The organism is Collinsella sp. HCP28S3_B9 (genome assembly GCF_052066095.1).
In the GTDB taxonomy this organism is placed as follows: domain Bacteria; phylum Actinomycetota; class Coriobacteriia; order Coriobacteriales; family Coriobacteriaceae; genus Collinsella.
In genome coordinates this window covers 1-57671 of record NZ_JBQHST010000003.1, presented here as the reverse complement: position 1 = coordinate 57671, position 57671 = coordinate 1, and the positions used below count along the sequence as shown (strand labels likewise).

50 protein-coding genes and 1 tRNA gene are annotated in these 57671 nt (G+C 60.9%); 21 read left to right on the top strand and 30 right to left on the bottom strand.

Annotated features, from left to right (window positions below; genetic code table 11):
* Positions 1–476: 476 nt before the first annotated feature.
* Both ACTNBB_RS01630 and ACTNBB_RS01625 read right to left on the bottom strand, forming a co-directional pair.
* Positions 477–1076, bottom strand: a complete 600-nt coding sequence (locus ACTNBB_RS01630) for an HD domain-containing protein (protein ID WP_441056260.1) — start codon at positions 1074–1076, stop codon at positions 477–479.
* A gap of 171 nt (positions 1077–1247) precedes the next feature.
* Positions 1248–2534 (bottom strand): glutamate-5-semialdehyde dehydrogenase, encoded by a 1287-nt coding sequence (locus ACTNBB_RS01625; protein WP_441056261.1) that lies wholly within the window; start codon positions 2532–2534, stop codon positions 1248–1250.
* A gap of 113 nt (positions 2535–2647) precedes the next feature.
* On the opposite strand from ACTNBB_RS01625, the gene ACTNBB_RS01620 reads away from it, so the two are divergent.
* Positions 2648–4066 carry an alpha/beta fold hydrolase gene (locus ACTNBB_RS01620; protein WP_441056262.1) on the top strand — a complete coding sequence of 473 codons (1419 nt, stop codon included), beginning with the start codon at positions 2648–2650 and terminating at the stop codon, positions 4064–4066.
* Between the two features lie 99 nt (positions 4067–4165).
* Here ACTNBB_RS01620 and proB read toward each other — a convergent pair whose 3' ends face one another.
* From proB to ACTNBB_RS01595, 5 genes are all read right to left on the bottom strand, one after another.
* Positions 4166–5293 carry a glutamate 5-kinase gene (gene proB / locus ACTNBB_RS01615; protein WP_441056263.1) on the bottom strand — a complete coding sequence of 376 codons (1128 nt, stop codon included), beginning with the start codon at positions 5291–5293 and terminating at the stop codon, positions 4166–4168.
* Between the two features lie 79 nt (positions 5294–5372).
* On the bottom strand, positions 5373–6878 hold the full coding sequence (locus tag ACTNBB_RS01610; protein WP_441014794.1) for a nicotinate phosphoribosyltransferase: 1506 nt from the start codon (positions 6876–6878) through the stop codon (positions 5373–5375).
* 84 nt (positions 6879–6962) lie between these two features.
* Positions 6963–7382, bottom strand: a complete 420-nt coding sequence (locus ACTNBB_RS01605; protein WP_441056264.1) for a hypothetical protein — start codon at positions 7380–7382, stop codon at positions 6963–6965.
* A 65-nt stretch (positions 7383–7447) separates the two neighbouring features.
* Positions 7448–7520 (bottom strand) — tRNA-Ala (locus ACTNBB_RS01600).
* Positions 7521–7752: 232 nt separating this feature from the next.
* The gene (locus ACTNBB_RS01595) at positions 7753–8691 is read right to left on the bottom strand and encodes a radical SAM protein (RefSeq protein ID WP_441056265.1); all 939 of its coding nucleotides are present in this window, start codon (positions 8689–8691) and stop codon (positions 7753–7755) included.
* Positions 8692–9225: 534 nt separating this feature from the next.
* Here ACTNBB_RS01595 and ACTNBB_RS01590 point away from each other — a divergent pair.
* The 3 genes from ACTNBB_RS01590 to ACTNBB_RS01580 all read left to right on the top strand — a co-directional run bounded on the left by ACTNBB_RS01590 (position 9226) and on the right by ACTNBB_RS01580 (position 12149).
* A complete protein-coding gene (locus tag ACTNBB_RS01590; protein WP_441056266.1) occupies positions 9226–10425 on the top strand; it encodes an MraY family glycosyltransferase in 1200 nt (399 codons plus the stop codon).
* Positions 10426–10584: 159 nt separating this feature from the next.
* On the top strand, positions 10585–11634 hold the full coding sequence (gene trpS, locus ACTNBB_RS01585; protein ID WP_441056267.1) for a tryptophan--tRNA ligase: 1050 nt from the start codon (positions 10585–10587) through the stop codon (positions 11632–11634).
* A 221-nt stretch (positions 11635–11855) separates the two neighbouring features.
* On the top strand, positions 11856–12149 hold the full coding sequence (locus tag ACTNBB_RS01580; RefSeq protein ID WP_195838532.1) for a DUF6485 family protein: 294 nt from the start codon (positions 11856–11858) through the stop codon (positions 12147–12149).
* A gap of 421 nt (positions 12150–12570) precedes the next feature.
* Here ACTNBB_RS01580 and ACTNBB_RS01575 read toward each other — a convergent pair whose 3' ends face one another.
* From ACTNBB_RS01575 to ACTNBB_RS01550, 6 genes are all read right to left on the bottom strand, one after another.
* Entirely contained in the window at positions 12571–12891 is a 321-nt protein-coding gene (locus ACTNBB_RS01575) for an MGMT family protein (protein ID WP_441014804.1), read from the bottom strand.
* Between the two features lie 193 nt (positions 12892–13084).
* Positions 13085–13939, bottom strand: coding sequence for a DegV family protein (locus ACTNBB_RS01570; RefSeq protein ID WP_441041876.1), 855 nt, complete (start codon positions 13937–13939; stop codon positions 13085–13087).
* A gap of 119 nt (positions 13940–14058) precedes the next feature.
* Positions 14059–14508 (bottom strand): MarR family winged helix-turn-helix transcriptional regulator, encoded by a 450-nt coding sequence (locus ACTNBB_RS01565; RefSeq protein WP_154515655.1) that lies wholly within the window; start codon positions 14506–14508, stop codon positions 14059–14061.
* A 169-nt stretch (positions 14509–14677) separates the two neighbouring features.
* The gene (locus ACTNBB_RS01560) at positions 14678–15397 is read right to left on the bottom strand and encodes a B3/B4 domain-containing protein (protein WP_441056268.1); all 720 of its coding nucleotides are present in this window, start codon (positions 15395–15397) and stop codon (positions 14678–14680) included.
* 224 nt (positions 15398–15621) lie between these two features.
* Positions 15622–17292 carry a phosphoenolpyruvate carboxykinase (ATP) gene (gene pckA, locus ACTNBB_RS01555; RefSeq protein WP_441056269.1) on the bottom strand — a complete coding sequence of 557 codons (1671 nt, stop codon included), beginning with the start codon at positions 17290–17292 and terminating at the stop codon, positions 15622–15624.
* Between the two features lie 251 nt (positions 17293–17543).
* Positions 17544–19115, bottom strand: coding sequence for an L-lactate permease (locus ACTNBB_RS01550; RefSeq protein WP_441056270.1), 1572 nt, complete (start codon positions 19113–19115; stop codon positions 17544–17546).
* A 177-nt stretch (positions 19116–19292) separates the two neighbouring features.
* Here ACTNBB_RS01550 and ACTNBB_RS01545 point away from each other — a divergent pair, with 177 nt between their 5' ends.
* The gene (locus tag ACTNBB_RS01545) at positions 19293–20867 is read left to right on the top strand and encodes a lipopolysaccharide biosynthesis protein (protein WP_441056271.1); all 1575 of its coding nucleotides are present in this window, start codon (positions 19293–19295) and stop codon (positions 20865–20867) included.
* Positions 20868–21184: 317 nt separating this feature from the next.
* On the opposite strand, the gene ACTNBB_RS01540 is transcribed toward ACTNBB_RS01545, so the two are convergent.
* Positions 21185–22024: a metallophosphoesterase gene (locus tag ACTNBB_RS01540; protein WP_441054061.1), complete on the bottom strand. Its 840-nt coding sequence runs from the start codon at positions 22022–22024 to the stop codon at positions 21185–21187.
* 325 nt (positions 22025–22349) lie between these two features.
* On the opposite strand from ACTNBB_RS01540, the gene ACTNBB_RS01535 reads away from it, so the two are divergent.
* A complete protein-coding gene (locus tag ACTNBB_RS01535; RefSeq protein ID WP_441056272.1) occupies positions 22350–23951 on the top strand; it encodes a potassium/proton antiporter in 1602 nt (533 codons plus the stop codon).
* Positions 23952–24277: 326 nt separating this feature from the next.
* Here the strand turns inward: ACTNBB_RS01535 and ACTNBB_RS01530 are convergent, their stop codons facing one another.
* Entirely contained in the window at positions 24278–24472 is a 195-nt protein-coding gene (locus ACTNBB_RS01530) for a hypothetical protein (RefSeq protein WP_441056273.1), read from the bottom strand.
* A gap of 115 nt (positions 24473–24587) precedes the next feature.
* On the opposite strand from ACTNBB_RS01530, the gene ACTNBB_RS01525 reads away from it, so the two are divergent.
* The 5 genes from ACTNBB_RS01525 to ACTNBB_RS01505 all read left to right on the top strand — a co-directional run bounded on the left by ACTNBB_RS01525 (position 24588) and on the right by ACTNBB_RS01505 (position 29536).
* A complete protein-coding gene (locus tag ACTNBB_RS01525; RefSeq protein ID WP_441056274.1) occupies positions 24588–24944 on the top strand; it encodes a nucleotide pyrophosphohydrolase in 357 nt (118 codons plus the stop codon).
* Positions 24937–26679, top strand: a complete 1743-nt coding sequence (locus tag ACTNBB_RS01520) for a DNA/RNA helicase domain-containing protein (protein WP_441056275.1) — start codon at positions 24937–24939, stop codon at positions 26677–26679. Before ACTNBB_RS01525 ends, ACTNBB_RS01520 begins: the two co-directional genes overlap by 8 nt.
* Positions 26680–26860: 181 nt before the next feature.
* Complete coding sequence (locus ACTNBB_RS01515; RefSeq protein WP_441056276.1) at positions 26861–27043, top strand: hypothetical protein; 183 nt, start codon at positions 26861–26863, stop codon at positions 27041–27043.
* Between the two features lie 135 nt (positions 27044–27178).
* Complete coding sequence (gene serC / locus ACTNBB_RS01510; RefSeq protein WP_441056277.1) at positions 27179–28303, top strand: 3-phosphoserine/phosphohydroxythreonine transaminase; 1125 nt, start codon at positions 27179–27181, stop codon at positions 28301–28303.
* A 69-nt stretch (positions 28304–28372) separates the two neighbouring features.
* Positions 28373–29536 carry a phosphoglycerate dehydrogenase gene (locus ACTNBB_RS01505; protein ID WP_154515718.1) on the top strand — a complete coding sequence of 388 codons (1164 nt, stop codon included), beginning with the start codon at positions 28373–28375 and terminating at the stop codon, positions 29534–29536.
* Between the two features lie 347 nt (positions 29537–29883).
* Here ACTNBB_RS01505 and ACTNBB_RS01500 read toward each other — a convergent pair whose 3' ends face one another.
* Positions 29884–30864: a hypothetical protein gene (locus tag ACTNBB_RS01500; protein ID WP_441071005.1), complete on the bottom strand. Its 981-nt coding sequence runs from the start codon at positions 30862–30864 to the stop codon at positions 29884–29886.
* A 223-nt stretch (positions 30865–31087) separates the two neighbouring features.
* Here ACTNBB_RS01500 and ACTNBB_RS01495 point away from each other — a divergent pair, with 223 nt between their 5' ends.
* Together ACTNBB_RS01495 and ACTNBB_RS01490 are read left to right on the top strand one after the other, a co-directional pair.
* Complete coding sequence (locus ACTNBB_RS01495; protein WP_441056279.1) at positions 31088–32308, top strand: M20 family metallopeptidase; 1221 nt, start codon at positions 31088–31090, stop codon at positions 32306–32308.
* Between the two features lie 39 nt (positions 32309–32347).
* On the top strand, positions 32348–33037 hold the full coding sequence (locus ACTNBB_RS01490; protein WP_441056280.1) for a DUF1015 family protein: 690 nt from the start codon (positions 32348–32350) through the stop codon (positions 33035–33037).
* Positions 33038–33164: 127 nt separating this feature from the next.
* Here ACTNBB_RS01490 and ACTNBB_RS01485 read toward each other — a convergent pair whose 3' ends face one another.
* From ACTNBB_RS01485 to ACTNBB_RS01475, 3 genes are all read right to left on the bottom strand, one after another.
* Positions 33165–33800: a histidine phosphatase family protein gene (locus ACTNBB_RS01485; RefSeq protein WP_441056281.1), complete on the bottom strand. Its 636-nt coding sequence runs from the start codon at positions 33798–33800 to the stop codon at positions 33165–33167.
* Positions 33801–33817: 17 nt separating this feature from the next.
* Positions 33818–34360, bottom strand: coding sequence for a histidine phosphatase family protein (locus tag ACTNBB_RS01480; protein WP_427747436.1), 543 nt, complete (start codon positions 34358–34360; stop codon positions 33818–33820).
* 79 nt (positions 34361–34439) lie between these two features.
* Complete coding sequence (locus ACTNBB_RS01475) at positions 34440–35111, bottom strand: nitroreductase family protein (RefSeq protein ID WP_441056282.1); 672 nt, start codon at positions 35109–35111, stop codon at positions 34440–34442.
* A 233-nt stretch (positions 35112–35344) separates the two neighbouring features.
* On the opposite strand from ACTNBB_RS01475, the gene ACTNBB_RS01470 reads away from it, so the two are divergent.
* Together ACTNBB_RS01470 and ACTNBB_RS01465 are read left to right on the top strand one after the other, a co-directional pair.
* The gene (locus ACTNBB_RS01470; RefSeq protein ID WP_118099399.1) at positions 35345–35947 is read left to right on the top strand and encodes an HdeD family acid-resistance protein; all 603 of its coding nucleotides are present in this window, start codon (positions 35345–35347) and stop codon (positions 35945–35947) included.
* On the top strand, positions 35948–36430 hold the full coding sequence (locus ACTNBB_RS01465) for a YaiI/YqxD family protein (protein WP_154515742.1): 483 nt from the start codon (positions 35948–35950) through the stop codon (positions 36428–36430).
* A 132-nt stretch (positions 36431–36562) separates the two neighbouring features.
* On the opposite strand, the gene ACTNBB_RS01460 is transcribed toward ACTNBB_RS01465, so the two are convergent.
* Positions 36563–37645, bottom strand: coding sequence for a putative manganese transporter (locus ACTNBB_RS01460; protein WP_441056283.1), 1083 nt, complete (start codon positions 37643–37645; stop codon positions 36563–36565).
* Positions 37646–37816: 171 nt separating this feature from the next.
* Between ACTNBB_RS01460 and ACTNBB_RS01455 the strand changes: the two genes are divergently transcribed.
* From ACTNBB_RS01455 to ACTNBB_RS01435, 5 genes are all read left to right on the top strand, one after another.
* On the top strand, positions 37817–38785 hold the full coding sequence (locus tag ACTNBB_RS01455) for a 3'-5' exonuclease (protein WP_441056284.1): 969 nt from the start codon (positions 37817–37819) through the stop codon (positions 38783–38785).
* A gap of 429 nt (positions 38786–39214) precedes the next feature.
* Entirely contained in the window at positions 39215–40414 is a 1200-nt protein-coding gene (locus tag ACTNBB_RS01450) for a hypothetical protein (protein WP_441056285.1), read from the top strand.
* A 411-nt stretch (positions 40415–40825) separates the two neighbouring features.
* Positions 40826–41194, top strand: a complete 369-nt coding sequence (locus tag ACTNBB_RS01445) for an ArsR/SmtB family transcription factor (RefSeq protein WP_441056286.1) — start codon at positions 40826–40828, stop codon at positions 41192–41194.
* Between the two features lie 63 nt (positions 41195–41257).
* Positions 41258–41476 carry a cation transporter gene (locus tag ACTNBB_RS01440; RefSeq protein ID WP_195363207.1) on the top strand — a complete coding sequence of 73 codons (219 nt, stop codon included), beginning with the start codon at positions 41258–41260 and terminating at the stop codon, positions 41474–41476.
* Between the two features lie 100 nt (positions 41477–41576).
* Positions 41577–43529 (top strand): heavy metal translocating P-type ATPase, encoded by a 1953-nt coding sequence (locus ACTNBB_RS01435; protein ID WP_441056287.1) that lies wholly within the window; start codon positions 41577–41579, stop codon positions 43527–43529.
* Positions 43530–43628: 99 nt separating this feature from the next.
* Here ACTNBB_RS01435 and ACTNBB_RS01430 read toward each other — a convergent pair whose 3' ends face one another.
* From ACTNBB_RS01430 to tgt, 10 genes are all read right to left on the bottom strand, one after another.
* Positions 43629–44399, bottom strand: a complete 771-nt coding sequence (locus ACTNBB_RS01430) for a Cof-type HAD-IIB family hydrolase (protein ID WP_441056288.1) — start codon at positions 44397–44399, stop codon at positions 43629–43631.
* 6 nt (positions 44400–44405) lie between these two features.
* Positions 44406–46265 (bottom strand): ABC-F family ATP-binding cassette domain-containing protein, encoded by a 1860-nt coding sequence (locus ACTNBB_RS01425; RefSeq protein WP_441056289.1) that lies wholly within the window; start codon positions 46263–46265, stop codon positions 44406–44408.
* A gap of 297 nt (positions 46266–46562) precedes the next feature.
* On the bottom strand, positions 46563–47435 hold the full coding sequence (pstB, locus tag ACTNBB_RS01420; protein ID WP_441056290.1) for a phosphate ABC transporter ATP-binding protein PstB: 873 nt from the start codon (positions 47433–47435) through the stop codon (positions 46563–46565).
* Entirely contained in the window at positions 47432–48358 is a 927-nt protein-coding gene (gene pstA / locus ACTNBB_RS01415; protein WP_427719564.1) for a phosphate ABC transporter permease PstA, read from the bottom strand. The genes pstB and pstA overlap by 4 nt, the downstream gene beginning before the upstream one ends.
* The gene (pstC, locus tag ACTNBB_RS01410) at positions 48351–49259 is read right to left on the bottom strand and encodes a phosphate ABC transporter permease subunit PstC (RefSeq protein WP_427795762.1); all 909 of its coding nucleotides are present in this window, start codon (positions 49257–49259) and stop codon (positions 48351–48353) included. The genes pstA and pstC overlap by 8 nt, the downstream gene beginning before the upstream one ends.
* A gap of 24 nt (positions 49260–49283) precedes the next feature.
* A complete protein-coding gene (locus ACTNBB_RS01405) occupies positions 49284–50219 on the bottom strand; it encodes a phosphate ABC transporter substrate-binding protein (protein ID WP_441014856.1) in 936 nt (311 codons plus the stop codon).
* 293 nt (positions 50220–50512) lie between these two features.
* Positions 50513–51949, bottom strand: coding sequence for a M20 family metallopeptidase (locus ACTNBB_RS01400; protein ID WP_441041958.1), 1437 nt, complete (start codon positions 51947–51949; stop codon positions 50513–50515).
* 54 nt (positions 51950–52003) lie between these two features.
* Positions 52004–52666 (bottom strand): HAD hydrolase-like protein, encoded by a 663-nt coding sequence (locus ACTNBB_RS01395; RefSeq protein WP_441056291.1) that lies wholly within the window; start codon positions 52664–52666, stop codon positions 52004–52006.
* A gap of 501 nt (positions 52667–53167) precedes the next feature.
* Entirely contained in the window at positions 53168–53926 is a 759-nt protein-coding gene (locus ACTNBB_RS01390; RefSeq protein WP_427719574.1) for a TIGR00730 family Rossman fold protein, read from the bottom strand.
* 233 nt (positions 53927–54159) lie between these two features.
* On the bottom strand, positions 54160–55299 hold the full coding sequence (gene tgt, locus ACTNBB_RS01385) for a tRNA guanosine(34) transglycosylase Tgt (RefSeq protein ID WP_441041950.1): 1140 nt from the start codon (positions 55297–55299) through the stop codon (positions 54160–54162).
* A gap of 233 nt (positions 55300–55532) precedes the next feature.
* Here tgt and ACTNBB_RS01380 point away from each other — a divergent pair, with 233 nt between their 5' ends.
* Positions 55533–57305 (top strand): hypothetical protein, encoded by a 1773-nt coding sequence (locus ACTNBB_RS01380; RefSeq protein WP_441056293.1) that lies wholly within the window; start codon positions 55533–55535, stop codon positions 57303–57305.
* The last annotated feature ends 366 nt before the right edge of the window (positions 57306–57671 follow it).

Genomic DNA, 57671 nt, shown 5'->3' with positions numbered 1-57671 from the left:
GCGTGGAAACGGAGGGCAATTGCTGTTTGACGATGCCGAGGACCGAATCGCCATGCTTCAGATCCTCGATGCAATCCTCCCCAAACACAATATCGAGCTTATCGCTTGGTGCCTTATGGGAAACCATATTCATTTGGCACGGCAATCGTGCAGAGTGTCGCAGGATGCGCTCCGACGGAACTCAAATCCGTCTCCAAGCCACTTCGCAATGAGGCGATTCTCGCGCTTCGAAAACAGGGGCTAACCGTTAAGCAGGTTCAGCTGTTGACCGGACTCGGAACATGGATTATCAAGAACGCGTCCTAACGTCGCGTTTGCCGAGTTACGGGTACGGCGAAGCGCAGCTGCCTGCCGCGAGGCGCCGCCATTCGCAAGCGCCACCATGTTAAACAGAAAACGCTTCCGCTGAATAACGTTCAACGGAAGCGTCTTCCCAGATAAAACCTACCAAAATAAACCTGTCCCTTTTTGGCAGGTTAGGCCTGGAAGGTATCGCGGTCGGGCGCGAAGGACTGCATGGCCGCGATGGTGCGGTCGAAAAGCTCGGGGAGCTCCCAACCCAGCATCTCGGCGCCCTGCGTAATCACGTCGCGCGAGCAGCCGGCGGCAAAGCGCTTGTCCTTGAACTTCTTCTTGAGCGACTTGGTCGTAAAGTCCATGACGCTCTTGCTCGGACGCATGATCACGGCAGCCCCAATCAGGCCGGTAAGTTCGTCGCAGGCAAACAGGATCTTTTCCATCTGCAGCTCGGGCTTGGGCAGCGAGGTGTTGAAGTCCGAGGTATGCGTCTGGATGGCGCGGATGAGCTCGGGCGATGCACCCTCGCCCTTGAGGATCTCGGCCGCATAGATGGTGTGGTTCACGGGGTCGTCCTCATGCTCCTCCCAATCCAAGTCGTGCAGCAGTCCGACGATGCCCCAAAACTCCTCGTTCTCGGGGTCGAACTCGCGCGCAAAGTAGCGCATGGTGCCCTCGACCGTCTCACCATGGATGATGTGGAACGGGTCCTTGTTGTGCTCGTTGAGCAATTCGAACGCACGGTCGCGGGTGATTCCGGCGGAAAGCGTCTGAGACATGGCAATACCTCCAGGTGAGTCGGTGCTAAGACACGGTGTCACTATCGTATATCGCCGCGGCTCAAGCCGAAAGGCAGAAAAGGCATACGGAGAAAAAAGCCGGGCGAACGCGTCGCCCGGCAAAACCGCAGATAAAACCTGCCAAAATAAACCTGTCCCTTTTTGGTAGGTTTAGGGGCGGACCTGGCCGGTGCCGCGGAGCTTGTATTTGTAGGTGGTGAGGGCCTCGGCGGCAAAGGGGCCGCGGGCGTGGAGCTTTTGGGTCGAGATGCCGATCTCGGCGCCCAGGCCAAACTCGCCGCCGTCGGTAAAGCGCGTGCTGGCGTTGGCATACACGGCCGAGGCATCGATCTCATCCAAAAAGCGCTCGCAAGCGTCCGCGTCCTCGGCGATGATGGCCTCGGAATGCATAGTGCCATAGCGGTTGATGTGCGCGATGGCCTCGTCCTCGTTCGCCACGACCTTCACGCTCATCTCGAGCGCCAGGTACTCGCGGCCCCAGTCCTCCTCGGTTGCGGCAACAAAGTCATCGCCCTCGGCAAGACCGGCGTCGGCGTATGCGGCACACGCGGCCTCGTCGCCGTGAATCAGCACACCGTGGTCGTGCAGCACGGCCACGACCGCCGGCAAAAACGAATCTGCCACGGCGCGGTCCACAAGCAGCGACTCGGCGGCGTTGCACACGCCCACGCGCTGGGTCTTAGCATTAACGATAATGTTGAGCGCTTTATCAAAGTCTGCCGACTCATGCACGTAGATGTGGCAGTTTCCCGTGCCCGTCTCGATAACCGGCACAAGCGACTCGCGCACGCAGCGCTGGATCAGGCCCGCACCGCCACGCGGAATAAGCACGTCGACGATGCCGCGAAGCTTCATGAGCTCGCCGGTGGCCTCGCGATCGGTGGACTCGATCATCGAGATAGCCTCGCGCGGGAAACCCTTGGCCTCGAGCGCATCGGCCAGCAGTTCGGCAATCATGGCGCACGAGTGATAGGCCAGCGAACCGCCGCGCAGAATGCAGGCGTTGCCGGTGCGGATGCAGATGCCCGCGGCATCGGCCGTCACGTTGGGGCGCGCCTCATAGACCATGGCGACCAGGCCCAGCGGCACGCTCACGCGGGTGAGGTCCACACCACTTGCAAGTACACGGTGATCGAGCACGCGGCCGACGGGATCGGGCAGCTCAGCGAGCTTCTCCAGGCCGGCGGCCATGCCCTCGACGCGCTCGGGCGTCAGCAGCAGACGGTCGAGGAGCCCCGCCGAGGTCCCCGCATCGCGCGCAGCGGACATATCGAGCTCGTTGGCGGCGACGATGGAATCGACGCCATCGCGCAGCGCCGCGGCCATGGCGCGCACGGCCTCCTGGCGCTGCTCGTCGCTCGCCGTGGCAAGCGAGGCCGACGCTGCCTTGGCGGCAACGGCAAGATCGTGGACATACGTGGCTATATCGACCGACATGGGCGGCCCTTTCTCTTAGTAGTTTGCCAACCATGGTAGCCGATTTGTGCGCATCCTCGCTGGCGGCGGTAGAATTGGTCAACCCGAAACACCGCAACGAACGGAAGTACCGCATGGCCCTCATCACTTCGTACCACGTCCCCGGCCTCTATGTCGAGGACCACAGCATCGACGTCCCCTTGGATTGGCGCGGCCTGGAGCCAATGCTTTTGGCCTTCGGCAGTACCATGCGCCGCGGCGCCATGCCGGCGCCCATCGCCGGCGCACCCGAGAGCATCAAGCTTTTCTACCGCGTGGTTTGCGCTCCCGACCGTATCAACGACGACCTGCCACTCCTCCTCTTTTTGCAGGGCGGCCCCGGCGGCGAGAGCCCGCGTCCGCTGTCGCCCACAAGCGACGGCTGGATCGAGGAGGCCGTCAAGCACTTCCGCGTCGTCCTGCCCGACCAGCGCGGTACCGGGCGCAGCAGCTGTGTAGACGGGCGCACGATTGCCGCACTGGGCGAGCGCGCCGAGGCGGCAGGCTCCGATGCGGCCCGCTCGCAGGCGGATTTTCTCAAGCGCCACCTCGCCAGCTCCATCGTGCGCGACTTTGAGTACCTGCGCCTGGTAGGCTTTGGCGGCAAGCCCTGGGTCACACTCGGCCAGAGTTACGGTGGCTTTTTGACGTTGAGCTATCTGTCGCTCTTCCCCGAGGGCGTGGCGGCGAGCTTTACCTGCGGCGGCATTCCGCACGTACCGGCGAGTGCCAGCGAGGTCTACGCGCACACCTTCCCGCGTATGGCGGCCAAGACTCAGCAGTATTACGACCGCTACCCCGCCGACGTCGAGCGCGTGGCGGCCCTGGCAGATGCCCTCGAGGATCAAAAGCCCGTACTGCCCGACGGCTCGCCGATGACGGTCGAGCGCCTGCAGCTCATGGGCAGCGACTTTGGCATGAAGCCGAGCTTTGAGCGCATGCACTGGATTATCGACCACGCGTTTGTTAATGGCGACGGTACACTGAACTGCGGCTCCTCGGTATCCGACAGCTTTTTGATGCGCGCCTTCGAGCGCACCAACACACGCACGAATCCGCTGTACTGGACGCTGCAGGAATTCATCTACGCCGATGGCGACACGATGCCCATTGGCTGGGCAGCCGCCGAGGAAAAGGCCCATCGTGCCGAGTTCGACACCCTCGCGCGCCCGCTCATGTTTACCGGCGAGGCCATGTTCCCGTGGATGTTTGAGCAGATGCCCGAGCTCAAGCCCTTCAAGCCCGCCATGGACCTGCTGATGGAAGACACCAGCTGGGACAAGATCTACGACCCGCAGCGCCTGGCCTGCAACGAGGTGCCGCTCCACTCCGCGGTATATTTCGACGACATGTACGTGGATTCGGGCCTGCAGCTCGACACGCTCAGCCGCGTGGGCAACTCACATGCCTGGGTGACCAACGAGTTCGAGCACGACGGCCTGCACGGCAGCATGGTGTTCAAGCACCTCTTCGACGAGGCCCTCAACCGCGGAGACCTGCGCCAGATCTTCTAGCAAAGGAGTGTCCCCACCTGCCGGCACAATAGGAACGTCCCCAAGTGCCGGCACGAGAAAGACAGCGCTGCGGGAAACGATCCGCAGCGCTGTCTTTCTTTATGCAAAGACGATCAAGTTGTCTCGGTGGATCGCGGGCTTCTCGGCCAGGTCTGCCAGCAAGCGGTTGCCGGCAATCTGGTCCTGGCGGCGTCCGGCTGCAAGCTCCAGCACGTCCGAATCGGCCTCGGCGATACCGCGGGCGACAACCATGCCGCTCAGGTCGCACACGTCGAGCACATCGCCCTCGGCAAACGTGCCATCGACCTCGCGAATACCCACTGCAAGCAGGGAAGAACCGCGGCTGACCAGCGCTTTCGCGGCGCCGTCATCGACCGTCACCGAGCCGTGCGCCTTGTCGCCCAGTGCAATCCACAGCTTGCGGGGCGCAATGTCCAGGCGCTCCGCCGGCGGATCGAACAGCGTACCCACGCTCTCGCCGCGGGCAAGGCGCACGAGCGCATCGGGCTCCTCGCCCGAGCAAATCACGCTCTGAATGCCCGCAGTCATCAGGATGCGGCTCGCGCGGATCTTGGTAATCATGCCGCCTGTGCCAACCGATGTGGAAGAATCGCCCGCCGAGGCAATAATCTTGGCATCGATCTTATGCACGACCGGAACGAACTCGGCCGTGGGGTCCTCGTGCGGATTGGCGGTATAGAGGCCATCGATGTCCGAGAGCGTCACGCACAGGTCGGCAGAAACCAGGCAGCCCACAAGCGCCGCCAGCGTGTCGTTGTCGCCAAACTTAATCTCGTCGACGGTAACGGTGTCGTTCTCGTTGACGACCGGCACCACGCCCAGTTCCACCAGACGCAGCAGCGCGTCGCGCGCGTGCAGATAGGACGTGCGACGGGCCGTGTCGTGACGCGTGAGCAGCACGAGCGAGGTAAGCAGGTCGCGCGCATGGAACTCCTCGTCGTAGGCCGACGAGATGATGCACTGACCGGCCGAGGCGCAGGCCTGCAGGCTCGGCAGGTCACCGACCGGTTTGCGGTCAAAGCCCAGCACGGGATAGCCACAGGCAATGGCGCCCGAACTCACCACGACCAGACGCCAGCCGAGCTTGCGCAGGGCAGCAGCCTGATCGGCGAGCCCGCCGATAAAGGCGCGGTTGACCTTGCCATCGGCGCCCACCACCGTGGACGAACCGATCTTTACCACCATCGTTTTATAAGAAGTCGTCATACGTCAAACCAATCAACTGTTGAGGGTTCGGGCGGGCTGACGGCCGAGGGAACGTAATTCCACCCTACACCCAACAAAATTAGCGAGCCCAGGGGAAGGCAGAAGCCGCGGCCATATTCTTGCGCACGAGCTCGTCACGCACCTGCGCCAGGCCCTGCTCCATGCCCACCACATAGGTCTGTGGGTACAGGAAGCGCTTGTAGACCGGATCCAGATGGTCCAGCGCCCAAGCGCAACGCTCGCGTGCGGCCTCGATGCTCTCGCGCGGGGCAACAGCGCTGCCATCGCGCACGATCGGCGCCAGCAGCTCGCGATACTCAAGCTCGGACACGTCGGTCACTAGAGCGGCATCGTTCACGGCCACGAGAGTATTGCCGCGCGCGGCGCCCTCCCCCGCCAGATGGTCCTCGTCATAGATCATGTCGCAGACCGGGCCGCCAAAGCCGTCGTAATAGCGGCGCACGCGCTGCACGCCCGGAATCGTGCGCTTGTAGGGCTGCTCGGAGAGCTTGACCACCGGAGTCCACGGGTCCGCCTCGCTCGCACGGCGGGCGGAAAGCTTGTACACGCCGCCCAGTGCCGGTTGGTCGTAGCAGGTCGCGAGCTTAGTGCCCACGCCAAAGCTATCGATGGGCGCGCCCTGGTCGAGCAGCGACTGAATCGTGTATTCATCCAGATCGTTGGAAACCGAGATCCCCACATAGGGCAAGCCCTCGGCATCAAAACGGCCGCGGACATACTTGGAGAGTTTGGCCAGGTCGCCTGAGTCGATGCGAATGGCCGACAGACGCTCGCCCGCCGCCTCCATCTCCTTGGCAACCGTAATGGCATGCTCGCAGCCCTCGCGCACATCATAAGTGTCGATGAGCAGCGTGCAGTTCTTGGGGCTCGACTTGGCAAAGGCACGGAAAGCCTCGAGCTCGGAATCGAAGCTCATCACCCAGCTGTGCGCATGCGTGCCAAAGACGGGAATACCGTAGCGGCGACCGGCGAGCACATTGGACGTAGAGGAACAGCCGGCAACGTAGCTCGCGCGCGCGACGGCCAGACCGCCATCGGGACCCTGGGCGCGGCGCAGGCCAAACTCGGCCACGGGACGACCGTCCGCCGCCAACACCACGCGCGCCGTCTTGGTGGCGACAAGCGTCTGGAAGCCGACGATGTTGAGCAGCGCCGTCTCGAGCAGCTGGCACTCAAGCGCGGGGCCGGTGACGCGCACCATGGGCTCGCGCGGAAAGACGAGCTCGCCCTCGGGGACGGCGTCGATGTTTACATGCGCACGAAAATCGCGCAGGTAGTCGAGGAATTCGGGCTTAAACATCGCGCCGCCGGCCGGGGCCTGGAGCGATGCGAGGTAGTCGATGTCCTCGGGCGTAAAGCGCAGGTTCTCGACCAGCTCGGGCAGCTCGGCGGTGCCGCACATGACGGCATAGGCGCTGCCAAACGGATGGTCACGGTAAAACGCCGTAAAACAGCCCTGCTCATTGGCCTTGCCGCTCTCCCACAGGCCCTGGGCCATAGTGAGCTCGTACAGATCGGTGAGCATTGCAATGTCGGTGGGATGCGAGATGTCGGTCAAAGCCATGGGGCGACCTTTCGGATGCGTTGTGCAGAGGTTGAGGGTTGGACGAGAGCAGAGCATGCGGACATGACGCCCGATGCAAATCGGTTAGAGCAGGCCCATGCTGGTCATGATCGTGTAGCCCATAAAGACGACAAACGCGACCAAGGCGAGCACGATGATGATCTTTTGAGCCGGGGCCATACCGGGGATCTCGCCCTCGGCCGTGGGCTCCTTGGAAGTGACCATGCGCTGGGCAAACGTCATCTCGTCACGGCTCGGCTTGGGCTCGGCGGGCTTGGGACGAGCGGCTTTCTTAGGCTGAGGCTTGGGCTCGGCGGGCGCAGGCTCGGATGCGGCCTTGGCAGCGGCCTCCTCGGCCTTCGCATGCTCGGCACGCAGGGCGGCCAGCTCCTCACGCTCGCGACGGGCCTCTTCCTGGGCCTCGCGGCGGGCCTTCTCAGCGCGGAGCTCTTCCAACTCGGCGCGCTCCTCGTCGGACAATGGTTGAGAATCAAGCTCGGCCATGGTGCAGCCCTTTCTTTTTAAAAAAAGCCGCCGACACAATGTCAGCGGCTTATCAAATCCAAGGGTGGAGACGAAGGGAGTCGAACCCTCGGCCTCTGCCATGCGACGGCAGCGCTCTCCCAACTGAGCTACGTCCCCAGGACAAGTTGATATTTTACCTACGGCTCGCCAGCTGTCAACGCCCAATACCCAGTCTTTTTGGGACGGGGCTTTTTTGACTACTTTTCGGATGGTAGCTCGACCCCCACCGGGAGCAGTCTTTTTGGGACGGGGCTATTTTAGCTACCCAGGCAGATAGCGAAAACGATTTAGACGATTAACGGCAGGGGCAGCTAAAATAGCCCCGTCCCAAAAAGACTGCTCAAAAGAGCTACTTTGCGCTGGTGAGGACGCCAGTGGTGTCAAACGCCGGGGTAAAGCTCTCGTCTACCGCGCCGCCCTCTTGCCAGAACATCGTCGTAAAGCCCAGGTCGTCGGCATGGTCGAGCACCCGCTCGTACTCCTCGTGCGTCACGGCTCGAGCCAAGTCGCCGCCCTGCTCGCGCATGAGCGCATTGGGCGTGTACTGGTTCATGACCGAGATCGGCACATCACCCACCGTCTGCCACACCAGGTCTAGCACGCGACACGAATCGTCCGCATGCCCCGGCAGAACCAAATGACGCACGATCATGCCGCGCTTCATGAGCCCGTCCTCGTCCACCAGCTCTCCCCCACGGCGCTCAATCTCGCGCGCCATTTGCGCCAAACCCGACACGGCCACACGCGGGTAGTCCTTAATGTGGGAGAGCGACTGCGCAAGCCCCGCATCGGCATATTTAAAGTCGGTTAGCCACACATCGACCAGATCGCCGAGCGCCGCCACGGCACTCGCGCGCTCATAACCGCTCGTGTTGTAGACGATTGGAACAACCAGCCCGCGCGCCCGTGCCGCGGCAATCGCAGCCGGCAGCAGGTGCGCGTAGTGCGTCGCCGTCACCAAGTTAATATTGTTTGCACCCTGGTCCTGCAGCTCCAACATAATCTCGACCAGGCGCTCGGGCGAAATTTCAAGCCCAAAATTGCCCGTCGAGATCTCGTGGTTCTGGCAATAGACGCATTTGAGCGAGCAGCCGCTAAAGAAGATCGTGCCCGAACCGGCCTCGCCCGAGATAGGCGGCTCCTCCCACATATGAAGCGCCGCACGGGCCACCTTGAGCGTGTCGTTAGCACCGCATACGCCGCGCGCACCCTCATCGCGCGCCACACCGCAACGGCGCGGACACAAATGGCAGGCGGGCGAAAAAAGTTCGGTCAACGACGTCGGCATAAAAACATGCTCCAAAACAACGATTCAGCAGCTCAGACGCAAAAGGACCAACCGCGCAGACGGCTCGAGCCCAAGGCGCCGTAATCGTCCGACACGATTTTTGTAATGTCAAGACTGGAATCGATAAAGTGCAGCTTTATGATGTAGGTATTCCGCCCCCCGCGGAGCAACTGGGTGAACCGTCGCGTTTATTTAGGGAGCCCACACAGTCGTACGTAGTACAGGTATCCTTCGTTGTTAAGGACGCTGGAACGGTCGATGAGGGCACCCACCTGTTTTAGGTGGGTTCATTTTCGTAACGTGGGGGGTGGTTTTCTTTTGCCGTTTTTGCCAAAAATAGCCATCGCAGATCCCGTATGACACCCAACGGCACTCGGCAGAACCCCCGCCACCATCCCAATATCTGGTAAGCGCGTGATTATCGATTGGCGCGATTCCCCGCACCCCCTTTAGTCGAGTATCATGGGTCAGCTATACCCTTTGCGGCATGGCATCCTTTGACCTTTTCCTTCGACGCTTGGCGGTTTTTGATACATGGCTTCATCCACAAGCTACATACCGTTCCTTTGCGTGGCAGCCGCGGCATATATCACGACCTTCCTCACGGTGCCCCTGGTTAAACGTCTGGCAATCAAGCTCGACGCCGTTGACTATCCTTCAAAACGCCGTATCAACACCAAGCCCATCCCGCGCTTGGGAGGTACGGCGGTCTTTTTGGGCCTGGTCGTTGCCTGCATCGTTCAGATTATGGGCACCTGGCATCTGGGCTGGCCGCCCGTCTTGGTCCCGCATCCGCGCCTGCACATTAGCTACCCCATGCTGGCGCTTTCTTTTACCGTCATTTTTGCGACCGGCGCGATCGACGACGTCTTCCAGCTTAGGCCCAAGCAAAAGCTCGCCGGCCAGGTCCTCGCCGCGCTCATCGCCTGCGTGGGTGGCCTAAAAATCGGCGTCATCGTCAACCCGGTTGCCCCCGGCGAGATCATGCTCGGCTGGCTCGCCTATCCCATCACCGTGGTCTACCTGGTGGCGTTCACCAATATCATCAACCTCATCGACGGCCTCGATGGCCTGGCCACAGGCATTTGCGGCATCGCATCGTTCACGATGTTCTCGATGGCCGTTCTCTCGGGCCGCATCGATGCCGCCGCGCTCTCCATCGCGTTGTTTGGCGCCTGCCTGGCCTTCTTGCGCTACAACTTCAACCCCGCGAGCATCTTTCTGGGCGACTCAGGGTCGCTGCTGCTGGGCTTTGCGCTGGGCTCCATTTCGCTGCTTAATGTGAGCCGCACCGCCGCGCTCACCTCGCTTATCATTCCGCTCATCGTTGCCGGTGTGCCCATCATCGACACGTTTAGCGCCATCGTGCGCCGCAAGCGCGCCCACATTAGCATTGGGCAGGCCGACAAAGGCCACATCCACCACCGCCTCATTCAAGAGGGCTATAACCAGAAGCAGGCTGTGCTGCTTATCTATGCCTGGTGTGTCCTGCTTTCGGCCGGTGCGGCCGCCATCAACCAGGTCGAAGTCCCCATGCGCGTGCTCATCTTTACCGTCCTTGGCATTGGCTCGGCAGCCTTCGCCAAGCACCTGCACCTGTTTGAGCCCGTGCTACGCCACCATTACAACAAGCGCACGCACGAAGACGAGCTGATAACCCCCGACGACCCCGCCTTTAAGCAGGAGGAGCAAGCGGCCGAGGAGCGTAAGGGAGAGCGCCACCACAGGCATTAAGGTTTGCTGCAGAAGGTCGCTCTGCTTACCGTCGGCCGCTCGTGACCGCGCCTCGACCGCCACGCATGTCTCGCCTTACCACCCCCTTGCCCACTTTCGCCCGCCCCTCTCAATAAACGCGTTATCATCTTGACCCATGAACATACGTTAGGAGCAATCATGCCAAACGAGAACAGCTACGAAGTCGCGCTGCAAAAGAGCAACGCCATTCGCGAGGGCCTGGCCAAGACGCCCGAGAAGTTCACCATGCTTTCCGGCGACCGCCCCACCGGCCGTCTGCACCTAGGCCACTACTTTGGCACCCTCAAGGGCCGCGTGGAGTTGCAGAATATGGGCGCCAAGACCAACGTGCTCATTGCCGACTACCAGGTCATCACCGACCGCGACACCACCGAGCACATCCAGGACAACGTGTATAACATGGTCATGGACTACCTTGCCTGCGGTATCGACCCTGACAAGACCATGATCTACACGCACTCCGCCGTGCCCGCCGCCAACCAGCTCATGCTGCCGTTCCTGTCGCTGGTCTCCGAGGCCGAGCTGGCGCGCAACCCCACCGTCAAGGCCGAGATGGAGGCCTCGGGCCACGAGCTCACCGGCCTTCTGCTCACCTATCCGGTACACCAGGCCTGCGACATCCTGTTCTGCAAGGGTAACGTTGTGCCCGTCGGTCGCGACCAGCTGCCGCACATCGAGCTCACCCGTACCATCGCCCGCCGCTTTAACAACCGCTACGGCAAGGTGTTCCCCGAGGTCGACGCGCTGCTGTCCGAGACCCCGCTGCTGCCCGGCCTGGACGGCCGCAAGATGAGCAAGAGCTACGGCAACGCCATCAATATCTCGATGACCGCCGAGGAGACGGCCAAGCGCATCAAGAAGAGCCAGACCGACTCCGAACGCATGATTACGTTTGATCCCGAGAACCGCCCCGGCGTGTCCGGCCTGCTTTCGACCGCCGCCATCTGCACCGGCCGTTCCGAGGTCGAGATTGCCGAGGAGATTGGCATGGGTGGCTCCGGCCAGCTCAAGAAGTACGTGACCGAGGCCGTCAACGGGTACTTCGCACCGATCCGCGAGCGTCGCCAGCGCTACGAGAACGACCTGGACTATGTGAAGGACGTCCTGCACGAGGGCAACCGTCGCGCCAACGAGATTGCCGAGCAGACCCTGGCCGAGGTTCAGGACGCCATGGGCATGGTGTACTAGTCGAGAGCAATAAACAACACTCAAACTAAACCGCCGCGATTGGCACAATCCTCGTTGCGGCGGTTTTGTTTTCTTCAGAGGTCGGTCGCCGAGATATTCAGCCGCTTGGCAGAACCCCTAAGTCGCAAGCACCTTGAGGCTATATCCTGTTAAGCAATGACACCCTATTGTTTAACATGCGGCAGCTTTTACGGCAGACCCGACCGACCGGAAGGAGTCCCATGAGCTCAGTTGCGTTTTGTACCTGCAACGACCGGAAATGCCCATTTAACCCTGTCAACCACGAGAAGGGCTGCACACCGTGTATCGCTAAGAATCTGCACGAGCACGAGATTCCAACGTGCCTGTTCAACGCGATTTCTCCCGATCGGCTTGAGGCCGATAAAGACGAGTGGTCGTGGCAAGCGTTCGCGCGGCATGTAGAAGCATATCTGGGAAGCGACAGCCCAAGAATCCCCGCAGGCGAAGAAGCGCCGCAGGGATTTACCAAGATCGGTTGCTGTAAGCGGGACTAACAATCAAAGTTAGTGCCCCCCCTAAAACCAAACGTCAGTACCTCATTATGGGATAACAGACCTGATGGGTTTGCCCCATGCTTACAGGAAAGCGCCCGCCGACCATGGCAGCCGGCGGGCCCGTTCCCGAAGTACACCGTTGAATCGCACAGAGGGGAGGAATGCGAATCAAACTCAACAGGGCAGGCTTTTTCATCGCCTACGGCCTGCTCCGTTGCTGCATACAATATAGTTCACCCTAGTTTACTTTGCCGTATCAAACCGCGCCGCCACACCTTCTCCATAAGTTAGACACGGTAAACCTGCCAAATAGGGACAGGTTTATTTTGGCAGGTTTTATCTGGGGAAACATCAATGGAGCCAGCGTTCCACCACAAAGAGGACAGCCAGCTTTGTGGTGGTTTTGGCCACGGCAGAGCCGCTAGAGCCCTGCTGGCCAACGACAGGCGGCCAAGTCGACGTGCATGGGGTCGACAAACGTCACGCCCTCCCCCAGCAGAAGTTCGCGCTGAGCATCGGGGCCGCCAAACGCAAAGCCCTCGCAAATGCTGCCATCGGCAAACACCACACGATGGCAGGGAATCTCGCCGGGGCGCGGATTGCTGTGCAGCGCATAGCCCACGTACCGCGCACTTCGTGGACGGCCGGCGAGCAGCGCCACCTGGCCGTACGTGGCAACCATCCCCTCAGGGATCTGCTCGACTACCTCGTACACCCGCTCAAAAAAGCCCTCAGACGCCATCGATGCTCCTTTCCGCCCGCAACAGCATAAATCAAATGATCCCTCGGGGACGGCAGGGTTGCTGATCATTTGCGGCCTCCGTGAGGCCGATGGTCCGCAACCCCGTCATCGCCGAGGGATCACATGGCATGGCAGGTAGCGTTTGCCCAGATAAAACCTGCCAAAATAAACCTGTCCCTTTTTGGCAGGTCGGTTAGTTGGCAGGCTGGAAGAAGGCTACGGCTACGGCACCGGGGCCTACATGGGTGCCGATGGTGGCGCCGATGGTGTGAACGGGCAGCTCGCCCTCGGTGTGGCCAGCCCACAGCGTCGCACTATCCTCGATATACTTCTTGAGCACCGCATCCGAAAGGCCCGTATAGCCGAGCGCCAGCGGCATGGAAAAGTCGACGCCGCCCGCCTGTTCGACCTTTTGGTTCAGCAGGTTGCGACCGTTCTTGGAACCGCGCGCCTTGCCCAGCTGCACGATCAGACCGTCCTCGGCAGCCACCACGGGCTTTACGTTGAGCAGCGTGCCCACGGCGCCGGCCGCAGCAGACAGGCGACCGCCGCGCACCAGGTACTCCAGCGTCTCGAGCAGGCCGATAACCACCACGCGGTCGCGCACGGCCTCAACCGCCGCCGCGATCTGGGCCGCGCTACGGCCCTCGTCCACCAAGCGCAGGGCATACTCGACCAGCACGCGCTCGCCCAGGGTGACGTTGTTGCTGTCTACCACGAACACATCGCCGCCCGGTGCCTCGGCAAGTGCGGTACGGGCACTCTGATTGGTGCCGGAAAGCTTAGCGCCCACGGTAATAATCACGGCCTCATCGCCGGCTTCACGAACCTCGGCGATAGCCTGCGAAAACGCGTACGGGTTGACCTGGCCGGTCTTGGGCAGCTCATCGCGCTCCACGAGCATCTCGTAAAAGCGCTGGTGATCGATGTCGACGCCATCCATGTACACATCGGTACCAAAGGTGACGGACAGCGGCAGAACAGCCAGTGCCGGGTGCTCCGCCGGCGACATATCGCTTGCGGAATCAGTAATAATGCGGACGGACATAGCGAATCCTTTCTTGCGCAGGTCCCGCGCAGGGAATTTTGACAGCAATGCCCCGGCACGGTATACGCGCTCAAACGGGACGATGCAGTTGTTAATGGGAAGCAAATGCCTAGGCGGCCCTACAGCTCGCGCAGGGTGTCGAGAATCGTACGCAGCGACGCGTACATCTGCTCGCGCTGCTCCACGCCCATGGCCTTGCCGGTGGCGTCGAGCACCTCGCGAATAATGCGATCGGCCTCATTCATGCTCTCGCCGCCCAACGTGGTCAGGCGAACCGGGGCGCGATACTTAACGGCGGCATCGCCCGAATCGTCGACCTCGACGTAGCCGCCCTCTTCCAGATGCGCCAGCGTGCGCGAGACGGCAGCGCGGGTCACGCCTGCCATGCGGGCGAGGTCGGCACCAGTCAGGCCGTCCTTGCTGCGCTCAAGATAGTACAGGCACATGATATCGGAACCCTTAAGGCCCAGCCTTGCGCCCTCAGATGCCTTAATGCGCTGGATCTCCTTGTAGAGCCCGCTAATCAGTCCGACAAAATCCTCAAAACGTGTCTCGTCGTTCTGCTGCATGGGAGACGACCGCCTTTCGCTTGCATGATGCTAACGGGTAAACATCTTAGCCGCATGCCCGAACCCCCGTACCCAAATATCCCAATTGTTAACTCATCAACATAAAAACCACCACAAAGGGGACAGCACCTTTGTGGTGGTTTGGGGCATCAATAGGTTCTAGGCGCCGCTACAGTTCCACGCGCGGGTTATCGCGGGTCACGAGCGTCTTAACGACAACCGTCGCTCCCAGATAGCGCTCGAGCAGCTCGGCTAAGCGATCGATCGCGGCCCGACAGTCCCCCATCCGCTCGGGCTCAACACACTCAATCGCCAGGAACGCATCGGCCGAATCGTCGGACAGAGCCGTTCGAACGCCGTCGCGCCAGTTCCAGCAGCGGCACACGGCGCCCGCATCATCGATGTAGGCGAGCTCGCCGGGCAGCGTCGGATCATCTGCCTCCTCGCCAAGCGGCAAGAACGCATCGCCACCGTCGGTCACCTTCAAGCGAAGGTCTCCCTCAATCGCGTGCAAATCCTCGCCTCCCACGGGCAGCGCGTAGGTCAGCGACACCGTGTTGTAAATATCCACCGCCGGTGTGATATGACCGACCGGTTTGCCCTTGAGCACGCGCTTGAGCAAGTTCTCGATTGAGCAGCGGGCGCCCTTTTTAGTCTTGAACAGGCGATAGGCCTCGCGCCAAGCCTTGACCGGCGCGTTCTCGCTGATGGTATCGCTTGTCAGGTGGCGCTCCGCATCGATATTGGCGCGATCGAGCAGCGCCGCAATCGCGTCCACGTCCTCCTGGGGAATCTGAGCCGCGGGCTTCATGCCCTTTACGACCACGACGCCGACCGCCGCCTGTGGAAATAGCTCCCAAAATGAATCCTCGGCAACAAAGCCCTTCATACGTGCTCCTTTCGCAATTCGCGCCAACGCGAGCGCCTAAACAAAAAGCGCCCCCACAACGGCCACCTTCAAAGTCCTACGGTGCCGTCACAAGAGCGCTTACGCTGTCCCCATCCGGAGAAGGGGACGATATGTCAGGCGCATTGTAACCCGAGTCATCCACACGAGCAAAACCACCACAAAGGCGCCTGCCTCTTTGTGGTGGATATGGACTCGAGGCGACGCTAGTGGCGGAGTCCCAGTAGGCCGCGGCCGCGATGACGGGCCTCGGCGGACACCTGAGCGTGCGGGCCGGCGGCCTTGACGGACTCGGGCATGTGCGAGTACTTCTTCTCGAAGTTCTCCTCGAACATCACCGCCAGGTTGTGCGCGGCCTCGTCGTAGCGCGCTGTGCTCTGCCAGTACTGGCGCGGCACCAGGATGCCGTCCGGCACACCATGGCACGTGGTGGGAATGTCGACATTAAAGATATCGTCGTGCAAGAACTCGCTGTCCTCGATGGTACCGTCGAGGGCGCGTGCGACCAGGGCGCGCGTGTAGGCAAGCTCGATGCGATGGCCCACGCCATAACCGCCGCCAATCCAGCCGGTGTTGAGCAGATAGACGCGGGTGCGACCGTCGGCAATACGCTCGCCGAGCATCTTGGCATAGACCATGGGGTCGAGCGGCATAAACGGCTCTCCGAACAGCGAGGAGAACGTGGGCGTGGGCTCGGTGACGCCGACCTCGGTACCGGGGATCTTGGCGGTGAAGCCCGTCACAAAGTGATACATGGCGGCATCCGCCGTCAGGCGCGAGATAGGCGGCAGCACGCCAAAGGCATCGCAGGTCAAAAACAGCACGACGCTCGGGGTGGTGCCCATGCCCTTGGTCCACGCGTTGGGGATATGCTCGACGGGATAGGCAACGCGCGTGTTGTGCGTGATCGAGACGTCATCGTAGTTGGGCTTGCGGTTCTCGTCGAGCACCACGTTTTCGCAGATCGCGCCAAAGCGAACGGCATTGAAGATCTCGGGCTCGTGAAACTCGTCCAAGCCCTCGCACTTGGCGTAGCAGCCTCCCTCGATGTTGAAGATGCCCATGTCGGACCAACCGTGCTCGTCGTCGCCGATCAGCAGGCGCGTGGGATTGGCCGAAAGCGTGGTCTTGCCGGTGCCGGACAGGCCAAAGAACACGGCAGTCTCGTGCGTGACGGGATCCATGCTAGCCGAGCAATGCATGGGCAGCACATCGTCCTCGACGGGTAGCAGGTAATTCATGACGCTAAAGATGGACTTTTTAATCTCACCGGAGTAGCCGGTGCCGGCAACCAGAATCACGCGCTCCTGGAAGTTGATGACCACGGCGGCGCTGGAGTTGAGGCCCTTGATGGCGGGGTCGCACTGGTACCCGGGTGCCGCGAGCACGCAAAAGTCCGGCTCGCCGGTGCGCGCAATTTCGCGAGCAAGCGGACGGGCGAGCATCTGCTTAATGAAGAGCGCCTGGCTCGCGCGCTCGCAGGCAACGAGCAGGCGACGCGTGTGGTTGCGGTCGGCACCGGCCATGCCGCGGGTGACGAACACATCGCGCTCGTTGAGATAGTCGACGATGCCGGCCTTGATGGCCTCGTAGCTCTCAATCGAAAGCGGGCGGTTGACGGCGCCCCAGGCGATCTTGTCGTGAACATCGGGGGTGTCAACGATAAAGCGGTCGTTGGGAGAACGGCCGGTGCGCTCCCCCGTCTCGATTACCAGCGCGCCGTTGGATGCCATGCGGCCCTCTTCACGGCGGATGGCGTGCTCGACGAGCTCCGCAGCAGGTAGATCGACCAGCAGACGCGGCTGATTCTCGGCGGGATCTTCGACCAGCGTAATACCAAAGTTGGACAGAACTTCTGCAGGGGTAACACCAGGCATGGGGCCTCCTTTAAAAGCGCGTCACGCGGGCGCGGCGCGCACTTTACTCACGTAAAGCCCGTTGTACCCGATATGCAAAAACGTTTTTGTGGCAAGGGCGGCAAGCCCGCCCAACGGTCAAAAATCCCAGGCAAGCGGCCTAGTCATTGGGGACGTTCTTAAACGACGAGTCGTTGGGGACACTCTTGAACAGGCAACATTCAAGGAGTGTCCCCGGATGCCGGCACAAAAGGAGCGTCCCTAAGTGCCAACTATAGCGGCAGGCCTTGGCCGAGCATGGCGATGGCGCTCATGAGGACCAGCATGCCGGCGGCGTAGGGCAGAACGGCGCCCAGGAGCTCGGCATCCTTGCCGCGCACGTGCACGGCGGCCAGGCCGATGGCAAGCGTCTGCGGCGAGATCATCTTGCCGGCAGCGACGCCAAGCGCGTTCAGCGCGACCATCCAGTAGTCGCTCACGCCCAGCGCGGTGGCAGCCTGGCTCTGGATGGGACCAAACAGCATGCCAGAAGACGTGCCCGAACCGGTCACGAATGCACCGACCGCGCCGATCCACGGAGCCAGAACCGGGTACAGGCCACCGGCGACCGCAATGCAAAACGCGCTGATCGAAGAGATCATGCCCGCATAGCCCATAACCTTGGCACAGCCCAGAACCGAAAGCATGGTAATGACCGTCGGCATCATCTGCTTGACCGTCGCGGCCAGTACCTTGCCCATCATGCGCGGCGAAGCACCCTGAATGGCGCCGCCGACAAACGCCGCCAGGAAAATCCAGACGCCCGGCGTGTTGATCCACGAAAACGTGAGCGTGCCGGGGTTCTCGCCGCAATACACCTGCACCTGGCTCGCAAACGGTGCGAGCGCAGCATGCACGGCAGGCACCAGGTTAGACGTTCCCAACAGCAGCACAAAGATCAGGATGAAGCACGACCAAGCCGAAAGCGCCGACTTAGCGGTGAGCTGCTCGCCAGCCTCGATATTCATGTGGAAGCGTGCGTCCAGATGCCCCGACTTCTCGGCACGCATGGCAAGCGCAGCTGTCAGCGCGAGCGAAACGATGGAACCGACGACGACGGCAAGCTCGGGACCCACAAACATAGCAACGACAAGCGCCGCACCGGCAAAGGACACGCCGGAGAGCACGGCGATGCCCGCCACGCCGTTCAGGCGCTCGGCAACGCCCGCAACATTACCCTGGTCATCGGCGACACGACCCGCAACCAGCACGATAAACAGCGGCATCATCGCAAAGAAAGGCGCCAACTGCACCATCTGAACGGTCGCCAAATGCAGCGGGTCCAGGCCCACCAGACCGGCAACGGACACCGTGGGAATGCCAATGGAGCCGTAGGGCGTGGGCACGCCGTTGGCCAGCAGACAGATGAGCACGGCGGGCACGGCCTCAAAGCCCAGGCCCGCGAGCATGCCGGCGGGAATAGCGACGGCGGTGCCAAAACCGGCCATGCCCTCCATAAAGCCACCAAAGCACCAGGCCACAAGCAGCGCCAGCAGACGGCGATCGCTGCTGATGGAGGTGATCATGCTGCCGATCACGTCCATGGCGCCCGTGCGAACGCACAGGTTATACGTGAACACCGCGGCGATGATTACCAAAACGATGGGCCACAGGGCCATCAAAAAGCCTTCGAGCGAGGCGGTCGCGATCTGCGCTGCCGGCAGGTGCCACCATGCGAAGGCAAGCACGCACGAAAGGACAAACGATCCGATGGCGGCTTTCCAAGCTGGCCATTTAAAGCACAGCAGCATCACGACAAGCCAAATGATCGGCACAAGAGCCAGCAAGAATGCGGCGACGTCCATAGGTAGAAGCTCCTTGGTGCCGCGCGGGCGGCATCGTGGTATCACATAACTTCAACAGGATACCGCACGCTCACCGACAATTTACTGCCGCCCCCCGAAAATATTGAACAATCCGTTCAAAAACATGAGTGACACCGTCGCGTCTATACTAGAACGCAGCAATAGAAAGGACCCGCCTTGAGCATCACGCCCCTCGATAGCATCCGCCGCGCCATCGCCCGCCGCAACGGCATCGACAACCCCGCTGTATCGGGCGGGGCACACGGGCAGGGCGGCCGCATCGAGAACGGCCTGTTCCCCGCATCGCACACCGCCGAGGAGCTCGCGCGTATCCAGGAGCTGAGTCAGCGTAACGCCGGCGGGCCAAATAGCGGCCAAGCCACGCGTCGTCGGCGCGAGCGCGATCGCGAGCCCGGTCCCGTCCGCCGTATGGTCAACGCCTGGTGGAACCGCCTGCTCGGCGCCGTCTACGGCGGCGGCTTCTCCATGCAGGAAGCCGAATACGAGGAGCACGCCACCCGTCGCGACTACCTTTGGAATACCCTCGGCACCGCCGTGTGGGGCATGGCGTTTCCGCTGCTCACTATCGTGTCCACGCAACTCGTGGGCGCCGAAGAAGCCGGCAAGTTCTCCATCGCCTTTGTCACCGGCACGCTCATCATGATCGCGTGCAACTACGGCGTGCGCAATTTTCAGGTCTCGGACATCGACGAGAAGACGTCCTTTGCCTCCTACCAGCTCAACCGCTGGCTTTGCGGAGCTCTCGCCCTAGGCTGCGGCCTCATGTACAGCAGCGCCCGCGGCTATGACGCGCAGATGGCGACGATCGGCCTGGGCGTCTACCTCTATAAGGTGATCGACGGCATCGCCGACGTGTACGAGGGCCGCCTGCAGCAGGCCGACAAGCTCTATTTGGCCGGCATGAGCCAAACGCTGCGTTCCGCCGGCGTCATCGCGGTCTTTAGCGCGGCGCTGTTCCTCACGCGCAGCATGCCCATCGCGGCCATGGCTATGGGTGTCACAGCGATCGCCTCGCTTGTGCTGGTCACCGCCCCACTCGCCCTACTCGAGACCGAAAAATCGCGTCGCGTGAGCATACGCGAAGTCGGCCGCCTTTTTGCGCAGTGCGCCCCGCTCTTTGGCGCGCTCTTTTTGTTCAACCTTATCGAGAGCATGCCCAAATTTGTGATGGAAGGCACGCTGGCCTACAAATATCAGCTGTATTTTAATGCCCTATTCTTTCCGGCGCAGGCCGTTTTGCTGAGCATTGGTTTTATCTATAAACCGCAGCTCTTGCGTTTGTCGAGCATTTGGGCTAACCCGTGCAAGCGTCGCCGCTTTGACTTAATTATTGTCGCCGTCATGGCGCTGATCTTGGGTTTCACTGGCGCATGCGCCGCGTTTATGGCAGGCCCCGGCATTCCCCTTATGAGCTTTATGTACGGCCTCAACTTTGAACGCTACCGCACATTGGCGCTGCTGATGGTCGTCGCCGGCGGCATCACCGCAGCCATCGACTTTATCTACGCCATTATCACAGTGCTGCGCCACGCCGGCGATGTCACCAAGATCTACCTCATTTGCTTTGCCGTGAGCGTGGTGGTACCGATGGTCCTCATCAACCTACTGGGGCTGATGGGTGCCGTCGTGAGCTACCTGCTCATCATGGCCCTACTGCTGGTGCTATTGATTGTCGAGTACGCCCACATTCGCCAGCGCATAGAACGAGCCCGCAACCCGTACGGTGTCTAATTAGCTGCCTCGGCCACCGGAATTTGCGATGGAATTACCCGGGCTGGGGTCTTGTTGCGGACAATATACATCACGCAAAACTAAGTGAGTAGACTTTTACCGAATCCCCGACCACACCGACAAAGCACAAGTCTGTGACCTGCGGTTTTATTGAGGCAAACATGTTGGGTGCTCGGCATTTCCAAAAAAGTCTACTCACTTAGCCAGCGGGCAGCCAAATGATTACTTAATCCCCGTCCCAGAAAAATCATTTGATGGGCAGAAGGGCAAAAGTAGTCAAAAAAGCCCCGTCCCAAATTAGCTACCCTTTGCACCGATTACTCGCCAGGGAGAATGTTTGCATAGAACTCGGCCCCGTCGTCCAGGCGCAGAATGCCTACGCGGCCGAACTCGGAGCCGGTGGCGGCGGCACAGTCGATGTCGATGCGGTCGGGAACGCCGGCGGTATCCTCGCCGCCCAGGCGCACAATCTGTCCGCGGCCCGACTCCTCATCGAGCCCTGCCAGGCCGCCGACCTCGCAATAGCGCCCCAGCGACACCGTTGGCGTGTGGCCGCTCACCACGACCGGACCCTTGCCCTCGGCAGATAGCAGCCCCGTCGGGGCATCCCAATAGCCATGGCGAATCCACAGCAAGTCATCGGACGACTGCACGGCGAGCATTTGCTGCAGCAACTCGCTATCGGCATCGACCGCTCCCCTGCCGTCACCGCAATCAACACCATGCTCAAGCAAAAACGCACGCGCCGCCTCGGTCTGAATACCGGCGTGCACCAGCAGATACGGACGCTCGGCAGTCTCTGCCACCGCATAGAGTGGCAGGGCGGCAGCCCAGCGCACCAGCTCCTCGTATGCCTCAAACTCCATATCGTTGAGCTGTTGGCGCGTGGTCCAACCGCCGTTGATATCCCAGGTCTCGGCATCGAGCGGGTCCTGGCCGATGATCGCGTCGAGCATAATCTGCTCGTGGTTGCCCTTAAGCACGCGAGCGTTGGGCAGCGATCGCACCAAGTTGATGACGCCGACCGGATCGGGGCCGCGATCGATCATGTCGCCCAGCACATACAGCGTGTCGTCGGACGCCAGCGAGATCTTGGAAAGGGCCTCGTCCAGCGCGCGCACGTGCCCGTGAGCATCGGATGTCACATAGATCGCCATGGAATGCCTTTCCCTGCATTACGGCCGAAGCCCGGAGCCACAACTAAAACTTCAAGTTGAACTTAAACGTTACCCATTGTACTCCGTTGCAATAAAGCTGGGAAGGGTCACGCGTCGCCAACGGTCGTTAGCAGCCGCACGCCCGCGCGCGCCGTTCACGGTGCACCGCTGGCAGCTGCTCCCCGACCAACGTCGCACACGCCGCAACCTCGTGTCGAAAACGCGCACGCCCGAAATCCGCCCCCATAAACCCACCACCTTTGGGTACAAATAACCGCAGATAACTGACCGTGCCACGCCAACCACCCAGGAGCGGACACTATCCATGAACCAGATCCTTCTGTTTATTGGCCTCGTCATCATTTTGTGCCTGACCATCAAACCCGTCGGCAAAAAGCTCCCCTTCCCCACCCTGCTCATCTTTATCGCGCTGGGCATGCTGCTGGGCGTCAACGGGCCGGCGCACATCGACTTTAGCGACTACGCACTCACCGAAACCGTCTGCAGCACGGCGCTGCTGTTCATCATGTTCTACGGCGGCTTTAACACCAACATCGACCGCGCCAAACCTGTCGCCGTACCCGCAGTGCTGCTGAGCACGCTCGGCGTCATCGCCACTGCCGGCATCACCGGCGCCTTTGCGCACTTCGCACTGGGCTTCGACTGGATCGGCGGTCTGCTGCTGGGCTCGGTCGTGGCGTCGACCGATGCGGCGAGTGTCTTTAGCGTGCTGCGCGAGCACAACCTGTCGCTAAAGGGCGGCACCGACTCGCTGCTCGAGGTCGAATCGGGCTCCAACGACCCTGTCGCCTACATGCTCACCGCGGTGCTCGCGACCCTCGCGGCGGGCGGCGACATTAACATCCCTGTGCTGCTGGCCAAGCAGATCATCCTGGGTGTGGGCCTGGGCCTTGCCATCGGCTGGACATCGGGCCGCTTGATCGAGCGCGCACACGCAACGGCCGAGGGCGCGCAGACCATCTTTTTGTTCGCCGTGGCCATCGTCGCCTACGCGCTGCCGAGCTACCTGGGCGGCAACGGCTTTTTGGCTGTATACCTGGCAGGCATTGTGCTGGGCGCGAGCGACATCACCGGTAAGGTCGAGATGGCGCACTTTTTTGACACCCTTACCGAGATGGCCGAGATGACCATCTTCTTTTTGCTCGGCCTGCTCGTGACGCCCGCGCGCCTGCCGCAAATGCTGCTACCGGGCCTGGTACTCATGGCGTTTATGCTCTTTGTGAGCCGCCCCGTCGCCGTCGGTCTGCTGCTGGCGCCCTTTAAGACGAGTCCTCGCCAGGTTGCGCTCGTAAGCTGGGCGGGCCTGCGCGGCGCGGCTTCGGTCGTCTTTAGCCTCTTTACCGTGGTGGCCGACGTTCCCGGCGGTCACGACCTGTTTGACCTGGTGTTTGTGATTGCCGTGTCGAGCATTGTGGTGCAGGGCTCGCTGCTGCCGGCGGTGGCGAAAAAGCTCGACATGATCGATGCGGCAGGCGATGTACGCCGCACGTTTAACGACTACCGCGACGAGGACGGCATGTCGTTTGTTAAGCTCAAGGTTGGCGCGGGGCATCCGTTTGCCGGGCGCTCGCTTGCCGATATTGGCAACGCTACGAACATGCTCGTCGTCCTGGTGCTGCGCGACGGTGCACATCCGGTACTTCCCAACGGGGATACTGTGATCAAGGAAGGTGACCTGTTGGTGATGGCTGCCCCGACGTTTGAAGAGCGTGCCGAGGTTACGCTGCGCGAGGTCACCGTGACTCCCCACGGGCGTCTGGCCGGCCAGCGCCTGCGCGACGTGCCACAAGGCAAGCACCCCTTTATCGTCGTGATGCTCAAGCGCGACGGCCAAACGATCATCCCCGACGGCAACACCCATATATACGCCGGCGACAAAGCCGTCATCGCCACGCTGGCGTCGTAGCGGCAAGGGACAGCCATCCCGAATTGACTACATTTGAGCACCAATCGCCCCGGCTGGGGTCTCGTTGCGAACAATTAGCGCCTCTCAAAACTAAGTGAGTAGACTTTTACCGAATCGCCGACCACGTCACCAAAGTACAAGTCTGTGACCTGCGGGTTTATTGAAGCAAATTAGTCGTGTGCTCGGGATTTCCAATAAAGCCTACTCACTTAGCCGGCGTGCGGTCAAAATAGAACGGTCGCGACCTCATTAGGCTCCATTGGAACGGCTTATCATGCATTTTCGCGCAGCTGCGGGAGCAGACGCTCCGTCTCAAATTAGCTACCCTAGTCATCGTCGCCCGCGGCAAAATCACGGAGGTCGAGGCCTTCGCGTTCGGCTCGGGCTAGGAGCTCTTGGGGCGACTCGTCCTCGATATCCATCACGTCGAGCATGGCAGCCGGAAAGCCCACGCCTGCTGCACTCCCCGCGCGATCGAGCAGACTCTCGCGCAGCTGGTCTACATCAACGTCGATCTTCATGGTGAAACCTCCTACCGGGCAATCGCGACCAAACAAACCTCACATCCCAAATGATGTGCAATAAACCCCAGATACGGCCATAATAAAACAATGAACATCAGGGAGGTTGAGGACGATGGATAAGCTCGATGCCATGACGGAACAAGTCAGGGACTTTTGTGATGCACGCGACTGGCGCAAATATCACACGCCAAAAGAGCTTGCCATCGGCATGGTAACTGAGTCCTCCGAGCTCCTTCAGCTCTTTCGTTTTATGAGCGACGAGCGCATTGCAGGAATGTTCGAAGACACCGAGCAACGCCAAGCCATCGAAGACGAAATTGCCGACATGCTTCTTTTCCTCCTGCGTTTTGCCGATTTAAATAGAATCGATCTCCCAGCTGCGCTCTCGTCCAAACTCAAACGCAATGGCGAGCGCTACCCCATCAACGCATCATCCAACGAATACAGAAAGGCGGGCCACCGTGAGTAATGAGTTCGCCCTTCGGCAATACACGCTTCCCCTGCCCCAACCCTTTGAGACAAGCGAATCGCTTCAGGACTTTGGCACGCCAAAGCCTGGAGCCCATCATGACGAGAGTTGGCCCGTCCTTTACATTCTTACCAACAGCAGTAACAAGACGGCATACATCGGCCAAACAACCAACTACCAGCGCCGTATGAAACAACACGCTGCAAACGTGGACAAGGATTTCGATCGAACACTTCTGATCGACAACCCTACATTCAATCAATCAGCGACATTTGAGTTTGAAAACAGGCTCATCGAACTGTTCTGTGCCGACGAAAAATACCAGGTCACCAATGCCAACAACGGCTATGCCCAATTCGATTATTTTGAGCGGCCTCAATATCGCCAGAAGTTCCGAGACCTCTGGACAAAGCTTCGCGAAGAAAACTACGCGATTCATCCGATTGAAGAGCTCGAGAACTCCGATCTGTTCAAGTTCTCGCCTTTCAAGACGCTTACGCCCGACCAATACGAAACGATCGAGACGATTTATAAACGTCTCGAACAGGAGCATGAAGACGCAAAACATGGCGGCTCAAAAAGAGAACGTATAACCGTCGTGAATGGCGCACCGGGAACAGGTAAAACAATCCTCGCCATCAGTCTCATGTTCAAAATAAAAAATGAGCCCAACCTTTCCGGCCTGCGAGTCGGTTTTGTCACCCCCATGGATTCCCTGAAGAAGACCCTCAGGAAACTCACGCACTTCCTTCCAGGGTTAAAGCCTGGCGATATCTTGAGCCCCAGCGATGTTACCAAAAACGATCGGTATGACATCCTGCTTGTCGACGAAGCACATCGACTAGGTAATTATCTAAGCATGGGCTCCGGCATCAAGGCCTTCTATAACACCTGCGATCGTCTCGGCCTCCCACATACGAGCAACCAAGTTGACTGGATATTCAAATGCTGCGACAAGGCATATCTGTTTTATGACCCCAAGCAGCAAGTCAGGGCATCCGGCCTCAATCGAGACGGCCTTGAGCATCGACTCAATCAGCTCGAAGAAGCGGGCATTGAAACTGAAGAGTTCGGCCTAAGCACACAAATGCGCGTACGCGGTGGTGACGAATACCTCGATTTTGTCTATGACTTACTCAACAACAAGGCGTATATGCATACCGGCATGAAGTTCAACGAACTCTTTTCGTCGGAGCCCTACGATTCGCGAGCCGGGGATCCGGACAGCGATATCCCCAGATACCAGTTTGGAATCGTCGACCGATTTGAGGATTTCTGTTCCCTGCAGCAAGCCAAGGAAGAAGAAGTTGGTCTATCCCGCATGACGGCAGGTTTTGCGTGGAAGTGGGAAACGAAGAAACACAAAGACGCTTTCGACATCGTCATCGAGGGCATTCCCAAACGCTGGAACTCAACCCAAAAGGATTGGGTTAATTCTGCCGACGCCGTCAACGAGGTTGGATGCATCCACACGGTGCAGGGCTACGACCTCAATTACGGATTCGTCATTCTGGGGCCAGACATTTACTACGACACCGATAAAGGAGCCGTCTGCGTTAACAAAGCGAACTTCAAAGATGCTGTCGCAAAGAAAAAGGCGAGCGAAGATGAGCTACGGAAGATTATCGTCAACGCCTACTATGTCCTCATGACGCGTGGCATGCTGGGAACGTATCTCTATGTGTGCGACCCCGCACTCAAGGAGTATTTGTCGCGGTATATCCCGGTGATTTAGACGCAGGACAGACGTCGTAAATCTAAGGCGTTACTCAAACGTTAAACACACGAACATATTTTCGTGTTTTATACTTGAGCTAGACAACCACAGCATGGTATAAAAGAGCTGCGTTCCGCTATGGAGGGCAGTCAAGGACCGGGGGATCCCCCCGGCATTTTCTTTTTTGAAAGGCTGTTTCATGAACGAACTGCCCGCATTCCCCGACAAATCAAGGCGCCGCCCAGAAAAGATCAACTCGAGCGACGAGCGGGCACGAGTCCAGCACTCCATCGCCCGCGGCTACGCTGACCTTGTCAACGGCCGCGTGCGTCCTTGGAAGCAGGCAAAAGCAGAGGCAGATCGGATGCGAGCCATCAGGTAAGGTCACCCCTCCCCCATGTAACCATCCTGTAAATCATAGCGGCGCAGTCGAGTTTTACCGTGATGCGGTCGCGCCGGGCGCTCCACTGTGCTAAAGTATCCCGAACGTTCAAACGACTACGAGGGGAACTAGAAGATGGCACGTGTGCACAACTTCTCAGCTGGCCCGGCCGCGCTGCCTACAAGCGTGCTCGCCGAGATCGCCGACGAGATGATGGACTACCGCGGTTGCGGCATGTCCGTGCTCGAGATGAGCCATCGATCTAGCATGTACCAGCAGATCATCGACGACGCCGAGGCAACCCTGCGCCGCCTGCTGAGCATCCCCGACAACTACCGTGTCCTGTTTTTGCAGGGCGGCGCCACGCTGCAGTTTGCGGGCATCCCCATGAACCTCATGCGCCGCGGCCGCGCCGGCTACGTCGTGACCGGCAACTTCGCCAACAAGGCGTACAAGGAGGCCGCCAAGTGCGGCGAGGCCGTGCTGCTCGCGAGCTCCGAGGACACCAATTTCGACCGCATTCCCGCCATGGCCAATATCAACGCGCGCATTGCCGCCGAGGCCGCGGGCGACGGGATCGACTACGTCTACATCTGCCAGAACAACACCATCTTTGGCACCATGTACCACGAGCTGCCCGCTTGCGGCGATGTGCCGCTGGTCGCCGATGTCTCGAGTTGCTTTCTGTCGCAGCCGCTCGACGTTGAGCGCTACGGGCTCATTTACGCCGGCGCGCAGAAAAACGCCGGCGCCGCGGGCGTGACCGTGGTTATCGTGCGCGACGACCTCATCGCAGATGGCCCCGCCTTTGCGCAGACGCCGCAGTACATGGACCTTAAGACCCAGGCCGCCAAGGGCTCCATGCTCAACACGCCCAACACCTTTGGCATCTACGTATGCGGCAAGGTATTCCGCTGGGTGGAGCAAACCGGCGGACTAGCCGCCATGGCCGAGCGCAACTGGGCCAAGGCCAACCTGCTCTATGACCTGCTCGAGCACAGCGAGCTGTTCCATGGCACCACACAGGCCGGCAGCCGCTCCATCGCCAACGTCACCTTCCGCACCGGCGACGCCGATCTCGACGCGGCCTTTGTCGCAGGCGCGGCCGAGCACCAGATTCAAAACGTCAAGGGCCATCGCCTGGTGGGCGGCATGCGCGCGAGCGTCTACAACGCCGTAACCATGGAAGATGTGCAGGCACTGGCCTCGTACATGAAGGACTTCGAAGCGCAGCATAGTTTGAGTCCGCGATCTAACTAGCCCGCAATCCGCGGGCCGACCAGCCACTTCAAACCACTTGTTATAAACAAACCCGCTAAGGAGTTTTTCATGCGCAAGATCAAAACCATCGACGACATAACCAAAGACGGCAAGGTCGAGTTTGGCGAGGGCTACGAGTTTGTGGGCACCGCCGAGGAGGCCGACGCCATCCTGATGCGCTCCACCGACCTGCACGGCTACGAGCTGCCCGAGGGCATCCGCGCCATCGCCCGCTGCGGCGCCGGTGTCAACAACATCCCCATCGAGGAGTACGCCAAGAAGGGCGTCGTCGTCTTTAACTCCCCCGGTGCCAACAGCAACGCCGTCAAGGAGCTCGTTCTGGGCATGCTGGTGCTTTCGAGCCGCGGCGTGGTGCAGTCGATGAACTGGGTGCGCGACAACGCCGACGACCCCGAGATTCAGGTCGATGCCGAGAAGGCCAAGAAGGCCTTTGTGGGCCGTGAGCTCAAGGGCAAGCGCATCGGCGTCATCGGTCTGGGCAACGTGGGTTCCAAGGTCGCCAACGCCTGCGTCGACCTGGGCATGGACGTCTACGGCTACGATCCGTTCATTTCCGTCGAGCACGCGTGGGTGCTGAGCCGCGAGGTGCAGCGCGTGGGCACGCTCGAGGACCTCTGCCGCGGCTGCGACTACCTCACCGTGCACGTGCCCAGCAAGGCCGACACCATCGGCATGATCAGCACCGAGCAGATCGACCTGCTGGCCCCGGGCGCCGTGCTCATCAACTATGCGCGCGAGACCATCATTGACGAGGACGCCGTCGACGCAGCCCTGCGCGCGGGCAAGCTGAGCTGGTTTAGCTGCGACTTTGCCACGCCCAAGACGGTCAAGATGCCCAACACGTTTATCACCACGCACTCGGGCGCCGGCACCGGCGAGGCCGAGGCCAACTGCGCCGATATGGCCATCAGCGAGCTCAAGGATTACCTGGAGAACGGCAACATCGCGCACAGCGTCAACTACCCCGCCTGCAGCATGGGCAAGGCGCGCGCCGCGAGCCGCATCGCCTGTCTGCACGCCAACGTGCCCAACATGATCGGCCAGATCACGGCGATCCTGGCCAAGGACAACGCCAACGTGCAGCGTATGACCAACGAGTCCGCCGGCGAGAACGCCTACACCATGTTCGACACCGACGAGCACCTGGACAGCAGCACCATCGAGGCGCTCAAGCAGATTCCTTCGATGTATCGCGTACGTGTGATCAAATAGCGTCGGCGCCAAGCCTGCCAGACAGGCAATGAAGCTCATTCGGCCCCCGTTTTCGCGAAACGGGGGCCGATTTCGTTGCTCCGGCTGGTTTTGAAAATGCTACCCAGAATAAGTTTTTTCGGATAATCGACAGTCATGCCTAAATCACTGAGCGCACCTGCTCTGATAAACAGCTTTATCAGGGACTTTAGTAGGTAAAAATCGATCTCTATATGCCAAATTTAAGTTGACTGTCCATTTTCCGAAACAACTTATTCTAGATAGCATTTTTAGGGCCATCCAAAGGCGAAATTGAAGCCTTTTCGTAACCAAACCCTAGCTCACGCGACCGTTTTCCACCCGCACGGCTACATTCCCGCCCAATCGATAAAAATCTCCTCACGAAGCCGCCGTTCGAGCTCTTGCTGCCGCGGCGTCTTGTCTTTCAACGGCACATCGAGATAGGACATGATGAGTTCCATCACCACGCGGAAGGCATCGGAGTCGACCAGCTGACCATAGGTCATCAGAACGACAGGATATCCCATCGCTTGAAGGGCCGTCGTTCGATCGGAGTCCGAGATCTTGGATTCTATGGATCCGTGAATGGCTTTACCTTGACATTCAACCAGGCACTCTCTGCTGCCGTCCTTATTTGACAGCAGGATATCGGCGTAGCGCCTATCAAGCCCCGAAATCAGGCGGGCGCTGCGCGTCATGCGAATCTCGACGTTATTGGTAAGGCGCAGCCCTTCGCCGCCGCGCAACCTCGTAAGGCCAAACAGCATCGAAGCCTGAACCTCGAGCGGCGATGCCACAACCCCCGTAATGCATTTCGCGGCACGCGTGAACGATTTAGCACCGCGGAGCCCCTGGATCTTATCGACGTACTCGGTTAGTTCAGAGAGCTCAATCAAGGGCGGTCGTTTCCACAGGTCCGTTGGATTCCCCGAGGTATCCTTTACGTTTTCCCAGCCCGACCGTGCGTCACCCCACCGGCCCCCATATGCCTGCTCAAGTGCCGACTTTACCTGAGGCGCAATCTTGCACACGGCAAAGGTGCCGCACATCTCATACATGCACATGATCAGGCGCTCATTTGAGACCGAGGAAGCCAGGGTCAGCAGGGTAAAGAGCGGGGACGCAACATCAAGGCCAAACTCTGTCTGTCGCACGGAGCCAAACGGCCTCTCCCCGTTCCAGACATGCCTGACAATTCGACCGCCCTTGCGCCCGCAGACGCCCTGCGCCAACACGTGTAGCGGAGTGCCCAGGAAATGCTTGACGAGCGGGTGCTCACAAAGATGCTCCCTGCGCGGATCGTCCGCAGAATCGGGCAGGTCCGGCATTATTGCCAAGACCTGTGGAGGTATCCGGTGATACCGAAAGGCAGATATGTCGCACAGCATGTCATCCATGAAGGATACGTACCCATTGCGTCGTTTGTGAGCCTGCCCGGACGCCAAACGCGATGGCTCGGCCTGCGAACGGTTAATACTGCTACGCACACGTCGCGAATCTTCCAGGTGGCTTACAATCGGTTTTGGAAGCAAACTGATTGTGAGGTTGCATATGGTTGATGAGAACTTTGCCTGGCGGCTTACGCAGGAGCTCGTGAAGATTGATAGCTCGGACCCGGGCGCCTACGAAGGCGAGATCGAACACTTCATTAAGAGGCTCATTGAACAGCAGCTGGCGCAGCTTGATAGTCCTGCGCTCGATGCCGTGCAGATTGCAGAGCTCGAAGTACTCTCCGGGCGCCGCAACCTTATGGTCACCGTGCCGGGTGTGAGCGACGAGGCGCGACTCGTCTACATCTGCCATATGGATACCGTCACCCTAGGAGATGGCTGGAACGCGGACACACCGCCACTCAGGGCGACCGTGCGCAACGACAAACTCTATGGCCGGGGCGCCTGCGACATGAAGGGCGGTCTGGCCTGCGCCATTGCCGCACTGGTCCATACGCTCGAGCGCGTGGCGGCAGAGGGCGAGCTGCCCCACCGCGGCTTCTCGCTTATTTGCTCGGTTGACGAAGAGGACTTTATGCGCGGCTCCGAGGCGGCCATCGATGCCGGCTGGGTCGGCTCGCGCGAATGGGTGCTGGACACCGAGCCCACCGACGGACAGATTCAGGTGGCGCACAAGGGTCGCACATGGTTCGAGATCGAGATGACCGGCGTCACGGCGCATGCGAGCCAGCCTTGGAAGGGCGCCGACGCCGTCGCCGCCATGGCCGAGGCCGTCTGTGCGCTGCGCCATGCGTTCGCGGCGCTGCCCGTGCATGATGAGCTGGGGGCTTCGACCATTACGTTTGGACAGATCGAGGGCGGCTATCGCCCCTATGTCGTGCCCGACCGCGCCAAGGTCTGGGTCGATATGCGCCTGACGCCGCCGACCGATACGGCCGCCGCGACGCGCATGGTAGAGCAGGCCATCGCCGACGCCGAAGCCGCAGTCCCCGGTTGCCATGGAAGCTATACCGTGACAGGCGACCGCCCCGCCATCGAGCGCGATCCGGTCTCCCCCCTTCTAGCCGCGCTCAAGCGTGCCGCCGATGACGTGACAGGCGCGGACACGACCGTCGGCTTCTTTACCGGCTACACCGACACTGCCGTCATTGCCGGCAAGACGGGTAACCGCAACTGCATGAGCTATGGCCCAGGCTCGCTCGCGCTCGCGCATAAGCCAAACGAATATGTGCCCCACGCCGATATCGTTCGCTGCCAGCGGGTGCTGATCGCGCTCGCCGACAACACGCTCTGGGGCGCGAATAGCCAAGTTGGGGCATAATAAGCCGCAAACAAACCGACTCGCGCGTTAGGACTGTCCATGAAAGCTCTTCCGTTTCCCTGCATCCGCCCGGCTCAGGACCGTGCGCTCGAGGCGCTGCCTGCGATGGACAGCATTCTGAGTAACAACGAAGCCCTGCGCGGTGCGATTGCCGATGGGCTCATGCTCAAGGATCCGGGTGCGGCGTATTACGTGTACGAATGCTCCGGAGAGCCAGGGCGCGTGACGGGCGTTGTGGCGATCTGCCCGGTTAACGTGCTGACGGGTAACGACGAGGCCGCCGCCGAGAGCGTCGACGCACTCGCCGCCGCCCGTACAATCGCCGAGCTCAAGGTGCAGCCGCGCCCCGTATCGCTCGCCTACGAGGCGTCGCCCGTCATGGATATCATCCTGGGCGCCGCCAAAGAGGGCGCGTCGCTCTACGCCGTCACCGACCCCGCCGGCATTACGCATCGCGTATGGGAAGTCAAGCGCGAGGACGCCGTTGCCGCCATCCGAGCCATGCTCGATCAGGCACCGGAGCCGGCGCTGGCCGATGACCCCGCCTACGCCGCCGCTCTGACCGGGGCGTCGCAGTTGCTGGCAGACGAGGCCCGCGCAGCCGGCACCTACACGGGCAAAGAGCCGTTCAACTTTACCGTGGCCGTGCTGTTCCCCGCCGCGCAGGTCAGCGGCGGCGCGCCGCAGGTTCCGACGGGTCTGCTCACTCACCAGATCTCACGGTTCTAACGGGGCCTAAACGCCCAGCACAAAGACTCGGCAGCTCAACAAGCAAGGGGCGGGGATACATGCGCATGCATCCCCGCCCCTTTCGCATCAAACAATTACGCCGGCGACCCGCATCGCCGCGCCCGCGCTACCCACGCCGCGGGCCCGCTGCCGCCACGAGCGGCTCTAGCCCCAGCTCACGCGCGTAATCCTCCTGCGTAAAGACTTCGACCAGTTCAAACGTATCGGTTGCATCGTCAAACGCAAAATGCAGAACCGAGCAGTTGCCCGGCACGCGTTCGCGCTCGTCGGCCGCCGCTCCCTTAGAGTGGTCCAAAAACTCCTTGATGGCCGAGGCATGGCTCACCGCGAGCACGCACGAATGGTCCGGACGTCGCATAAGATCGGTCAACGTCGTCACCATGCGCTCACGTACCTGCATCTGGCCCTCACCGCCAAACTGACGATAAAAGTCACGCCACGGACGCTCGGGCATCAGCATCACGCGCTCGGCCTCAAAGTCGCCAAAGAACCACTCGCGCAAGCCATCCAGACGCTCGTAGGCAAGGCCCGGCCACAGGCTGGCGATAGTCTGCTCGGTGCGGTGCAGCGTCGAGGTGTAGGCGTGATCGGGCTTAACGCCACGCGCACGCAAGAACATACCGGCACGCGCCGCCTGCTCGCAGCCCAACTGCGTGAGCGGCGAATCGCTCCACCCCTGAATAATGCGTTTAAGGTTGAATATCGTCTGTCCATGACGGACCAGATACAGATCTTTGTTCATAGGGGTCCTTTCGTTCGTTACCAATCAAGGAGCGAAAACGCCCCGTCGCAATAGCCAAAATGAAGCACGGCACCGTTGTCGGGCTGCTCTCCCCCGCCGGTCACGCATCTAAGAAACTCCTGGCAGGCAGAGCCATGAGAGACCGCAAGCACACGATCGTGCTGCGGTCGGGCCATAATACGGGACAGCGCCGCGACCATGCGCGCCCGAAGCTCGCCTTCCGACTCGCCACCAAAGGCCACCGGATAATCGCCCCAGGGCTGCGGCGGCATATCGCGATTTGATGTGCCCTCCAGCGTGCCCAGGCGCCACTCGCGCAAATCATCGACCGGCTCTATGGGAAGATCCTCGCCAACGATCAGCTCGGCCGTGTGGCGCGCCCGACCCAACGGAGACGAATACGCGTGGTCAAAGGAGATGCCGCGCGCCTCAAACGCCGCGCGCGTCGCCAGTGCCTGTTCGCGCCCGCGCTCCGTGAGCGGCGAGTCTTGCCAGCCCTGCAAAATGTTCTGCACGTTAAGCTCGGTCTGCCCATGCCGAACCAAATACAGATCGGACACACGCCCTCCCCTCGCACCACCACAAAGGGTCAGGCACCTTTGTGGTGGTTTGCCGCCGGATCGCGCCGCAACGACGCAACTACACCAGCACGTCGGCAAGCGGACGCTTGGGCACGTGATGCACCTGCGCCTCGTCGCGCCAGTAATTAATAGAACCGTCGGGGTTGGAATCGATCGCGTCGATAACCTGGGTCTCGGCCGGCACGCCAAAAGCCATGATCAGCTTGAGCTCGTACTTGTCGCCGTCGAGCCCCATCGCATCGATCGCGCGGGGCGTAAAGGCCTTGAACATGCAAGCCGCCACCTCGGGCGTTGCGCTGCGCGCGGCGAGCATCATCGTCTGAGCCGCGATGCCCGTGTCGACCTCGGTGATAGGCGCGGCGGGCTTGCCGGGAACGGTGCGCTCGGCAAGAATTGCAATGTAGCCGGTCGGACGCTCGCCCTCGGCAGGACCCGGCCAGTCCTTGAGCGCCCCGGCCCATGCGAGCTCGTCAAACACGCGAGCGCAGTCCTCGGCACCGCTCACCACATGAAAACGCAAGCGCTGAGCATTGGCGCCACAGGGGACCAGGTGCGCCAGCTCTGCCAGCTCGAGCAAAAACTCGCGCGGCACGCGCATGGACTCGTCAAAACGGCGGCATGTGCGGGCGCGACGGACCAGCGCATCAAACGCATCCAGGCCAAGCTTTTCGCAACCCTGCTTTGCCATCGACTCGGCGCTCGACGGCGCCGCGGGAACTGCTTCGTTCATAGGGACCCCCAAAAAGCCAATTGTTCTTAGGAAAATCTAACCTAAAACGCAGGCAATAACGAACAGAGCTGCAATGTTCTACACCTGTTGAATAGAAAATCGCGACGTGGGGAACAACGGAAACAAATCGGGGCCTTTGAGTTGCGTTTCGCCCTCCCCGGCCCATACGCCAGCGCCTTTAGGCGATACTGGTTGTAACGATCACGGCTTACGCCGTACGGAAAGGAGGCCTCATGGGCATCTTTAAGAATGACGACCAACAATCGAGTCTGTTTGGATTTGACGAGAAAAGCATGGCAGGCAAGGCGATTAAAGCCGTGCGCTGGATCTACGCCGCCACGGGTGTCATCGCACTCATCGCCGGCATCGCGCTGCTGTTTGCACCCGCTAAGACCCTCGTCTTTTTGACGACCGTACTGGGCTTCTACTTTGTGATCACGGCTGGCGTCAGGCTGTTCACCGCCATTTTTGAGCCGCTGCTGCCCGCCGGCTGGCGCGTCACGAGTATCCTCGCCAACCTGCTCATCATCTTGGGCGGCGTGGTGATCCTGCGCAACCAGGCGCTTTCGACCGCGACGCTCAGCACGCTTGTGGTGGTCGTGGCCGGCTTTGGCTGGATTGTCGAGGGCATCATGTCGATTCTGGAGTCCGAGCTTTCTTCCAACCGTGCCCTCGCCATCCTGAGCGGCGCGCTCTCCATCATCGCCGGCGTGTTCGTGTTCATCTACCCGCTGTGGTCGGCAAAGATGCTCGTCATCTTTACCGGCGCTGCGCTCCTGGTGTTTGGCGTGACGCTGGTTATTCGTGCTATCCGCTTTGGCAAGCTGGTGCACTAGATGCCGCGAACGCTGTTTATTGATGCCGACGCCTGCCCGGTCACGCGTGAGTCGATCGACTGCGCGCGACGGGCGGGTGTTGCCGTGGTTGTCGCCGGCAACAGCACGCAAAACCTGGAGCGGCACATTCGCCGTGACGACCCACGCGATGCCGAGCACGCGCGACGTGGCTTTTGGGTCACAACGCTCGACGTGAGCGTAGGCGCCGATAGCGCCGACTTTGCCATTATCGAGCGTCTGCAGGCGGGCGACGTGGTCGTGACGCAGGACATTGGCCTGGCCAGCATGGTGCTCGGTCGCGATGCCGCCGCTATCGGCGTGCGCGGGCGCGTGTACGACAAAGCCACCATCGATATGCAGCTGTTTATTCGTCACGAAGAAAAGAAGGTGCGCCGCGCCGGCGGTCGCACCCGTGGACCGGCAGCCTTCACCAGCGAGGACCGCGCCCGCTTTAAGCGCAACCTCACCGACCTGCTCCGCTAACCAAGGTAGATTTTTGGGACATGCCTAAAAATCTACCTTTTTGTTTTGGCGATTGGCGCGCATCCAACGCCGGTCATGGCGGTAGATGTTTGAGGCATGCCCCAGTTTTTACGGGATACCCCAAACATCTACTTAGAGGCCAAAGGCGGAAAGGATAAGGCCCCAGCCCGCGCCGATGACGTACATCATGACCAGGAACACCGCGTTTTCGCGGGCGCTGCGGTTGGTGCGGAACAGCACCAGGTAACCCACGCCGGCAGAAATGAGCGTACCGGCAAGCATCGGTGCCAGCTGCAGCGCGCCTTCCAGATACAGCTGCGTAATGACCACGCTCGCCGAGCAGTTGGGAATGAGGCCGACAAGCGCCGAACCCAGGACAGCGAGCGTCTCGTTGCCGCGCAGGAACTGCTCGATCGCGGACTCGCCGAAGGTCTCGAGCACGGCGACCAGAATCAGCGTCACCAGAAAAATGAATACCGAAACCTGCACGGTGTGCGAGATCGCGCTGCGGATAATCGACAGGACAGGCGCGCCTTTGTGTGAGTGGGAGTGACCGTGGTGGTGTTCGTGCTCGCCCTCGTGTCCGTGGTCGTGGCCATGTCCGTGGTCGCGGTCGGCCTCGTCTTCATCACAACCGCAATGGTCGCGCTCGCACAGCTCATGGATGTGGTCGGCGCTCACGCCCGCCTCGGCCACCTCGTCGATGATGTCACCGCCGCTGTGATCGTCATGCGCGCAGTTAACGTGCGCCGGATTGGCAGCGGTTCCCAACACGGTACGGCGGATCGCCGCATGAGCACGGGCGTTGCGACGCAGACCGCGAATGGCGGCATCCACGATAAAGCCCGTGACCAGCGCGATCAGCGCCTTCGAAGCCAAAAGCATCGCCATAGTCTGCACGGGAACCTGCTCGGCAAGCAGCAGTGGCAGCATCTCGTCGGAGGTCGAGAGAAACACCGCCACCAGGGTGCCCAACGTCACGACGCGACCGGCGTACAGCGTTGCCGCCATCGCCGAAAAGCCACACTGCGGCACCATGCCCAGCAACGAGCCAACCACGGGGCCAGCGGCGCCGGCACGCTTGATGGCGCCGTTGACGCGATCGCCCGCCACATGCTCCAGCGTCTCGAGGGCCAGATATGTCACCAACAAGAACGGCACCAGCGAGAGCGTGTCCTTGCCGGCGTCGAGCAAAATATCAATCAGCAAATCCATGACGGATGGAACCTTTCGTGTCTTTCGGCAGCATTGTAAAAGTCCTAGCGGTCAACTAGGGTATTGTAGTTGTCCTAGGCGTGATGCCAATAGTTGCATGTGGTAAACTATCATCTCGCCACATCTCAATGACCCCGAGCCGCACGACGCGGCCCGTCCAAGGAGCAGTATATGAACGTTTCGCAAGCACTCGAATACGAGCGCCAGCCGTTTATCCCCATGTTCATCTATGGCGATCACGCCGCCATGGAGTCCGAGCGTCAAAAAGGCGAAGAGGCCCTCAAGGTGCTCGAGACCGAGTACTTTACCGCCGAGGGCGACCCTGGCTTCGACTTTGCCACCGTGCGCGACCTGGCCGACCGCAACCGCGACCTATGCGACCAGATTGGCGAGGCGCGCCTGCGCAACGTGACGCCCGCGACGCTTTCGCGCGGCCTGTCCGACGCCGATACCTGCGCCGCCATCGGCAAGATGCAAAAGCGCACCGCCGCATCCGTCATGCGCGAGATCCGCGGCGACCGCGATGCGCTCGGCGTGGCGTACGCCCGCAAGCCCATCCAGGGCACGGTGCTCGGCATCGACATCGAGACCACCGGCCGTGCACCCGAGCGCGGCTACATCATCAACGTGGGCTGGGAGATCATGGAGCTCACCAGCGACGCCGTCCCGCACGACGCCGAGGCACACTACTGCGGCCTGCCCGATATCTACCGCGGCGAAGATGTGCCGCTGTCGAATATCCACCACATCACCTGGGACGACATCGACGGCAAAACGCCCTTCCGCGAGAACAAGGAGCTGCAAAAGCAGCTGCTCAAGCTCATGAAGAAATACCCGTACATGGCGCACAACGCCGCCTTTGAGGACAGCTGGTTCAAGATCCATCTGGACGGCTATGCCGAGGCGCGCCGAGCCGGCAAGATTATCGTCATCGACTCGCGCCAGATCTGCCGCAGTCTGGACGCCGACGTGCGCTCGCTCCCCCACGAATCCGCACCCGCCGCGCTCGAGAACTGGGCACGCCGTCGCGGCACCCTCGCGCCCGACGCCAACGAGCAGCACCTGGGCCTCGACGACACCGACCTCATGCTCCGCACGGTGCAGGCCGAGTTCAACCTCAAGAACCTGTTTGCCAAGTAGATTGCCAAGCAGAGGCGCCATTCGCGAGCAATACTTGCCGGACCATAGCGCCCCGCGCAAAAGCGACACGCCGAGGCGCTCCTCTCAAGCGACGCAATACGGGCCGATGTCCAAGCGGATATCGACCTGTTTTTCGCGCCGTACAACGCGGCCCTCCAGCCCCCGATGTCTAGCCGCCGCATAACCAAGAACTTCATCTGCGCATGTTCAAGCCAAATTGCACATTTTTGTTGACGCCGCCTTTGCATCAAAACGATGCTGACCAGCATCAGTTGTGGAGGTCTGCGTAGCCAGCGAGCTGCGACAATGCTCCAAATAGCATCTTTCTCCATCATTGACGTCAAGCGCTTGGACAGCTTTTGTTATGCCGCGCCATTTTGCCTTGGCATTCATTGCGAACCCCGCTGCCTGGTCTGCCATGCTATCTGTATGAGTATCGTACTTTCACATAACACGGCAAAAGCGGTCTACCAAGCCGCATACTCGGTATCCGCAATTGGCACCGAGCCCTGCAGCCCTGCCAAGATCTACGGGGCGCGCCCCAGCAAGGAGCTGCTCGACTCTGCCGCCGACTGGCTCGCCAGGCACAACGTCGCTCTGGATAACGATGCCCCGCTCGATACAACGGTGTTCGAGCGCGCAAACGTGCGCAGCATGACGGGCTGCAAGTGCCACGTATCATCCAAGCGATTCGCGGGCTCGCGCTTTATCAAGCTTGCCGACGACATCTATATTGTCGGCGTCGAACTCTGCGCGCTTCAGGCCGCAACCTATCTTCCCTTTCGAGAACTTGTGGAGTACTACTTCGAACTGTGTGGAGCCTATTCCCTTGGGCACGATGCCTCGACATCCTATACCGAGCGCTTCGCGCTCACCTCGACTTCGAGCCTTAAACATTTCTTTAACTCCCTCATCGACTGCAAGGGCCTCGAACTTGCCCGAAAAGCCATCCAATGCGTGCGGGACGGATGCCGATCGCCGATGGAAACGGCGTTTGTCACGATGCTCACGCTACCCAGGCGCGAGGGCGGTCTTGGCATTAGCGAGATCGAGACCGACTACGAAGTAAAGGTCACAGCTGCTGCAAAGAATCTCACGCGGCGCGAAAAGTTCTATATGGATGCATATCTCAAGCGGTCCCGAACCGACATCGAATACAACGGATTTCAGCACGACGCCGAAGAAGACCGCGCCATTGACGAAGAGCGCAAGAACGCGCTGGCGTCCATGGGCTACGGAATCATTACCGTCAGTCGCTATTCCTTTATGCACGCCAGCGCCTTCGCCAGGGTTATGGAGGCAATCCAGCGAAAGGAGGGCATTCGCCCATCGCGCCTGCCCAAAGATTTCGCAATCAAGCAAGAAGAGCTGCGACAATTTGTGCTCAGAAGATTTATCGAGGAAAAGAAGCGTATTGAGGAGCTCCTCCGTCAAGACGCAGCGCAGGGTAATGCACTTGAGCTCGAGCGCGCAGTGCTCGAGGGCATCTCGCTGGACGACCCGACGATCAACAATGTCCCGGCCATCGACGACATGCAAGTCATCGAGCTGGATTGCCCGGAGTTCGCCCAAACAAGCACCTCCACACCCGAAGGCAGGGTGTACGGGGCCAGAACAGAGGCGGACTGACAGGGTGGGTACCCCGGCGACGTGCAAAAACGGGAGTTTTCAGCAGAGCCGAGTATCCGAGGGCGGCCGAATTGCCCCATTTTGCACCGAAGCCGCTGTTTTCGATGTAAGTTAGGCAACAGCTGGGGAATATCTATTGCCATTTGCACTCCAGTAAAGCCCTGTGGCGGCAAACGACGCCGTATCATGCAATAAATAACCCCTCGTCGATGCTGAAAACTCCCCTTTTTGCACGTCGCTAGGGTACCCACGTTGGCATCGGCGGCCTTATCAGCACCAACCAATGCCCTTAGCCGCCTCTAGAGCCATCCGATAGCAAAAAATTTCGCAAATTATATTGACATATGAACATGCGCTCATATACTCGGAAGTAAGTTATATGAGCACATGTTCATATGAAAGGATATTGCAATGAGCGAACACGCCGATGAAATAAGGACCGACGTCGACACCACCATCGTGCCCGACATCCCCACCACTTGCTCGCCCGAGGACCTTCCCGACGAGGAGCTGCTGTACGACCTTGCCGACTTGTTCAAGGTTTTCAGCGACACCACGCGTATCAAGATCCTCTACGCTCTCATGGGCCGCGAACTCTGCGTGGCCGACATCGCCGAGGCGACTGCGACCTCGCAGTCCGCGGTGTCGCACCAGCTGCGCACGCTCAAACAGTCGCACCTGGTTAAATTCCGGCGCGACGGGCGCAACATCCTCTACTCGCTCGCCGACGATCATGTCTACACCATGCTCAACCAAGGCATGAGCCACATCTGCGAATAGCGACCAACCACGGTACCAGCGCGGTCTGCACCCAAGCCGCAAATACAGGGAAAGGAACCCATCATGAAAAAGCAGTTCAAGCTCGACGAGATCGACTGCGCCAACTGCGCGCGTAAGCTTCAGGACGAACTCGCCAAGCTCGAGGGCGTCAAATCCGTTTCGGTCAACTTTATGACTCAGAAGCTGACGCTCGAAGCCGACGACGCTGAGTTCGACGAGGTCCTTGATCGCGTCGTGGAGTTCACCGCCGACGCTGAGCCGGACTGCGAGATCATTCTCTAGCCTGCGCATACGCTGATACGCAAGGCCGCGCTTGCCGCGGCCTTTGCTCGCGAAATTACATGAGCGAGTGTTCATACATTCAAATGGAAGGATACGAGTCATGGCCACCGCCGACCCCAAGAAGAAAAAGAAGAAGCGCAAGAAAAAAGAGTCACTCGAGCATAAACGCAACCGCATCCTGGTAGCGCTGGGTATTTTTGTCGTGGTGTACGCCCTCGATGAGCTCGGCGCCCTCACCGCCGCATTCGGCACCCCAGGCAACATCTACGCCAGCTTTGTGCTGTTCCTCGTGCCGTTTTTGATTGCCGGCTACGACGTGCTCCAAAAGGCATTCAGCAACATCCGCCGCGGCAAAGCCTTCGACGAGAGTTTCCTCATGGCCGTCGCGACCATCGGCGCGTTTGCCACGGTGCTCTTCCCCGATACCGACCCGCACATGGCCGAAGGCGCCGCCGTTATGCTGTTCTACCAGGTCGGCGAGCTGTTCCAGGCATACGCCGTGGGCAAGAGCCGCAAATCGATCAGCGCCATGATGGACATCGCGCCCGATTACGCCAACGTTGAGCAGGCTGACGGCACGCTCGAGCAGGTCTTTCCCGATGACATCGCCGTCGGCACCGTCATTGTCATCAAGCCCGGCGAGCGCGTGCCCATCGACGGCGTTATCGTCGATGGCGAGACACAGCTCGACACCGCCGCCCTCACCGGCGAGTCAGTCCCCCGTACCGCCAAGACCGGCGACGATATCATCAGCGGCTGCATCAACATGACGGGTCTTATCCGCGTGCGCACCACCAAACCCTTTGGCGAGTCCACCGTCGCGCGCGTCCTGGAGCTTGTGGAAAACGCCAGCGAGAAGAAAGCACGCACCGAAAACTTCATCACACGGTTCGCCCGCGTCTACACGCCCGCCGTCACCGGCGCGGCAGCGGTGCTCGCGCTCGGCGGCGGCCTGGTGACCGGCGCTTGGTCCGATTGGATCCTGCGCGGCCTGACCTTCCTCGTCGTCAGCTGCCCGTGCGCACTCGTGATTAGCGTGCCGCTGAGCTTCTTTGGCGGCATCGGCGGCGCGTCCAAGCTGGGAGTTCTCATCAAAGGCTCCAACTACCTCGAGGCGCTCGCCGATGTGGATACCGTCGTCTTCGACAAAACCGGCACGCTCACCAACGGCACGTTCTCGGTCGTCGCGGTGCACCCCGAGGGCGGCTATACCGAGCAATCGCTGCTTGAAGTCGCAGCCCTCGCCGAGTCGTTCTCCGACCACCCCATCGCGCAGTCGGTGCGCGCCGCCTTCCAGGGCCAACTCGACCCCAAGCGTGTATGCGACTCCGCCAACGACGCGGGCCATGGCGTGACGGCGAACATCGACGGCAAGCACGTCGTCGTCGGCAACGCCAAGATGCTCGCCGCGTCCGGCGTTGAAACACCGGACTGTGAGGTCGTCGGCACTATCCTCCATGTGCTGGTCGATGACGTCTATGCCGGTCACATCGTAATTGCCGACACCGTCAAAGCCGATGCCGAGCAAACGATTCGCGAGCTGCACGCCGCCGGCGTCAAGCGCACCGTCATGCTCACGGGAGACCGCGAGGAAGTGGCCGCCGCCGTGGCCAATCAGCTGGGAGTCGATGAGTTTCACGCGCAGCTTCTGCCAGGAGACAAGGTCGAGCGCGTCGAGGTATTGCTGGCGACCGAATCGGGCAAGGGCAAGCTCGCCTTTGTGGGCGACGGTATCAACGATGCGCCCGTGCTCACCCGCGCAGACGTTGGCATCGCCATGGGCGCCATGGGCTCCGACGCCGCAATCGAGGCAGCGGACGTTGTACTGATGGACGACAAGCCGTCCAACATTTCCCGCGCGATCCGCGTGGCTCGCAAGACCATGACGATTGTTTGGCAGAACATCATCTTTGCGCTGGGCATTAAGTTGCTGATTCTGGTACTTGCGGCACTGGGCATTGCCAACATGTGGCTCGCCGTGTTCGGCGACGTAGGCGTGGCGATCATCGCCATCCTGAACGCTATGCGCGCGATGGGTGTCAAGAACCCGTAGCATGCGTGGCTGTCCGGCCGGGCGACGCGGCACACCACGCGCAAGGGGGCGTCCCCAACTGCCGGCAGAAAAGGAACGTCCCCAAGTGCCGAGCCGCAGCTATAGCAGCCCAAAGTGCTTTGCGGCGTTGTAAATTCCGTCGTCGTCCACGGCGGTCGTCACGTAGCTCGCCGCAGCCTTTACCGTGTCTTGCGCGTTGCCCATGGCCACGCTCGTACCCACGGAGGCAAACATCGACAGGTCGTTCTCGCCGTCGCCAAAGGCGATCGCCTCGCTCGCGTCGATACCCAGGCGCTCAAGCGTCGCCGCTACGCCCAGGTCCTTGCCGCCGTCTGCCGGAATAATATCGCAGAACAGGTCGCACCAGCGCGTGGTGAGCGAATGCGACACGGCATCGGTCACGATATGCTCGTCGGCCGGATCCACAAAGGCGCAGAACTGGTAAACCGGCGCATCGAAGGCGTGCTCAAACGGCTCCTCGTGATAGACAATTCCCGCGTTGTTACCGGCCGTCACCACGCGCTCGGACAGGCGGTTCACAAACGAGTTCTCGCCCTGCATGCACAGTGAGTCATAGCGCCCCTGCGCCACCTGGTCCACAATCACCGCAACGTCGTCCGGATCAATCGGGCAGCTGCGGTAAACGCCCTCGGCATCAAAACAGTGCTGGCCCGAAAGCGTAATATACGCATCCCAACCAAGATCGAACAGCCAATCGGGCATCTGGTAGGTCGGACGGCCCGTGGCGATCACGCACGCAATCCCCTGCTCGTGAAAGCTGTCGAGCACTTGCTGCGCCGACGCCGGAATCCGGTGCGTCTTAAAGCTCAATAGCGTGCCGTCGATATCGAAAAACGCGGCTTTGATCATCCTCGTCTACTCCTCGCCCTCGAGCTTCTCGCTCGCCTCGAGCCACGCCATCTCCAGCTCGTCCATAGCGGCGTGAGCCTCGTCGATCTTTGCCTGTTGCTCGCCCAGCGCCGTGTAGTTGGTGGGGTCGACCTGAGCCATCGCGGCCTCGGCCTCCTCCACGCGAGCGCGCTGCGTCTCCATCTTGCGCTCGAGCGAGCTCACCTCGCGGCGGAGCTTCTGGCGCTCGGCGTTGGAAAGGCCATTGGGCTGACCGCTCGCCTTGGGTTTTTCGGCCGCAGCTGCCGCGGCACCGGTGTCAAACGTGCCGGTCTTGGCGCTCGGCGCACCCGCGGGCTCGCCCTCGGCGGTGGCATTGCACAGGCGCAGGTACTGGTCGACGCCGCCGGGCATGTGCGTCAGGTGGCCGTCGAGCAGCGCCCACTGCTGATCGGTCACGCGCTCCATCAAAAAGCGGTCATGCGTTACCAGAATCAACGTGCCGGGCCAACCATCGAGCAGGTCCTCGACAATCGCCAGCATGTCGGTATCCAGGTCGTTGCCGGGCTCGTCCAGGATGAGCACATTGGGCTCGTCCAGGATCGTCAGCAGCAGCGACAGGCGACGGCGCTGTCCGCCCGAAAGATCGCCGATACGACTCCAGAGCTGCTGCGCCGTAAAGCCCAGACGCTCGCAGAGCTTCTCGGGCGAGGTCTCCTTGCCATCGATAACGTAGTACTTCTTGTAGTTGCTGAGCACCTCGCGGATCGTGTCGCCCATGTAGGGCTCGAGCTCCTCGAGCTGCTGCGACAGCACGCCAAAGCGCACCGTCTGGCCAATCTTCACGCGGCCGCGCAGGGGCGCAATCTTGCCCTGAATCACATCGAGCAGTGTGGACTTGCCGGCGCCGTTCTCGCCCAAAAGACCATAGCGGTCGCCCGCACCAATGAGCCAGGTCACATCGGTGAGCACTTGCTTGGGCGCGCCGTCGGTATCGGCATAGCCGGCGTCCACGTCGACCACGTCGATAACCTGCTTGCCCAGGCGACTCACCGCCAGGCGCTTGAGCTCCAGCTCGTCGCGCACGGGCGGCACGTCGGCGATCAACTCGCGAGCGGCCTCCACACGAAACTTGGGCTTGGTGGAGCGCGCCTGTGCGCCGCGGCTCAGCCACGCGAGCTCCTTGCGCGCCATGTTGCGACGGCGCTCCTCGGTAACGGCGGCCATGCGGTCGCGCTCTACGCGCTGAAGGATATACGCGGAGTAGCCGCCCTCGAAGGGATCGACCTGGCCGTCGTGGACCTCCCACATGCTGGTGCAGACCTCGTCCAAGAACCAACGGTCGTGCGTGACCACGAGCATGGCGCCCTGGCCGCGCTGCCAGCGGGCCTTTAAGTGGCGCGCGAGCCAGTTGATGGTGCGCATGTCCAGATGGTTGGTGGGCTCGTCGAGCATGAGCACATCGTAGTCGCCGATCAGCAGGCGCGCGAGGTCCACGCGGCGGCGCTGACCGCCCGAAAGCTCGCCCACCGTGCCCTCCCAGGGCACATCGCTAATAAGGCCGGCCAGGATCTGGCGCGTACGCGGGCTCGACGCCCATTCGTACTCGGGCGTGTCGCCGACGACGGCATGATGCACGGTGTCGGTATCGACCAGGTTGTCCTTTTGGCCGAGCAAACCAATCGTCGTGTCGCGTCGATGCGTCACGCGGCCGTCGTCGGGCTCCAGCGTACCGGCGAGCACACTCAGCAGCGTCGACTTGCCGTCGCCGTTTTTACCGACGATGCCAATGCGGTCACCCTCGTCCACGCCGAGCGTCACGCTATCGAAAATATGCTTGGTGGGAAACTCTAGGCTGACAGAATCGCATCCCAAAAGAATCGCCATATGCCCTGCTCCTTCGTAGAAATTCAACGTTGTCCATGATAGCAGCGAGCCCCACCCCAAAACCTACCAAAAAGGGACAGGTTTATTTTGGCAGGTTTTATCTGGGCAAACGTCAGAGCAGTCCAAGGGCACTCCGTGGTAAAACGTTAAACCTGCCAAAATAAACCTGTCCCTTTTTGGTAGGTCGACGGCCGCACACGACACAAAAAGGCGGGCCATCTCCCGCAAGAGATGACCCGCCTCTCCAATCAGTCCCGCGGCAACCATGGCCGCCGCGGGCCTCAAGCATGTCCCGGACTAGGAGAACATGCCGGTGAGGTAATCATTCAGCCGCTTATCCTTGGGCCGTTGGAAAATCTCGTCGGTCTCGTCGTACTCGACCATATCGCCCATGTAGAAAAACGCCGTGCGGTTGGACACGCGCGACGCCTGCTCCATGTTGTGCGTCACGATGACGATGGCGCGATCGGCAACAATCGATGACATCAGGTCCTCGATTGCCAGCGTCGAGATGGGGTCGAGCGCCGAGCAGGGCTCGTCAAACAGAATCACATCGGGATTGAGCGCCAGCGTGCGCGCAATGCACAGGCGTTGCTGCTGGCCGCCCGAAAGCGCGTAGGCGCTCTTGTCGAGCTTGTCCTTGACCTCGTCCCACAGCGCCGCGCCGCGCAGGCTTTCCTCGACCATGCGATCGAGCTCGTCGCGGTCGGTAATGCCGTGGCGTTTGGGCGCAAACGTGATGTTGTCGCGAATGGACTTGCGAAAGGGGTTGGGCTGCTGGAACACCATGCCAATGGAGCGACGCAGCTCGTAGGTGTTCTCGGTCTTGGTGTTCACGTTGCGCCCGCGATAGCTAATCTCGCCCTCCACGCGGCAGCCGCGAATCTCGCGATTCATAAGGTTGAGGCTGCGCAAAAAGGTCGACTTACCGCAGCCCGAAGGCCCGATGAGCGCCGTGATCTCGCCCTTGTGAAAGTCGAGCGACGTATCGTGCAACGCATGGTGGTCGCCATAGTAAACGTTGACGTCCTTGGTGGAAAGCACGACCTCGTCGCTCACGGCTTTGCCGCTTACGCGCACGCGCTTCTCGCTCTCCCCCACGCTCGACAGAAAGTCCTGGGTCTCGGACGCGGCCGCTTCGGTTGCGGGCGATGCATTTATCTCGCTCATTCGGCCGTCATCCTCCTTGCCAGTTGCTTGCCCACGATACGGGCGACTACGTTAAACAGCAGCACGCAGATCATCAGCAGTGCCGCGGTGCCCCAAACAATCTGCTGGGCCTCGGGGCTGCCCTCGCCGTAGATCTTATAGATGTGCACGGCGAGCGACTCACCGGGGCGGAACACGTTCCAGGCGCAAGTGGGACTCGACAGGTTAAAGCTCAAGAAGTTCAGACGCACCGGCGAGCTCATGCCCGAGGTAAAGAGCAGCGCCGCGGCCTCGCCAAACACGCGGCCGGCCGAAAGCACGATACCGGTCACGATGGCGGGCATGGCCTCGGGGATCAGGATGTGCAGCGTGGCTTCCCAACGGGTGAGGCCCATGGCCAGGCACGCATCGCGCTGGGCTTGCGGCACGTCCTCGAGCGCCTGCTGGATCACGCGCACCAGGATGGGAATGTTGAACATGGTGAGCGCGACGGCGCCGGAGATGATGGAGTACTTCCAGCCCAGCTGCACCGAGAAGACCAGAAAGCCGAACATGCCGACGACGATGGAAGGCAGCGAGGACAGCGTCTCGATGGCGGTGGAGGCGATGTCACGGATGGGGCCGTCCGGCGCGTACTCAACCAGGAAAACCGCGCCGCCCAAGCTGATGGGCACCGAGATACCTAGGGTGATCAACAGCAGATAGAACGAGTCGAACAGCTGGTAGAGCACGCCGCCCTGGGTTCCGTTGGCGCGCGCGGGCTGCGTGAGAAAGCCCGGCTGGAACAGCGTCGAGATGCCCTCGAACAGAATATAGGCCACCATGGAGACGACGATGAGCATGACGATGGCGACGATTGCCGTCAGCACGCCCGTGGCGATGCGGTCCTGCTTTTGGACGCGCCCGAGTCTCGCCTCGTCGATATGAATGCGCGTGCTAGCCACGAGCCTTCGCCCCCTTGCGGCCGATAAGGTGGATGATCAGGATAAAGATGAGGCTCATGCCCATCAGCAGCAGACCGAGCGCCCACAGGACGTCGTCTTGGGCCGAGCCCTCGGCATAGACCGCCATAGACGTGGTGAGCGTGGTGGTGATGGTGGACGCCGGCGACAGCAGCGACGTCGGCATGGCCTCGATACCGCCGATAACCATGCGCACGGCGAGCGTCTCGCCAAAGGCGCGGGTCATGCCAAGGATGACCGCGGTCATGAGCGACGGCATGGCGGATTTGAGTACCACGTGCCAGATGGTCTGCCAGCGGGTGTAGCCCAGCGCGAGCGAACCCTGACGGTAGCTATCGGGCACGGCACGCAGGCCATCGACCGAAAGGGTGGTCATCGTCGGCAAGATCATGACGGCCAGCACAATGGCGCCGGGCAAGATGCCCAGGCCCGTGCTCACGTGGAAAACGCTCTTCATAAGACCGACGACCACGTGAAAGCCGACCAGACCAAAGACGACCGAGGGAATGCCGGTCAAAAGCTCAATAAGCGGCTGAAACACCTTGGAGCCAAACTTAGGGCTAATCTCGACCGCAAAGATAGCAGAGCCGATGGCGATGGGCAGCGCGATAAGCGTGGAGAGCACCATGACCGCAAACGAGGTGACGATCAGGGGCAGGGCGCCGGTATAGGGCAGGCCGTTTTTGGCCGTGTTGGCCAGGTCCCACTTGGTGCCGGTAAAGAACTCGACGACCGAAACGCCGTCCTTGAGAAAAGCCGAGAGGCCCTTTTGGGCGACCATAAAGATGAGCGCGGCAACGACAAGCGTCACGAGCGCTACGCACGCGCCCGTGACGCCCAGGCCCACGTTCTCAAGGTCGCGCTTTGGCAGCTGTTTTGCCATTGCAAACCTTTCCGGGGCGATTACTTATTTAGCGGAGACCTTGCCGCTGGCGTCCTTGACGACCTTCATGGCAGAGACAGGGATAAAGCCCTGTTCCTCGACGAGTTTGCCCTGGACGTCTTCGGAAAGCATGAACTCCAGGAAGGCCTTGGTGGCATCGTCGGCGTCCTTTGCGCAGTACATGTGCTCGGTCGCCCAGATCTTAAAGGAGTCGTCAGTGACGTTTGCGCTCTTGGGCTCCACGCCCTCAACCTTGATGGCGTTGAACTTGGAGTCGTCGAAGTGCGAGAAGTCGAGGTAGGAGATGGCGTTGTCGGTGCTGGCCATCTGAGTCTGGACGTCGCCGGACTTGTCGAGCTCGGCGTCGCCCTTAAAGTCGACGGCCTCGTCACCAAAGACGGCGGCCTCGAAGGTGGCGCGGGTGCCGGAGCCGGCCTTGCGGTTGAGAACGACGATGGTGGCGTCGTCGCCGCCGACCTCCTTCCAGTTGGTGATCTGGCCGGAGAAGATGCCCTTGAGCTGCTCGAGGGACAAGTCGTCGACCTTCACGTTCTTGGAGACGACGGGACCCATGCCCACGACGGCGACCTCGTGGTCGACGAGGTTCTTGACCTGGTCGGCCTCGAGCTTGGTCTCGGCGAAGACATCGGAATTACCGATGGTGACGGTACCGGCGGCAACGGCGGTCAGGCCCTTGCCCGAACCGTTGCCCGAGCCAGAGACGGAGACGTCCGGGTTGGCGTCCATGAACTTCTCGGCAGCGGCCTCGACGAGAGCCTGGAACGAGGAGGCGCCGTCGTAGGTCACCTCGCCGGAGACGGACTCGGCAGCGGCGCTGCCCTTGTCGGCGGCGTTGGAAGCGCCTGCGCCGCCGCAGCCAACGAGGCCGAGGCCCACGAAGCTGGCAAGACCACCAGCGAGGCCGAGGAACTGACGACGAGAATAAGCCTGATCGAGCATAATCTTCCTTTCATACATGCGACTCGCGGGCACCCTGCCCGCTTTGCTGTTTGGAAAGATACGGCCTCGATCGGGCGGTGCCCGCGCCAACTGCGGATTCTTACGGGCATTTGATAGACCCTTACCGCGAGCGCGACTCGGCTTTACAAACGAATAACAAACCCGCCCCCAAGCATGGCCCGCCTTTTACACCAATAAAAACAAAGTTGCGGTGAAATAGTTCCTGCTTGGCCATCAAATGGCCCATTCTAGGAACTATTCCATCGCAACTTAGATTAGGAAACCGCGTAACCTTAAAGCTCTAATTCATTCAAACGGAGGATCGCAACAATATAGATCTTGAGCGCCTGCTTGAGCTGTTCCTCGTTGGCGCACTCGTTGGGGCCGTGCATCTGGCCGCCCCATGCGGGCAGCTCCAGGCCGGTTTCCTCGGGGCCAAACGACACGGCGCGGGCAAAGTTGCGCGCGTACGTGCCGCCGCCCATGGCAAAGGGCTCGGCATGCTTGCCCGTAAACTCGTTATAGGTATCAATAAGCGCCTTCACGGCCGGATCGTCGGCGGACACCGAGAACGGCACCTTTGCACGACCCACACGGCACGTCACGCCAAAGCGGCCCACGAGCGGCTCGAGCTGCTCGCAGATGGTATCGGCGCTCGTGCTGTCGGGGAAACGTACGTCGATGACCTGCTCAATATGGCCATCCATCACACGGATAACACCGGGGTTGCACGTGAGCGGGCCAAACGCCGGGCTCGTCGCGTCGATACCCAGGCCGCGGCCATAGGCATCCGCATGTACAAAGGTCAGAAACTTGACAAACTCGTGCTCGGCGGGCGTCAGCAGGCGCTCGTCGCGTGCACCAAACGCGTCCTCGGCCTCGCGCAGATACGCCACGATGAGGCCGACGGCATTGATCGTTCCCTCGGGCATCGAAGCGTGACCGCCAATACCGTGGGCGAAAATCTGCGCATGCCCGTTATCGAGCGCCGTGATCTCCAGGCGGTCGGCGTTCTCAACGGGCGCCGGCAGCTCATCGGCGGCAATCGCGAGCTCACAGATAGACTGCGACGGAATGGCGTTGCTCGCCTCGGCACCGCTCCACGATACGATGCGCCCGCCGTCGATCTTGGAGCTCACAAACGTCGCCCCAAACTGCCCCTTCTCGGCATTGCAGACCGGGAACTCGGCATCGGGCGTAAACAAAAAGTCGGGGTCTGCGTGGTTCTCCAGATAATGGTGAACGTCGGACATGCCCACTTCCTCATCGCAGCCCAGCAGCGCGCGGAAGGTATAGCGCGGCACAATGCCGTGCTTGATCAGGTAGGCACCGGCGTAGAGCGACAACACGGCCGGGCCCTTGTCGTCGATCACGCCACGACCGAGCAGCCAGCCCTCGCGGCGCTCCATCGCAAACGGATCGGTGTTCCAACCGGGACCGGCGGGCACCACATCCACATGGCAGATGGTCGCAAGCTGCTTATCGCCGCGGCCGGGAATGTCGGCGATGCCCACATAGCCCTCGTCGTCGCTCGTCTGGTAGCCGAGCTTTTGCGCAATGCCGAGCGCACAATCGAGCGCATCACGGACCGGGCGGCCAAACGGCGCACCGGGCTCCGCATGGGCAGCAACGGCCACGGACGGATAGCTCACCAGCTGCTCGATATCGGCAACGACATCTTCCCAGATCTCGTCGACATACTCGGTAACGCTCTGTTCCACCTGATTCATGGACGACCTCCTTACCAATGAGCGACGGTCACACCCGCCCCTCGCATAACGTCATTAGATGGCAAAAAGTTTAGCAAGCTCGGCCACCGAGTGCACCACTGCATCGGCACCCGCCGCCTCGTGCTCGCCCGGCACCGCCGCGCCCGAGTAGATGCCAATGCACGGCACGCCCCTTGCGTGCGCGCCCTCCACATCGTTAAAGCGATCGCCGATCATCACGGCATCGTCCGCCGTCGCGCCGAGCGCCGCCAGGGCATCGCGAACCGAATCGGCCTTGGTCTCGCGCCCCTGCGGCGGATTCATACCGACCACCGCCTCAAACTGCGAAAGCCCCAGATCGCCCACCATGTCGATGCACTTTGCCTCCATGCGCGACGTCGCTACGGCCAAGTGATGCCCCTGGGCGGCCAGGCCATCGAGCAGTTCGGGAATTCCATCGAACACGGGGTACTCTTCCGGTCCCAGCTCATCAAAAAAGGCACGGTACTCGTCGGCCACCACAAGCGACTCCTCGCGCGAGAAGCCGTAAAAGTCGTGGAAGCTCTTCCACAACGGAGGCCCGATCATGCGGCGCAGGTCACCCATCTGCGCCTCAGAAAACCCGCGCGCAGCCAGCGTTTTACGCGTCGAGGTCATCACCGCCCGGCCCGTATCGGCCACCGTGCCGTCAAAATCAAACAGCACGACCGACCGCTTGCATATCTCCAGAGCCTCCATCGACATCCCTCTTCCCCCAGTTGACGATTTCCACACCGACACTTCAAACTGTTGACTATTCAACAATTGAACCTAGTAATGTGGAACGACTCTACTATACTTTCGCACTTTGCTCTCAGAAGGCGGCGCGCAAGCGCCCCAACGAAAGGTGCAATTATGTCTTTTGCCATCATAACCGACTCCACGTCGGACATCCCCCCGCCCGCGCCCAAGAGCTCGGCATTTACGTGATTCCGCTTCATGTGATTATCGAAGGCGAAGAGCCGCTCGACCAGGTGCAGGCCAGCTCACGCAGATGCTCAATATTCGCCTGACCGTTTCGCCGGAGTGGAAATCGGGCGAGATCAAGGCGATCAAAAAGGGTCGTGGCGCCAAGTGCATCGTCGCCAATCAATCCCTATTCCACCGCAACTTGAAAGCAGTTCATTTGGGACGGGGCCAAAAAGACTGATATCAAACGTTTCAGACCAGTCTTTTTAGCCCCGTCCCATTTTACCTACCCTACATCAGCCCGCTCAGGGCGATGTCGACGGCCTCGTTGAGGTCATCGGTGATGTGGACGAGGTCTGGATCGAGTGGGCTGATCATGCCGGCATCCATCACCGGGCCGTTGAGCCAGTCAAACAGGCCCTGCCAGTATTCGCTGCCCACCAAAACAAGCGGCATGCGCTTGACCTTGTGCGTCTGCACCAGCGTGAGCACCTCAAACATCTCGTCGAGCGTACCAAAACCACCGGGAAACACGATGGCGCCCGAGCTGTATTTGACAAACATGGTCTTGCGCACAAAGAAGTAACGGAAGTCCATGCCGAGGTTCACGTATTTGTTGAGCCCATGCTCGTGCGGAAGCTCAATACCCAAGCCGACCGACTTGCCGTTGGCGCTCGCCGCTCCCCTGTTGGCCGCCTCCATAATGCCAGGACCACCGCCGGTGATAACCGCCACGCCGCGCTGCGCGATCTTGCGGCCGACCGTGCGCGCCGCCTTGTAGAGCGGATCGGTCTTGGGCGTGCGGGCACTGCCGAAGATGGTCACCGCGGGCCCGAGCTCGGCAAGCGCGCCGAAGCCATCGACAAACTCGGCCTGAATGCGCAGCACACGCCACGGGTCGGCGTGCAACCAGTCAGTCGAGTCCTCGGGCGCCAGCAGGTTGGCGTAGGTGTTGTCCTTAGGAATCATAGGGCCGCGCATAACCACGGGGCCGCGTCGGTACGTCTCGTCGTAGGCCGGCTCGCCCTCGACGTTCTCATTCTTAATCATGGGATACTCCTATCGAAAATAGAAACGGGCGGGGTCGACGCCATGCGTCAAACACCCGCCCGAACATCAACCATTCGGTATGGTACCCACGATGCATCAAGCGCTTGCAAGGCATCGGTCAGAGGTCGTGCAACCGATGCCGACGCATGCGATGCCCGGCGCCGGCTACGCACGGTCGATTGGCACGTAGCCTCGGCACCGCGCGAGCGCCCCCGCAAGCGCACCCGCAGCTCTTAGTAATCCACTGCCGCGGGGCTGTTCATCCAGTCGCTCACGAACGCACCGTAGTGGCCCTCGATAATGGCCTGGCGGGCACGCTGCATAAGGTTGAGCAGGTAGTAGATGTTGTGCATCGAAAGCAAAATGCCGCCGAGCATCTCCTTCTGCGTGACCATGTGGCGAATGAGCGCACGGCTGTAGCCGCCCGTGCACACCGGGCAGGTACAGGTGGGATCGATGGGGCCGTCGTCGTGCGCAAAGCGGGCGTTGCGGAAGTTAAGGCGACCCTCGCTCGAGAACGCCGTCCCCATGCGGCCGGTGCGCGTCGGCAGCACGCAGTCGAACATGTCGATGCCCACGCCTACACCACGCACGAGCGTCGTCGGGTTGCCGACGCCCATCAGGTAGCGCGGCTTATGTTTGGGCATGTACTCGCTCGCGAGCGGTGCGAGCGTCTCAAACATGGTCTCGTGGTCCTCGCCCACCGAGTAGCCGCCAATGCCGTAACCGGGGAAGTCACCGCACTCCTCCAGATGGCGCAGCGAACGCAGGCGCAGGTCCAGATGCATGCCACCCTGAACGATGCCAAAGAGCGCCTGGTCGTCGCGGGTATGAGCTTTATAGCAGCGCTCGGCCCACATGCTCGACAGCTCAACGGCGCGCTCAACGTAGGCGCGCGTGGCGGGATAGCCCGGGCACTGGTCGAGCTGCATGCAGATGTCGGAGCCGAGCTTCATGGCGATTTCCATGTTGTCCTCGGGCGTCCAGAACACGTGGCGGCCGTCGTAGTCGTTGACGATAAAGCGCACGCCCTCGTCGGTGAGCTTGACGGCGTCGTTGTGGCTAAACACCTGGAAACCGCCGGAATCAGTGAGGATGGGGCCATGCCAGTTCATAAACTTGTGCAGGCCACCCAACTCGGCGATGGTGTCCTCGCCGGGGCGCATGGACAGGTGATAGGTATTGGCGAGCACGATCTGGGCGCCGAGCTGCTTGACGGTCTCGGTAGGGATGCCCTTGACGTTTGCCTTGGTGCCCACGGGCATAAAGATCGGCGTCTCGATGTCGCCGTGCGGAGTGTGCAGCACGCCGGCACGCGCATGCGTCGTCGGATCCTCGGCGATCAGGTCGAATTTAAATAGGCTCTGGTCCATAAACTGGAACTCCTTGGTTGCGGTTCATACGCAAACCATTATAAAGACCGCGGCAGGCGAACGGCATAACGTCTTTCGGAGAAGGGAATGTCAAGCGCAAACTGAATAGAGCGGCCGAATTTTTGCTATCCAAGCGAGCCATCGAACACGTTTTGAAACTTTGCTGCGGCGCGCGGGATGCCGGCGCGAGACTTTATCATAGGGTGACAATCAACGATGAGGAGCACATGCCTATGACAGACGAGCTGGACCCCCAGACTCAGCAGCATATTGATGATTCCGCAGACGTCGCCGACGACTGCAGCACTCCTACCTGCGTCGCCGCTTCCGTCGATGCATCCGCCGATGATGCGCACGCCGGTGCGGATAAGGCAACAGACACAGGCGATACTGTCGAGCATGACGAAGGCGAGCAACCGGAGTCGAACGACGCCGAGCCCGACGCGGACCCCGCGCCACAGGCGGCAGGACCCATCGAGGTATCTTCGGAAGAAGAGCTCGATGCCGTCATGGACTCCATGATGGATGCCGTCAAAGCGATGAAAGACGCCGTGGCCGACGCCGATGTGGACGTCGAAGAAGAGAAGGCCGCCGAGGCCGCATCGACCTTCGTGCCTGGCGAGACCCCCGTTGCCGACCAAGGCAGCACCGTACCTTCGTTCTTACAGCTCGAGCACCCTACAATTGGCGCAGATGCAGTTGACCCGCACACTGCCGGATTTTCCGTGATCGAGGGTGGCACCGGCAATATCGCCACGTCGCAGGCGCCCGATGCGGGTACGGCCGACGCCGGTCACCCGACCGCTCCACACGCCCCTGCAGCCAGCCGCGATCTGGGAACCGCCGTCTCAAATACAGCAAACGCCGTAGGCACTTTTATCGCCCAGGGCGCCTCTGCCATGCGCGAGATGAACGCCGCAAAGAAGGCGCTCGCGGACGCTCGTGCCCACCTGGCCGAACTTGATCAGCGCATCGCCGATCAAGGCGAGGAGCTCGAGACGCGCCAGGATATCGCAGGCCGCTACGACCAAATCGTCGCCGAGCAGCGCCACGCTATCGACACGGCACAAAAGGCCGCCGCGGCGGCAGAAATCGGCCGCGATACCCATGCCGCCAAGACAACAGAGCTCAAAGCGCAGCTCGAACAAATAAAAGAAGAGGACGACGCCACCGAGCGGCGTCTCAAAGCCGCACTCGATGCCGTCGAAGCGCGCGAAGCCAGCTCGCGCGAGACCGGTAACCGCCTCGTACGACGTCTCGAGGATTCCAAGCGCATCCGCGACAAGGTGAAGGCCGAGCGCGACGCCGGCGTTGCCGCAGCGCAGCAAACCGTCGACGCCACGCGTGCTCAACTCGAAACGTTGCGCCGTGAGTATGCCGAGCTGCAGCGCAATCCCTCGGCAAATCCCGCCAACTATACGGTGCGCACCAGCGAGCTTTCGATGCAGATCTCCGACACGGCTGATGCCCTGCGTAAAGCCGAGGAAGATGTCCCGCGCATCACCGCCGATCTTGAGCACTCGCTCGCAGCTGCCGAGCACGCCGTCGAGCAGGCGCAAGCCCCCATCGCCGACGCGAAGCGCGCCCATCAGGCCGTGACGGCCGAGGCCGATGCCGCGCGCGACGAGCTGCAGACCGCAAAGGCGGCCGCTGCAACGCGCCAGCGCGAATTACGCGAGAAGATCGTCACCGAGGACAAAGCGCGTCAAGAGCAAGAGCAGGCTATCGCCAATGCCCAGGCGGACGTCGCGCATGCGCAGTCGATCATCGAGCAGGCGACCGAGGTGCACAACCATCCCGAGATCACCGAATCGCTCGCGGGCTCCCTGGCTCGCGATAAGGCCGAGCGCGCCGAAACCGAGCGCGAAGTGGCTCAGCTCGAAGCCGCCGAGAACGACGTGCGCGAGCGCACCCGTGACTCACGCGTCAAATTCACCGGCGCAATCGTCTGCATTGTCACCGTAATCCTCGTGATCGTCCTGATCTGGCTGTTCGCGAGCAAGTAAACCAGCTGCCAAACAACACTCACCGCAACGTTTTGATTGGTGCAAAGGGGCCAGGCTACTTTGCACCAACTTGGTGCATATAAAGCAGTCCCCATTGCACCAACAACGTTTGCCCAGATAAAACCTGCCAAAATAAACCTGTCCCTTTTTGGCAGGTTGAACCACGGCAACGCCAATGTTTTGGCGAAGTCAGCGAAAACCCGCCAGAACGGCAATCTCTTGACAACCAAAGAAATGCCGATGTTTTGCCAGCGACAGACACTATGACCCAATCCGAGGGCACTAAAAAGATAGGAGCCCCCGCTCGTGACCGCGGGTCGGGGCTGCGACAATGATGTTGAAGTGCCATAGGCGCAGCCGCGCCGC

Coding starts and splice junctions, on each gene's coding strand:
- ACTNBB_RS01425 (WP_441056289.1), bottom strand. CDS start 46,265: ATGGCGATTCTTTTGGGATGCGATTCTGTCAGCCTAGAGTTTCCCACC.
- ACTNBB_RS01610 (WP_441014794.1), bottom strand. CDS start 6,878: ATGGCTTTGACCGACATCTCGCATCCCACCGACATTGCAATGCTCACC.
- ACTNBB_RS01455 (WP_441056284.1), top strand. CDS start 37,817: ATGAACGTTTCGCAAGCACTCGAATACGAGCGCCAGCCGTTTATCCCC.
- ACTNBB_RS01570 (WP_441041876.1), bottom strand. CDS start 13,939: ATGTCCGTCCGCATTATTACTGATTCCGCAAGCGATATGTCGCCGGCG.
- ACTNBB_RS01550 (WP_441056270.1), bottom strand. CDS start 19,115: ATGGACGTCGCCGCATTCTTGCTGGCTCTTGTGCCGATCATTTGGCTT.
- ACTNBB_RS01530 (WP_441056273.1), bottom strand. CDS start 24,472: ATGAAGATCGACGTTGATGTAGACCAGCTGCGCGAGAGTCTGCTCGAT.
- ACTNBB_RS01525 (WP_441056274.1), top strand. CDS start 24,588: ATGGATAAGCTCGATGCCATGACGGAACAAGTCAGGGACTTTTGTGAT.
- pckA (WP_441056269.1), bottom strand. CDS start 17,292: ATGCCTGGTGTTACCCCTGCAGAAGTTCTGTCCAACTTTGGTATTACG.
- ACTNBB_RS01575 (WP_441014804.1), bottom strand. CDS start 12,891: ATGGCGTCTGAGGGCTTTTTTGAGCGGGTGTACGAGGTAGTCGAGCAG.
- ACTNBB_RS01450 (WP_441056285.1), top strand. CDS start 39,215: ATGAGTATCGTACTTTCACATAACACGGCAAAAGCGGTCTACCAAGCC.
- ACTNBB_RS01405 (WP_441014856.1), bottom strand. CDS start 50,219: ATGCTCGATCAGGCTTATTCTCGTCGTCAGTTCCTCGGCCTCGCTGGT.
- ACTNBB_RS01535 (WP_441056272.1), top strand. CDS start 22,350: ATGAACCAGATCCTTCTGTTTATTGGCCTCGTCATCATTTTGTGCCTG.
- ACTNBB_RS01445 (WP_441056286.1), top strand. CDS start 40,826: ATGAGCGAACACGCCGATGAAATAAGGACCGACGTCGACACCACCATC.
- proB (WP_441056263.1), bottom strand. CDS start 5,293: ATGACGACTTCTTATAAAACGATGGTGGTAAAGATCGGTTCGTCCACG.
- ACTNBB_RS01605 (WP_441056264.1), bottom strand. CDS start 7,382: ATGGCCGAGCTTGATTCTCAACCATTGTCCGACGAGGAGCGCGCCGAG.
- pstC (WP_427795762.1), bottom strand. CDS start 49,259: ATGGCAAAACAGCTGCCAAAGCGCGACCTTGAGAACGTGGGCCTGGGC.
- ACTNBB_RS01440 (WP_195363207.1), top strand. CDS start 41,258: ATGAAAAAGCAGTTCAAGCTCGACGAGATCGACTGCGCCAACTGCGCG.
- ACTNBB_RS01490 (WP_441056280.1), top strand. CDS start 32,348: ATGAAAGCTCTTCCGTTTCCCTGCATCCGCCCGGCTCAGGACCGTGCG.
- pstB (WP_441056290.1), bottom strand. CDS start 47,435: ATGAGCGAGATAAATGCATCGCCCGCAACCGAAGCGGCCGCGTCCGAG.
- ACTNBB_RS01485 (WP_441056281.1), bottom strand. CDS start 33,800: ATGAACAAAGATCTGTATCTGGTCCGTCATGGACAGACGATATTCAAC.
- ACTNBB_RS01515 (WP_441056276.1), top strand. CDS start 26,861: ATGAACGAACTGCCCGCATTCCCCGACAAATCAAGGCGCCGCCCAGAA.
- ACTNBB_RS01470 (WP_118099399.1), top strand. CDS start 35,345: ATGGGCATCTTTAAGAATGACGACCAACAATCGAGTCTGTTTGGATTT.
- tgt (WP_441041950.1), bottom strand. CDS start 55,299: ATGGACCAGAGCCTATTTAAATTCGACCTGATCGCCGAGGATCCGACG.
- ACTNBB_RS01500 (WP_441071005.1), bottom strand. CDS start 30,864: ATGCCGGACCTGCCCGATTCTGCGGACGATCCGCGCAGGGAGCATCTT.
- ACTNBB_RS01580 (WP_195838532.1), top strand. CDS start 11,856: ATGAGCTCAGTTGCGTTTTGTACCTGCAACGACCGGAAATGCCCATTT.
- ACTNBB_RS01435 (WP_441056287.1), top strand. CDS start 41,577: ATGGCCACCGCCGACCCCAAGAAGAAAAAGAAGAAGCGCAAGAAAAAA.
- trpS (WP_441056267.1), top strand. CDS start 10,585: ATGCCAAACGAGAACAGCTACGAAGTCGCGCTGCAAAAGAGCAACGCC.
- ACTNBB_RS01565 (WP_154515655.1), bottom strand. CDS start 14,508: ATGCAGCAGAACGACGAGACACGTTTTGAGGATTTTGTCGGACTGATT.
- serC (WP_441056277.1), top strand. CDS start 27,179: ATGGCACGTGTGCACAACTTCTCAGCTGGCCCGGCCGCGCTGCCTACA.
- ACTNBB_RS01460 (WP_441056283.1), bottom strand. CDS start 37,645: ATGGATTTGCTGATTGATATTTTGCTCGACGCCGGCAAGGACACGCTC.
- ACTNBB_RS01595 (WP_441056265.1), bottom strand. CDS start 8,691: ATGCCGACGTCGTTGACCGAACTTTTTTCGCCCGCCTGCCATTTGTGT.
- ACTNBB_RS01465 (WP_154515742.1), top strand. CDS start 35,948: ATGCCGCGAACGCTGTTTATTGATGCCGACGCCTGCCCGGTCACGCGT.
- ACTNBB_RS01505 (WP_154515718.1), top strand. CDS start 28,373: ATGCGCAAGATCAAAACCATCGACGACATAACCAAAGACGGCAAGGTC.
- ACTNBB_RS01625 (WP_441056261.1), bottom strand. CDS start 2,534: ATGTCGGTCGATATAGCCACGTATGTCCACGATCTTGCCGTTGCCGCC.
- ACTNBB_RS01495 (WP_441056279.1), top strand. CDS start 31,088: ATGGTTGATGAGAACTTTGCCTGGCGGCTTACGCAGGAGCTCGTGAAG.
- ACTNBB_RS01590 (WP_441056266.1), top strand. CDS start 9,226: ATGGCTTCATCCACAAGCTACATACCGTTCCTTTGCGTGGCAGCCGCG.
- ACTNBB_RS01430 (WP_441056288.1), bottom strand. CDS start 44,399: ATGATCAAAGCCGCGTTTTTCGATATCGACGGCACGCTATTGAGCTTT.
- ACTNBB_RS01540 (WP_441054061.1), bottom strand. CDS start 22,024: ATGGCGATCTATGTGACATCCGATGCTCACGGGCACGTGCGCGCGCTG.
- ACTNBB_RS01560 (WP_441056268.1), bottom strand. CDS start 15,397: ATGAAGGGCTTTGTTGCCGAGGATTCATTTTGGGAGCTATTTCCACAG.
- ACTNBB_RS01395 (WP_441056291.1), bottom strand. CDS start 52,666: ATGGAGGCTCTGGAGATATGCAAGCGGTCGGTCGTGCTGTTTGATTTT.
- ACTNBB_RS01400 (WP_441041958.1), bottom strand. CDS start 51,949: ATGAATCAGGTGGAACAGAGCGTTACCGAGTATGTCGACGAGATCTGG.
- ACTNBB_RS01620 (WP_441056262.1), top strand. CDS start 2,648: ATGGCCCTCATCACTTCGTACCACGTCCCCGGCCTCTATGTCGAGGAC.
- ACTNBB_RS01475 (WP_441056282.1), bottom strand. CDS start 35,111: ATGAACGAAGCAGTTCCCGCGGCGCCGTCGAGCGCCGAGTCGATGGCA.
- ACTNBB_RS01380 (WP_441056293.1), top strand. CDS start 55,533: ATGACAGACGAGCTGGACCCCCAGACTCAGCAGCATATTGATGATTCC.
- ACTNBB_RS01630 (WP_441056260.1), bottom strand. CDS start 1,076: ATGTCTCAGACGCTTTCCGCCGGAATCACCCGCGACCGTGCGTTCGAA.
- ACTNBB_RS01390 (WP_427719574.1), bottom strand. CDS start 53,926: ATGATTAAGAATGAGAACGTCGAGGGCGAGCCGGCCTACGACGAGACG.